This window comes from Ramlibacter sp. MAHUQ-53, assembly GCF_052600055.1.
Map to the genome: position 1 here is coordinate 111,646 of NZ_JBQWTS010000010.1, position 53,810 is coordinate 165,455.

Sequence of the window (53,810 nt, forward strand, 5' to 3'; positions counted from 1 at the left end):
ACCCTCGAAGTGGGCGACCTGACCCATGACACCGCCCGCCAGCTCGAGACAGGCGAGGCCGACCTGGCCATGGGCTTCACCGCCGAGATCAAGGCCGGCCACTACCAGCAGAAGCTGTTCGACGAGGGCTTCGCCTGCCTGGTCTCGCGTGACCATCCGCGCATCGGCGAACGCATGACGCTGGCACAGTTCCAGCGCGAGCGCCATGTGAAGGTGATGCTGCCGGCCACGGCCCACTCCATCGTCGACCGGATCCTCGAGCGCAAGGGCGTCCAGCGCACCTTCGGCGTGAGCGTGCCATCGTTTCTCGGACTCAGCGAGGTCCTGGCCAGCTCCGACCTGGTCGCCATCGTGCCCCTGCGCCTGGGAACGATCTTCGCCTCGCGCAACCGGGTGAAGATCGTCTCGCTGCCCTTTCGGTTTCCGACGTACCTGGTGAACCAGTATTGGCACGACCGCTATCACCGCGACCCGGGCAATGCCTGGCTGCGGTCGCTGGTGTACGAGACCGCGCAGGGGCTGCCGCTGCCCCGCAAGGCCGCCGAGGCGGCGCGCTGAGGGTCAGCGGGCACCCGCCTCGTCCACCCAGCCGCCCCCCAGCGCGCGATACAGCTGCACCTGGTTCTGCAGGCGCGCCAGCCGCACCTGGATCGCGGACTGCTGCACCGCGAACAGCGAGCGCTGCGCGTCGAGCAGCTCCAGCGAGCTGGCGACGCCGGCGTCGTGACGCAGCGTTGCCAGGCGCAGGCGCGCGGCCTCGGCCGCGGCCTGGCGCTCCAGCGCCTGCTGCTGCTCGCCGAAGGTGGCGCGGCCCGCCAGGGCGTCGGCCACCTCGCGGAAGGCCGACTGGATGGCCCGCTCGTACTGCGCCACCGCGATGTCGCGCGCGGCCTCGGCCGAGCGCAGGTTGGCGCGGTTGCGGCCGGCGTCGAACACCGTGAGCAGCGCCTGCGGCGCGGCGGCATACGCCCAGGTGCCGCCGGCGAACAGGTCGGACAGGTCCTTGCTCGCCAGCCCCAGGCTGGCGGTCAGCGAGATGCGCGGGAAGAAGGCCGCGCGGGCCGCGCCGATGCTGGCGTTGGCCGCCACCAGCAGCTGCTCGGCCTGGCGCACGTCCGGGCGGCGCGCCAGCACCTCGGAAGGCACGCCGGCCGGCAGGTCCGGCAGCGCAAGGGCGGCGAGGTCCACGCCGCGGCCGGCATCGGCGGGCGCGGGCGCCCCGAGCAGCAGCGACAGCGCGTTCAGGTCCTGCGCCCGCTGGCGCTCCTGCTGCGCCAGCGCGGCGCGGGCCGACTCGGCGAGCGACTCGGCCTGGCGCAGGTCCAGCGCGGACGAGGCGCCGTTGTCGAAGCGCAGCTTGACCAGCCGCAGCGAGTCCTCGCGCGTGGCCAGGGTCTGGCGGGTGAGCGCCAGCAGGGACTCGTCGGCGGCCAGCTGCAGCCAGGTGCTGGCCACGCCCGCCAGCAGCACGGACTGGGCCGCCCTGCGGCCCTCCTCGCTGGCGAGGTACTGCGCGCCGGCGGCCTCGCCCAGGCTGGCCAGGCGCCCGAACAGGTCGATCTCCCAGGCCGTGACGGTGAAGCCCGCGGTGTACGAGGTGGTGGTGCCGCCGCTCGAGTTCGGCGCGCGCGAGCCGGCCACGCCGGCCCCCACAGTGGGGAAGCGGTCGGCCTCGCGCACGGTGACCTGGGCGCGGGCCTGGGCCACGTTCAGCAGGGCGATGCGCAGGTCGCGGTTGTTGCGAAGCGCGGTGGCCTGCAGCGCCTGCAGGCGCGCGTCGGTGAAGAAGCGCTGCCAGGCCAGGGCGTCCGCCGGCGCGCCCTCCGGGGCGGCGGCGTGGGGCCACTGCGCGGACACCGGCGCGGCGGGGCGCTCGTAGGCCGGCATCAGGCTGCAGCCGGCGGCCAGGGCCGCGACCGCGGCCACCAGGGCGAGGCGGAAGGTCGTGCGGCTCATACCTGGTCTCCTGCGCGCGCGCCCGGGGGCGGCTCGGCGTCGTTGGCGTGGGTGTAGAGGCGGCGCTGGCGCTCGCTGTCCTTGAACAGGCCGCGCACCACCACGAAAAACACGGGGACGAAGAACACCGCCAGCACCGTGCCGGTGAACATGCCGCCGATCACCGCGGTGCCGATGGCGCGCTGGCTGGCCGAGCCCGCGCCGGTGGCGATGGCCAGCGGCAGCACGCCCAGGCCGAAGGCCAGCGAGGTCATGAGGATGGGGCGGAAGCGCAGGTGCGCGGCGGCCAGCGCCGACTCGACCAGGCCCTTGCCCTGGGCCTGCAGGTCCTTGGCGAATTCGATGATCAGGATGGCGTTCTTCGCCGACAGGCCGATGATGGTCACCAGGCCCACCTGGAAGTAGATGTCGTTGGCGTAGCCGCGCAGCCAGGTCGCCACCAGCACCCCGAGCACGCCCAGGGGCACGACCAGGATCACCGCCAGCGGGATCGACCAGCTCTCGTACAGCGCCGCCAGGCACAGGAACACCGCCAGGATGGCGAAGCCATAGAGCACCAGCGCCTGCGCGCCGGCGAGCTTCTCCTCGCGCGACTGGCCGGTCCACTCGTAGGCGAAGCCGGCGGGCAGCTGGGCGGCCAGGCGCTCCATCTCGGCCATCGCGGCGCCGGTGCTGTAGCCCGGGGCGGGCGCGCCGGAGATGCGCATCGCGGGGTAGCCGTTGTAGCGGACCGCCTGCATCGCGCCGGAGACCCAGCGCGTCGACGCGAAGGCCGACAGCGGCACCGGCTGGCCCTTGGCGTTGACCGCGTTCAGGCGCAGCAGGTCGGCCGGCTGCATGCGCGCCGGCGCGTCGGCCTGGACGATCACCCGCTGCAGGCGGCCGCGGTTCGGGAAGTCGTTGATGTAGGCCGAGCCCAGCGCGGTGGACAGCACGCTGTTGATGGCGTCGAAGGACACGCCCAGGGCCTGGGCCTTGTCGCGGTCGATGTCCAGCTGCAGCTGCGGCGCGTCCTCCAGGCCGTCGGGGCGGACCTGGGTGATGACCTTGCTCTGCGCGGCCATCCCGAGCAGCTGGTTGCGCGCGTCGAGCAGGGCCTGCGGGCCGTTGCCGGCGCGGTCCTGCAGGCGGAAGGTGAAGCCGGAGGCGGTGCCCAGCTCGGGGATGGGGGGCGGGCTCAGGGGGAAGATGAAGGCGTCGCGCACCGCCATGAGCGCGCCGAAGGCCCGGCCGGCCACGCCCTGCGCGGAGTGGGCCTCGCCCTTGCGCTCGTCCCAGTCCTTGAGGGTGACGAAGGCCAGCGCCGCGTTCTGGCCCTGGCCGGAGAAGGAGAAGCCCAGCACGCCGACCATGCTCTGGACCTCGGGCTGCTTCAGGATGAAGCCCTCGACCTGCTCCATCGCCGAGCGGGTGCGCTCCTGCGTGGCCCCCGGGGGCAGCTGCACGTTCACCAGCATGTAGCCCTGGTCCTCCGCCGGCAGGAAGGAGGTGGGCAGGCGCAGGTACACCACGCCCGCGACCGCGGCGATGGCGCCGTAGACGACCAGCGAGCGGCCGGCCTTGCGCAGCAGGCGCGCGACCAGCGACTCGTAGCCCTTGGCGGTGCGGGCGAAGCCGCGGTTGAAGGCGCCGAAGAAGCCGCGCTTCTCGTGGTGGTGGCCGGCCTCGACCGGCTTGAGCAGCGAGGCGCACAGGGCCGGCGTGAGCGACAGCGCCATCAGCGCGGAAAAGGCGATGGCCGAGACCATCACCGCCGCGAACTGGCGGTAGATGTTGCCGGTGGAGCCGGCGAAGAAGGCCAGCGGCACGAACACCGAGATCAGCACCACGGTCACGCCGATGATGGCGCCCTGGATCTGGCCCATGGCCTTGCGGGTGGCCTCGCGCGGCGGCAGCCCCTCCTCGCTCATGATCCGCTCGACGTTCTCCACCACCACGATGGCGTCGTCCACCACGATGCCGATCACCAGCACCATGCCGAACATGGTGAGCACGTTGATCGAGAAGCCCAGGGCCAGCAGCGAGGCGAAGGCGCCCAGCAGGGCCACCGGCACGACCAGGGTGGGGATCAGCGTGTAGCGCCAGTCCTGCAGGAACAGGAACATCACCAGGAACACCAGGATGACGGCCTCGACCAGGGTCTCGACCACCTGGGAGATGGAGATGCGCACGAAACGCGAGCTGTCGTAGGGCATGTCCCACTTCATGCCGGCGGGGAAGTAGGCCGCCAGCTCGCCCATGCGCTTGCGCACCGCGTCGGCGGTGGCCAGGGCATTGCCGGTGGGCGCCAGCTGCACGCCGATGCCGGTGGAGGGCTTGCCGTTCAGGCGGGCGGAGGTGGCGAAGGTCTGGGCATTGAGCTCGACGCGGGCGACGTCCTTCAGGCGCACGGCGGCCCCGTCGGCGCCGGCGCGCAGGACGATGTTGGAGAACTGCTCCACGCTCGAGAGCTGGCCGTTGACGACCACGGTGGCCGAGATGCCCTGGCCGGCGATGTTCGGCAGGTCACCGAGGGTGCCGGCCGAGACCTGGGCGTTCTGCGCGCGGATCGCGGCGTTGACCTCGGCGGCCGAGAGGTTGAAGGCGGCGAGCTTCTGCGGGTCGATCCACACGCGCATGGCGGCCTCGGTGCCGAACAGCTGGGCCTGGCCCACGCCCGGCACCCGCTGGATCTCGGGCAGCACGGCGCGGGCGGCGTAGTCGCCGAGGTCGACCGGCGTGAACTTGGGGTCGTCCGAGGAGAGGATCGCGAACAGCAGGAAGTTCGAGCGGGACTTCTCCACCCGCACGCCCTGCTGCGTCACCGCGCTGGGCAGGCGCGGCGAGGCGCGCGCGAGGCGGTTCTGCACGTCGACCTGGGCCAGGTCGGGATTGGTGCCGGGGTCGAAGCTCAGGGTGATCTGGCCGGTGCCGTTGGCCTGGGCCACCGACTCCATGTAGATCAGCCCGGGCGAGCCGTTCATTTCCTGCTCGATGATGCTGATCACGCTCTCCTCGAGCGTGCGCGCCGAGGCCCCCGGGTAGGTGGCCGAGACCACGATGGCGGGCGGCGCCACCGAGGGGTACTGGGCGATCGGCAGCTGCTTGATGGCGACCGCGCCGAGCACGATCAGGAACAGCGCGATGACCCAGGCGAAGACCGGGCGGTCGATGAAGAACTTGGCCATGGCGCGGCCTCAGGAACGCTGGGAGGCGGCGGAGGCCGGGGCAGCCGGGGCGGCGGAAGCGGCCGGCGCGGGGGCGGAGGCCGGGGCCGAGGCGCCGCTGGCCGCGGCCGCCGGCTTGCCGCCGGTCCAGGGCACGGGCTTGACCGGGGCGCCCGGCATCATCTTCTGGAAGCCGTCGACGACCACCTGCTCGCCGGCCTTCAGGCCGTCGAGGATCACCCACTGGCCGGCCTGCGCATCGCCCACCTTGACCGGCCGGGTCGCCACCTGGCCGCCCTCGCCCACCACCATCACCGTGTCGCCCTGCGGCGTGCGGGTGACGGCCTGCTGCGGCAGCAGCACCGCGTTGCCGGCGCGGGCCTGCTCCAGGCGGACGCGGACATACAGGCCCGGCAGCAGCTGGCCCTTGGGGTTGGGGACCTCGGCGCGCAGCGTGACCTGGCCGGTGGCGGGGTCGACGGTGAGGTCGGAGAACAGCAGGCGGCCCGCCAGCGGGTACTCGCTGCCGTCTTCCAGCAGCACCCGCACCGCGGCGCCCTCGGCCCGGGCGGCGCGCTGCAGGCGGCCCTGCTCGAGGGCGCGGCGCAGGGCCAGGGCCTCGTTGGCCGACTGGGTGAAGTTCACGTACAGCGGATCGATCTGCTGCACCAGCGCCAGCGGCGTGGACTCGGCCTGGCCGACCAGTGCGCCCTCGGTGACCAGGGCGCGGCCGATGCGCCCGGCGATGGGCGAGGTGACCGAGGCCTGGTCCAGGTTGATCTGCGCGGTGGTGACGGCGGCCTGCGCCGCGGCCACCTCGGCCTCGGCCTGCTTCTGCGCGGCGACCGCGTTGGCGTACTCCTGCTTGCTCACCGCGTTGGCCTCGACCAGCGGCTTGTAGCGGTCAGCCAGCGCGGCGGCGGCGGCCAGGTTGGCCTGGGCGCGGGCCTGCGAAGCCTGGGCGCTGGCCAGGGCGGCCTTGTATGGCGCCGGGTCGATGCGGAACAGGAGCTGGCCGGCCTTCACGTCGGAGCCCTCGCGGAACACCCGCTCCTGCACGATGCCGGTGGCCCGGGCGCGGACCTGCGCGACGCGCGAGGCCTCGAGGCGGCCGGGCAGCTCGGTCTGCAGGCCCACGGTGCCCGGCGTGACGGTGACGACTCCGACCTGGGCCGGCGGCATGCCCCCGCCCTGCGGCCCCCCGCCCTGGCCGGGCCCCTTGCTGCAGGCGGACAGGAAGACGGCAGCGGCCAGGCAGGCGCCGGCCGCGAGGAATCGGAGAGGGCTCTTGGGCATGGGGATCGGTGGAGCCGGCCGTGACAGTGACCGGACCGCGCAGTGTATCGACGCGCCCCGGCGCCACCGTGTCAGTTCGGTAAAGCCCGCCCGTTGCCCGAAGGCCATTCGCGCCGCCGCTTGCCAGCGGCCTCAAAGCGTGTGCACATCCACCTCGATCCGCCCCAGGCCGGTGATCTGCGCCACCATGCGGTCGCCCGGGAAGACCTGCGAGACGCCCTCGGGCGTGCCCGTCATGAGGATGTCGCCCGGCTGCAGCGTGTAGAACGACGAGGCGAACTCGATCAACTGCGCCACCCCCAGGATCAGGTCCCGCGTACTGGCGCGCTGGCGCACCTCGCCATTGACCTCGATCAGCAGCTCCAGGTTGCCGACATCGCCGACCTCGTCGGCCGTGGTCAGCCAGGGACCCAGCACGGTGTAGCCGTCGGGCGACTTGCGCATGCTGCGCTCCTCGGGGCCGCGCACCGTCATGTCCAGCCCCACGCAGTAGCCCGCCACGTGCGACAGCGCCTGCGCCGCGGGGATGTGGCGGCCGGCCTTGCCGATCACCGCCACCAGTTCGATCTCGTGGTCGTTGCGCCGCTCGGGCCGCGCGATCGCCACCCCGGCGCTCGCCCCCACCACCGAGCTGGTCGCCTTCAGGAACAGGCCCACCCGCTGGATCTCGCCGATCTGGTTCTGGTGGTGGATGCCCGAGTCGTCACGCGCCTCCTGCAGGTGCTTCATGTAGTTCACCGGCGCGGCCACCACCTTGCCCGGGTTGGCCACGGGGCTCAGGAGCTTCACCCCGGCCAGCGGGCGGCGCACGGCGCCGGGCTGCGCCGCGAGCTGGCGCACCCGGGCGCACACCGCCTCGAGGTTCGCCACCAGCAGGTCATGCCGCGGCAGCGGATAGCGGCAGGCGGGCAGCACCTGCAGGGCCTCGGTGACATCGAGGACCTCCTCGCCCTGCACCAGGCCAAGGCGGTCGTCGTCGAAGCGGCAAAGTTGCATGCGATACCTCCGTGGAATGCGCGGATTCTGGCCGAGCCCTCGGCCCGCGGGGGTCTCCCGGGTTACTGCGCCGGCCGGTATGATGCGCCGCACCAATCCGGGGCCCCCGGGGCCCGACCGACTGCCATGTTCCGCACCCTGCTCAAATCCAAGATCCACCGCGTCGCCGCGACCCACGCCGAACTCCACTACGAAGGCTCCTGCGCCATCGACGAAGACCTGCTCGATGCCGCCGACATCATGGAGAACGAGCAGGTCCACATCTGGAACATCAACAACGGCGAGCGCTTCGTGACCTACGCCATCCGCGCGCAGCGTGGCAGCGGCATCATCTCGGTCAACGGCTCCGCCGCGCGCCGCGCCAGCGTGGGCGACCTGCTGATCATCGCCAGCTTCGCCCAGGTCCACGAGACCCAGGTGAAGGAGCACCAGCCCAAGCTGGTGTTCGTGGACGAGGCCAACCGCCAGAAGGAACTGCGGCACGCCGTGCCCGTGCAGCAGCCCTGACGCCGGCCCGGGCCGCACGCCAGGAGCGATTCCATGAAGATCGATTTCGACGGCGTGCAGGCCTTCGTCGCGGTGGCCGAACTGGGCGGCTTCAGCAAGGCCGCGAGCGAACTGCACATCACGCAGACCGCCCTGACACGCCGCATCCAGAAGCTGGAGGCCTACCTCGGCCTGCGCCTGCTCGATCGGACCACGCGGCGCGTGGACCTGACCGCCGTCGGCCGCGACTTCCTGCCCCAGGCCCGCGCCATCGTCCAGGAGATGACCGCCGCGGTGGACCGGCTCAAGGACATGTCGCTGCGCGCCCGCGGCCACTTCACCCTGGCCTGCATCCCCTCGATGACCTCGCACGTGCTCCCCAAGGTCATCCAGCAGTACGCCGGGCAGTACCCGGACAACCGCATCCGCCTGCTGGACGGCGCCTCGCAGGAGGTGCGCGACGCGGTGCTGGCGGGCCAGGCCGAACTGGGCATCGCGGTGCAGGGCGAGAAGCACCCCGACCTGGCGGAGACCGTGCTGCTGGCGGACCCGCTCGTCTTCATCTGCCGCGCCCCGCACCCGCTGCAGGCGCGGCGCTCGGTGACCTGGGCCGACATGCGCGACGCCGACCTGATCGGCGTGAGCAGCTTCACCGCCACCCGCGTCTTCATGGACTACCAGCTCGCCAAGCGGGGCATCCGCCTGCATGGCAACTACGAGGTGCAGCACCATGCCACCGCGGTGAACTTCGTGGCCGCCGGCGTGGGCAGCGCGATCCTGCCCTCCTCCACCTTCCGCAAGGGGGACCGCCCCGGCGTGCACAAGATCCCGCTCACCCACCCGGTGGTACGGCGCAAGGTGGTCCTGCTGCGGCCTGCCCGCGGCACGCTGTCGCCGGCCGCCCAGGCCTTCGCGGACCTGGTCCGGGGCGTCCGGATCGACGACTAGGGTGTGTCATCGGATTCCCCGGCCCGGGGAATCCGATGACACACCCTAGGGCCGTCTCGGCCACTTATGCGCCAACCGCAACAATAGCGCCCGGTTTTTCATTTCACTCATGAAGGGGGCCTCGGGAGAATCTGCCGGTCTTTCAACCGAGCGAAGAATCCCATGGGCACCGACGTGCTTGTCATCGGCGGCGGCAACGCCGCCCTCTGCGCGGCCCTGATGGCCGCCGAAGCGGGCGCCAGCGTGATGCTGCTGGAATCCGCGCCGCGCGCCTGGCGCGGCGGCAATTCCAGCCACACCCGCAACCTGCGCTGCATGCACGACGCGCCGCAGGACGTCCTGGTGGACGCCTACCCCGAGGAGGAGTTCTGGCAGGACCTGCTCAAGGTCACCGGCGGGCTCACCGACGAACACCTCGCACGCCTGACCATCCGCGCCTCGTCCACCTGCCGCGACTGGATGCGCAAGCACGGCGTGCGCTTCCAGCCGCCGCTGTCCGGCGCGCTGCACGTGGCCCGCACCAATGCCTTCTTCATGGGCGGCGGCAAGGCCCTGGTCAATGCCTACTACCGCAGCGCCGGGAGGCTGGGCGTGCAGGTGCGCTACGAGTCCCCGGTGGACCGCATCGAGTTGCGGGACGGCCGCTTCGTCGCCGCCTGGTGCCGGGGCGAGCGCATCGAGGCGAAGGCCTGCGTGCTGGCCGCCGGCGGCTTCGAATCCGACCGCGCCTGGCTGCGCGAGGCCTGGGGCCGCAACGCGCACGGCGAGTGGCCGGCCGACAACTTCCTGATCCGGGGCACGCGCTTCAACCAGGGGGTGCTGCTTCGCCACCTGCTCGACGACCACGGCGCCGACCGCATCGGCGACCCGACGCAGGCGCACATGGTGGCCATCGACGCCCGGGCGCCGCTGTACGACGGCGGCATCTGCACCCGCATCGACTGCGTCTCGCTGGGCGTGGTGGTGAACCGGGAGGCCCGCCGCTTCTATGACGAGGGCGAGGACTTCTGGCCCAAGCGCTACGCCATCTGGGGCCGCCTGGTGGCGCAGCAGCCGGGGCAGATCGGCTACTCCATCATCGACGCCAAGGCCATCGGCCGCTTCATGCCGCCGGTGTTCCCGGGCGTCAAGGCGGACAGCCTGCCGGAGCTCGCCGCCAAGCTCGGCCTGGACGTTCCCACCTTCACCCGCACGCTCGCCGACTACAACGCCGCCTGCCGCCCCGGCACTTTCGACCACACCGCGCTGGACGACTGCCGCACCGAGGGCGTGGCCCCGGCCAAGACGCACTGGGCGCGCCCCATCGACACGGCGCCGTTCTACGCCTATGCGCTGCGTCCCGGCGTGACCTTCACCTACCTCGGGCTGAAGACCGACGAGACGGCCGCCGTCCGCTTCGGCGGCGTGCCCAGCGACAACCTGTTCGTGGCCGGCGAAATGATGGCCGGCAACGTGCTGGGCAAGGGCTACACCGCCGGCGTCGGCATGAGCATCGGCACGGCCTTCGGCCGCATCGCCGGAACGCAGGCGGCGCGCGCCGCGAAGCAGCAAGGAGTCACCGCACATGCAGGCGCTTGAAGCCCTCACCCGCGACGCCTGCGCCCTGGCGCAGGGGGACGTCGTGCTCACCGGCCCGGAAGCCGAAGTCGCCCGGCAGATGCAGATCTGCAATGCCTGCCGCTACTGCGAGGGCTTCTGCGCGGTCTTTCCGGCGATGACTCGGCGGCTGGAGTTCGGCAAGGCCGACATCCACTTCCTCGCCAACCTGTGCCACAACTGCGGCGCCTGCCTGCACGCCTGCCAGTACGCGCCACCACACGAGTTCGCGATCAACGTGCCGCAGTCGATGGCCCGGGTGCGCGGCCAGACCTATGCCGACTACGCCTGGCCGCCCGCCCTCGGGGCGCTGTACCGCCGCAACGGCCTCACCCTGTCCCTGGCACTGGCGGTGGCGCTCGCGGCCTTCATGGCGCTGGCCGCGGCGATGAAGGGCTCGCTGTGGGGCGCCGATGCCTCGGCGGGCTTCTACGGCATCTTCCCGCACAACCTGCTGGTGGCCCTGTTCGCCCCGGTCTTCCTGTTCGTCACCTTCGCCCTGGGCATGGGCGTGCGCCGCTTCTGGCGCGAGGTCACGCCGGCCACCAGCGGCCAGCCCGCGCGCCTGCCCGAAGCGGCCGAGACCGCGCACGACGTGCTGCGCCTGAAGTACCTGGACGGCGGCCACGGCGACGGTTGCCACAACGACGACGACGCCTACACCCTGGCGCGCCGCCGCGCCCACCACCTCACCTTCTACGGCTTCCTGCTGTGCTTCGCCGCCACCAGCGTGGCGACCCTCTACCACTACCTGTTCGGGTGGGCCGCGCCGTACGACCTGCCGTCCCTGCCCAAGCTGCTGGGAGTGGCGGGCGGCGTGAGCCTGGCGGCCGGCACCGCCTGGCTGTGGCGCCTGAACCTGCGCCGGCAGGCGGAACATGGCGACGCGGCGCAGCGGCCGATGGACCGGGGCTTCATCGCCTTGCTGTTCCTCACCGCCGCCAGCGGACTCGCGCTGTGGCTTGCCCGCTCGACGCCCGCGCTCGCCTTGCTCCTGTGCGTCCACCTCGGCGCGGTGATGGCGCTGTTCGCCACGCTGCCCTATGGGAAGTTCGCCCACGGCGTGTTCCGCACCGCGGCGCTCCTGCGTCACAACGTCGAGAAGCGCCGCCCCAACCCGGTCGGCCTGGCGGCCGACTGAACCCGCCCCATCCTGCCCTGGAGGACCTTCCCTTGAAGAAGCGACTGATCCTGAGTGCCGTCGCCGCGTGCGCGACGGCCGCCACCCTGCTGGCCGCGGCCCCTGCCCGCGCGCAGGCCGCCCCCGACTTCCCGCCGAAGAAGGCGGTGACCATCGTGGTCGGCTTCGCCGCCGGTGGCGCGGCCGACAGCGCGGCCCGCCAGATCGGCAAGAAGCTCGGCGAGAACCTCGGCATCGGCGTCATCATCGACAACAAGCCGGGGGCGGGCGGCAACATCGCGCACCAGTTCGTGGCCCAGGGCCCGGCGGACGGCAGCGTGATCCTGTTCGGATCGGTCGGCCCGCTGGCGATCGCCCCGCACCTGATGAAACTGCCCTACGACCCGCAAAAGGACCTGGCGCCCATCACCATGGGCGTGAATTTCCCGAACGTGCTGGTGGTCCATGCGGGCACGCGCATCAGGACCTTCGCCGAGTTCATCGCCTACGCCAAGGCCAACCCGGGCAAGCTCGACTACGCGTCCACCGGCCCGGGTTCGGCGTCGCACCTGGCCGGGGAACTGCTGGACGACATGGCCAGGATCGACACCGTGCATGTCCCGTACAAGGGGGGCGCGCCGGCCCTGCAGGACCTGCTGGCCGGGCGGGTCGCCGCCTACTACTCCACGCTGTCGACGGCCCAGGCGCACATCGACAGCGGCAAGCTCATTCCCCTGGCGTCCACGGGCGCCCGGCGGCTCGCCGCCCTGCCCAAGGTGCCGACGATCGCGGAGTCGGGCTACCCCGGCTACGTGGCCACCAACTGGTACGCCTTCGTGGCGTCAGCCAAGGTGCCGGCGCCGGTCCTGGATCGCTGGAACAGCGAGCTGGTGAAGGTGCTGAAGGACCCGGCCCTGTCCGAGGCCCTGAGCAGCCACGGCCTGCTGCCCCAGCCGGGCACCCGCGATGAACTGGCCCGGGAGATCGCGCGCGAGTCGGCCCTGTGGGGCCGCGTGATCCGGGAGCGCAAGATCACGACGCCCTGACTTCCGCGGCGGCGTCGTCGCGGTCCGCCGGCAGCGTGCTGCCGGTGACGGCCAGGCGGCGCGCCAGCACGCTCATCTCGCGGTAGATGCGGCCGGCCTCGGGATGCCAGTGCGCGACGCGGTCGCCCTGCGCCAGCACCACCGCCGTGTCGCCGCGCGCGGCGGGGCCGACGATGGAGCCGGCCGGGCCGAGGGCCAGGGTGTTCTCCACGGTGGCGCGCAGCAGGGCCTCGTTGACCTTGGGCACCAGGGCCGGCGGCACGCCGGCCTCGGCCCAGGCCTCGCGGGCGATGGCCTGCAGCACGATCATGAAGTTGCTGCAGATCACCGCGGCCCCGTGGTACAGGGGCTTGTGCTCGCCCTGCACCTCGAAGCACTCGCCGCCGATGGCCTCGAACAGCGGGCGCAGCGCGCCCTTCGCCGCCGCATCGCCCTCGAGCCCGCAGGGCGTGCCGGGGAAGCGGGCGGCGCCCGCCTCGGGTGAGGCGAAGTTCAGCACCGGATGCACGCTGGCCGCCAGCCACCCCAGCGCCTGCAGCGGCGCCATCGCGGACGCCGGCAGGAAGCCGCTGCAGTGGAAGGCCAGGGCCGGGCGTACCTGGCCGCGCGCGCGCAGCGACTGCGCGAGCTGCGCGGCCACCTCGGCCACCTGCGAGTCCGGCACGCTGAGCATCCACAGGTCGGCCTCGCGCAGGTCGTCCAGGCCGGCGGCGGCGCGGCCCGCACCGATGAAGGCCTGCGCGCGCGCCACGCTGTCCGCGCGGCGGGCCAACAGGTCCTGCACTTCGCACAGCCCGCGCGCGTGCCACAGGCGCGCCAGCGCCTGGCCGACCCGGCCGGTGCCGATGACGTTGAGTCGTTGCATGTCGGCTCGGCGCCCGTCAACGGGCGAAGGCGGCAGCCGCGAGGACGGCGGCGCCTCCGGCGATGCCGGCGCGGGTCGGGAGGTGTCTGCGATCCATGGGATGTCTCAGGTTGTCGTTGGGCCTTCCGGTGAGCGGGCGCAGGGCATGCAGCCCGCGTCCAGGATGCCGCAACTCTACGCGACCCCTGCGGCACCTCGGCGCCCCATCGCCGCGGAGCCAGCGCGGCGGAAGACGACGACGGCAACTTCGACAAGGTCACCGTCATCGCCGAGAAGGCCGTCCTGCGCGGCATCGGCGAGCACCATCACAGGCTCCGGTTCACGTTCTGGCTGCATCGCAGCGCGGGAGGCGGCGCGGGGCCGCCCTGTGTGCTGACAATGAATACCTGTAGAGCCGGCATTCATGGATCTGTTCGCCTGAGAAGGAGGCGCAATCCGTACTGCTCGACCAGGTATTCATCAAGCTGGATGACACCCGGCTCCGGGAGTTCACCGCCTTGCTGGATGCCTCCGGCGGCATCCGATCCCGGGCTGGAGCGCCCGCGCGCGGTCAAGGCGCCCTGGAAGGCGGGCCGATGACCCTCCACGCCCCGGCACCGCTACCAGCCGAGGCCCAGGTCCAGGGGTTTGGCTACGGCGAGTCGGTGCTGGACGAGTTGCTCGAGCCCCGGGCCCTGGCCCACCGGGGCAGCCGTGCGAGCCGCACCTTGGTCGTCACGGACGATGACCGACGGGTCATGGGCTACGACGCGCTCGCTGCGCATGGCCTAGGAGCGCGCGACGAATCCAGTCAGGCTCGCCCTAGCCCAGGACGGACAGGACAGCTTCGTGGAGCGCGGGCCGGACGATCGCTCCCAAGTACTCGGTGGGAAGGTCGCTCGGAATGATGAGGTCGTAGGTCGTTCGGCGCTCACCCACGGCGATCTGCAATTTCGCCTTCACGTCGCGCGGCAAATCGGCAAAGAGCGACTCCGGCGGAGTCTGCAACCGGCGCTCGAACTCCAGGTGCAACCGCGTCCCGGTCGTCCTGCCGTCATTTCGCAACCGGGCGATCGGGCCCTCCAGGAAGCGGCCGGGCGCCTCGGCACGTTCTTCACGGCAGGGCAAGTAGATCGTGATGCGGGTCTTGGTGGACCTCATCCCGACGCGTCGGCCAGCGCCTTCGATGCGAAGGGCGTCCTCCTCCAGGCAGTGCAAGATCGCCTGGAAGAGCCGTTGCGCCAGCGCCTGACTGCGCGCCTTGCCGCTGGGCCAACGGGTCCAAAACGCCGGAAGGTCGACTTCCGCCATCGCGTTGTCGGCGTCTCGGCCGAACTCTTCCGTGCCAATGCTGAAATCGTTGGCGATGAACATGACCAGGGACCGCAGCAGAAGTCCCGCATGGCTGGAGGCCGGATTGATGCGGCCCCAGTGTTCGTTCTCCAGCATCGTGCGGGCCAGCTCCGTGATGGAAGGCACATGCGCCTCGTCAGACGCCGCCCACGAGTAATTCATCTTTTGGTCGACGCTCCCCTCGGGAATACGCAGGCGCTCCCAGGAGGCCCGCACCGCGGCGCCGCTGAGCCGGCAGGGCCGGGGCGTCAGATAGACCAACAGGATAGGCACGGTGCTCCCCTGCTCCAGCGACTCTTCATCCACGCTGTTGCGGAGCAACTGGTATTCGTCCCACAACTGCGTCGGATCGGCCGCACCGTCGGAGATCTTGTTCTCGATCGCGACCACCAGGCGCAGTTGGTCGTGGGGCAGGTACAACCGGATGACGATGTCCAGGTCCCGCCGGCTCATGCGCGCGTCCGGTGCGCCTGACTGGCCCAGTCGCATCGGCAGGCGCTCTTCGAGACTGACCTGGACCCGGTCGAAGGCCTTGATGGCCTCCAGCATCGTCTGCGGTCGATTGCGCGGGCGGATATCGCTCCACAGGTCCAGGCGGGTGATCGCCTCGCGACAGGGCTCGAGAAACTCGCCCAGGAACGCGCGAGCGTAGCCGTGCGAACCGTCGGGATTGAGCAGGAACGCCAGCACAGAACTCATGTTCGGCTCGTCGACGCGCCCGTCTCCCTTGCAGAAGATCTCAAAAATATTCAATTTTCCGCTTCCCTCTTAGGTGGCAGTTTCGGCCTGTCCGCGCGCACGCAAGGAATAGTTTTTAAATTACCAATGCATTAGCCGGATGAATCCATTGACCCTACGTATTTCCATTCGATTCGTCGATTCTCGACTTCACCGATATTGGCTTTTTACCAAGGCTTGCGGTAATCTTTTTCAGGCTCAGGCTCGAATGGCATCGCATTCATTGGTAAATCGATGTCGATTCGGGAAAACGTTCCACCCTCCGACGTCCGCCCGGCCCGCTACCGGTGCATTCCAGCCAGTGGATGCGTCAGGGGCTGGTTCAAAAGGACCCCTCCGTGTTCATGAGGAAGTCTGATGCTCAAGCCGCTCACCAAGTCCCGGTTCAAGATCGCCTTGGAATGCCCGACGAAGCTTTACTACGAGTCCCGTCCCGGCGACTACCGCAACCAGATGCGAGAAAATGCCTTCCTCGCAGCCCTGGCGGATGGTGGCCACCAAGTCGGCACGCTCGCCAAATTCAAGTACCACCCAGACCCGATCGGCCAGGCGATCACAGTCGAGGCGAACGGCTACGATGAGTCGGTGGCGCAGACCCACCAGCGCCTGGCGGTCCCAGGCCGGGTCGTGGTCGCGGAGGCAGCCCTGCGCCACGACCACTATTTCGTTCGGGTTGACCTGCTGATTCGGGATCAGGAGCGCAAGCGCATCGAGCTCATCGAGGTCAAGTCCAAGGGGGTGAGCGAGCAGGACGTCGCCGGGCAATTCACTGACAAGGCCTGGCGGCCTTACCTCTATGACGTGGCGTTCCAGGCGGAGGTGGCTTCCCGTGTGTTTCCCGGCTGGCAGATCGTTCCCAAGCTGGTGCTCATGGACAAATCGGTGGCCTGCGACGTCGAGGCCTTGCACCAGCAGTTCCCCGTCGTCTTTGACGCCGACGGACGTAACGCCCGGGTGGAGGTCGCTGCGGGCCTGGACCGGGCTGCGCTCGGGTCGCTCGACATCCTGAGGGAGGTGGACGTGAGCGACTTGGTGCAAGGCTTGCGGGCTGCACCGGTGGACGTCACGGGCGCACCCCCCGAGCAGGTCGCCAGCCTGCCCGCCTTCATGGCGTGGGCGGCCGGGCTTCAGCACCAGGAAATCCGTCATTTCGGGGGCATGAGCAAGGCCTGCAAGGACTGCCAGTACCGTGCGACTGAGGGCGATCCTCTGCGCAGCGGCGTGCATGAATGCCTCGAGGAGGCCATCCGGCGGGGCCTGCTCGATACGCCCAAGGCGAGCGTCGATCGCAGCCAGCCGCTGGCCATTGACCTGTGGGGCGCGATGGCGGGAAGGCCGGGCATTGCGCAGCGGGTACTCCAGGCACGCCGGGCGCTGCTGGCCGATGTGCAGGAGCAGGACATCGCCCCGGCACGGGTCGCCCCGGCGATTGGTTTCACGCCTCTGGAGCGTCGGCTGGCCCAGGTTCGCGCAGTTCGCGAACCCGACTTCAGCTTCGAGATCCGGGAGGACCGCCTGGCCGAGATGGACCGCTGGGAATGGCCATTGCACATGATCGACTTCGAGACTTCGGCTCCCGCCGTGCCCTTCTTCAAGGGAACCCGGCCGCATGAGACCCTCGCCTTCCAGTTCAGCCATCACGTCATGGAAAAGGACGCCGCCGGGCATGTGACGATCCGGCACGCCTCCCAGTGGATCTGCACGGATGCAGGCGTCTTTCCGAGCATCGAGTTCGTTCGCCAACTGCGCGCGGCCCTCATGCCGCAGGGTCGCCTGATGGGCACGGTTTTCAGGTACCACTTCCACGAAAACTCGGTACTGAGGAAACTGCGCCCACTCGTCGCGGCAAGCGCCCAGGCCGATGCCCCCGAGTTGATCGCCTTCATCGACCTCATCACCGGCCCAGGGGAGGGCGCTGACGCCCCGGCCCGTGAGATGGTGGACCTGCACCGCCTGGTCCAGGAGGGCTATTACTCGGCACGAGCCGGGGGCAGCGTCTCCCTCAAGTACATGCTGCCCGCCATCTTGAACGATGCCCCCGGCCTGCGGCAGTTGTACGCCCGAGCCGGCATCTACGGCCGCGGGTTGCCGATCGCGAGCTTGAACTTCGACGGCACAGGTGGGCACGTGTGGTTGCAGGACGGTTGCGGCGGAGACCCCTACAAGACGCTGCCGCCCATTTTCGGGGCCGGCTTCGACGCGCTCGACGCCATGCTCCTTCGGCTTCGCGGGTCCGACGGGGAAGACGGAGCCATCGCCCATGGGGGCGCGGCCATGACGGCCTACAACTACACCCAGTTCTCGCGGCTGGCACCCGCACAACGGCAGGAAATCGAGGCAGCACTATTGCGCTACTGCGAACTGGACACCCTGGCCATGGTGATGCTGGTCCAGGGCCTGATGGAACTGCGGGGGCGGCCCCTGCCATTGGCAGGTTTGGGCGGGTGATGCCGTCCACGTCCCGCCCGCTGGCTTGCGCGCGTCGATCCACGCACCGACGCCGGTTGGTTCGCCAGCAAGGCATAGGCCGGCGCCCTGGGGACCGGGCCGTCGTCATTGAGTTAAGGTTAAGTTCATACGCCACACCGGACAGTACTTACCGCGCGGGTCTAACGCGAAGGCTCGACATGCGCACGGCCCCAGAACACGCGCCGGATCTGGCTGTTTTTGGAATGGGAAGCAAAGTGGTATTTCGCCGATGACGCTTGAAGAAACTCTGCAATTGCTGGTCAAGGCGCCGGCCCTGGACAAACAGCAATTGGATGCCGTCGCCATGGCCTGGCTCTCGGCCGTCGCGCGATTCGATGAGATGGACGGCCAGGAGCAGGCCTTCTTCAAGGAATCGTATGACGCTGCGTTGCGGCTGCTGGTCACGCGCTTGCGCAGCGGCCTGGACTCGCACCCCTGCGAGCGGCTCCTTGAACTCGTCAAATCTGCGCCCTTCCATGAGCAAGCCGATGCGCAGCGGTACAACGGGCTCGCCGAGAGCATCCAACTGGAGGGGATTGCTGCGGACACCCAGGACACGCCATCACCGGCGGGCCCACGCGTGGCGATGAATGTGGCGGTGCAACTCGCGGCCCTGGGGGCCGCGGCCAGCCTGCAGGCGATCAGGCTGCAGTTGCCTGCCCTGGCGACGCGGGACATCAACCAACTCGATCGCGTCGTGCGAGACCTCGGCACCCTGGGGTCGGGCCTTGCGGACCAGGAGGCGGCCTGACCATGGGCGTCGTACTGACCACTGTTCCGCCAGCGGCCGCCGCTTCTTTCTGCCGGATGCACGCCATCCCAGCGCACACCTCGGTTCCCCTGGCGTTGGGCTTTGACCTCAAGACCACCGGGCATCTGCGCCACAGCGGCACCACGGTGGTCCTCTCGGCGCCCCTGACGACGGTTGTGCATATCGCCCGGTTGGTTCGACAGACCACCGGCTGCAAGGCAGTCGAGTTCGCATGGCCCGAAGGCGCGGGCGTCGTGGTGGGAGAGCGCACGCTGGTGACGACGCTCCCGCCCGAGGGCTATCACGCGATGAGTCGCAGGGCCGCCTGCCAGAGCTTGCTGGACGAGGGGCTTTCCCAGGAGGATGCCGAGGCTTTGCTGGATGATGAAGGCGGCGCCTATGACCACGCGCCGGAGTTTCGCGATGCGCTTCAGCATGCCTGGCAGGCCCTGGCGGTTCGGCTGGGCCGCTACCCCAGCAAGAGGCAACTGGGCCGCCAGGCCCCGTTCGCCACCTTGTTCAGCCTGGGCTACGACACCGAGCACTATGGTGCCGCAGACCTCGCCGTCATCGACCAGGCCATCGACCAGATGCGGGGAAACGGCCCCAGTTACACCGACCTGGCCAAGGCCCGGGCCTTCCTGGCCTGGACCCCTGGGGAACCACGGCGCGAGCACCGCGACCGCATCAGGCTGTTCTTCGAGAACGCGCCGAGGCAATTCCTGGACCGGGTCCGGCACTTCGAGGCCTTGATCCCGGCCACAGGTGGATGGGTGGTGGCGTACGCGTCGGCCCGGGTGCGTGGCAGCGTCTCGGTCGGCCGGCTTGCGGCATCCAAAATCAACGGCTGGGACAGCGGCTATCCCCACCTGGAGGAGCCGGCGCGCTCGGATCGGGAAGTCCTGTGCACGATGTTGGCCCAGGACCCGCAGGGCCTGCAGCAGGCACCCGCCGAAGTGCAACGCGCCTTGAAGTCCTTCCTCCGGCTCCTGCCCGCCGGAGGAAGCCCGCGCAGGCCCGTCACCACTGATGGACGCGCGGTAAGGAAGGCCCTGGCCAATGAGCGGTTCGACGAGGCGATTGCCTGGAGTGTCGGACAGCTTCGCGGGGGCGGTATGTCAGCGGCTGACCTAGTCGCCCTGCACGGCCTCATCCAGGGACACCGCATCCGGGGATAGAAGAGTCGACGCGCCACCAAAGGCTCTTGATGTCGACAATTCGCTTGGCATGGGAACCGCTGCTGTCCTGAAGAAGGACGGCACCTGAAGCACCCTCGCCGCTCACTCCACCGTCACGCTCTTCGCCAGGTTCCTCGGCTTGTCCACGTCCGTCCCCCGCGCCACCGCCGTGTGGTACGCCAGCAGCTGCAGCGGCACCACGTGCAGCAGGGGGCTGAGCGGGCCGTAGTGCTCGGGCATGCGGATCACGTGCAGGCCGTCGCTGCTCTCGATGCGGGTGTCCGCGTCGGCCAGCACGTACAGCACGCCGCCGCGCGCGCGCACTTCCTGCATGTTGCTTTTCAGCTTCTCCAGCAGCGCGTCGTTCGGCGCCACGGTGACCACCGGCATCTCGCTGGTCACCAGCGCCAGCGGGCCGTGCTTGAGTTCGCCGGCTGCATAGGCCTCGGCGTGGATGTAGGTGATCTCCTTGAGCTTGAGCGCGCCCTCGAGGGCGATCGGGTAGTGCAGCCCCCGGCCCAGGAACAGCGCGTTCTGCTTGCCCGCGAAGTCCTCCGCCCACGAAATGATCTGCGGCTCCAGCGCCAGCACCGCGGACAGCGCCGCCGGCAGGTGGCGCATGGCCTTGAGGTGGGCCGCTTCCTCGGCCTCGGTCAGGCGGCCCTTGGCCTGGGCCAGGGCCAGCGTGAGCAGGAACAGGCCCGCCAGCTGCGTGGTGAAGGCCTTGGTCGAGGCCACGCCCACCTCCACGCCGGCGCGCGTGAGGTAGGCCAGCTTGCACTCGCGCACCATCGCCGACGTGGCCACATTGCACACGGTGAGCGTGTTCGTCATGCCCAGGGACTGCGCATGGCGCAGCGCCGCCAGCGTGTCGGCCGTCTCGCCGGACTGGCTGATGGTGACCACCAGCGTGTCCGGATTCGGCACCGACTCGCGGTAGCGGTACTCGCTGGCGATCTCCACCTGGGTCGGGATCTTCGCGATCGACTCCAGCCAGTACTTCGCGGCGCAGCCGCTGTAGTAGCTGGTGCCGCAGGCGAGGATCAGGACCGAGTCGATCTTCTGGAAGGTGCGGTGCGCGCCCTCGCCCGGCGCGGGCTGGCCGGCGCCCTCGAACAGCTCGGGCACCACTGCCTCCAGGCCCTCGAGCGTGTCGGCGATGGCGCGCGGCTGCTCGAAGATCTCCTTCTGCATGTAGTGCCGGTAGGGGCCGAGTTCAGCCGCGCCGCTGTGGGCACGCACCGTGCGCACCGGGCGCTCGGCGCGGCGGCCGCCGCGGTCCGTCACCCAGAAGCGGCCCAGCTGCAGGTCCACCAGGTCGCCCTCCTCGAGGTAGACGATCTGGTCGGTCACGCCGGCCAGGGCCATCGCGTCGCTGGCCAGGAAATGCTCCTTGCCGCCCTCGCCCACGCCCAGCACCAGGGGCGAGCCGGCGCGCGCGCCGACCACGCGGTGCGGCTCGTCCTTGCAGAACACGGCGATGGCATAGGCGCCATGCAGCTGCGCCACGGCGGCCTGCACCGCCTCGAACAGGTCGCCCTCGTAGAGGCTGTCGACCAGGTGGGCGATGACCTCGGTGTCGGTCTGGCTGGCGAAGGCATAGCCCCGGGCCTGCAGCGCGGCGCGCAGCTCGTCGTGGTTCTCGATGATGCCGTTGTGGACCAGCGCGATGCGGCCGGCCTTGTCGGCGGCGGCGCCGGGGCCGTGGCTGAAATGCGGGTGGGCGTTGTGCACCGCCGGGGCGCCGTGCGTGGCCCAGCGGGTGTGGGCGATGCCGGTCGTGCCCTCGAGCTTCTCGGCGGTCACCTGCTGCAGCAGTTCCGCGACGCGCTGGGTGCTGCGCGCGCGGCGCAGGCCGCCGGCATGCACCGCGACGCCGCAGGAGTCATAGCCCCGGTACTCGAGCCGCTGCAGGCCCTGGACGAGGATGGGGACGATGTTGCGGTCAGAGACCGCGGCGACGATGCCGCACATGGTGGAAGCTCCTGAGGTTGGCTGGACTGTAGGAGGGATGGAACGGAATTTGTGTCCGAATTTTTAAATCCGATGGTTTTTTATTTCTCGCATCTCAATTGATGAAATAAGATTTCCCCAACATGCAAGAAATTGAAGCCAGGTTTCTCGACACCATCGACCGCCACCTGCTGGACTTGCTCCAGCAGGATGCCTCGCTGAGCAACCTCGAGCTGGCGCGCCGGGTCCATGTCTCGCCGCCCACCTGCCTGCGGCGGGTCAAGCGCCTGCACGAGGCGGGGCTGATCGAACGGCAGGTGGCGGTGCTGCATGCCGACCGCCTCGGCGAGGTCCTGGGCCACGGGCTGGAAGCCATCGTCGAGGTGACGCTGGAGCGCCAGGGCGCCGAGCACCTGGCCGCCTTCGAGGCCCGCGTCGTCGCCGACGACGCGGTGCAGCAGTGCTACCGCGTCTCGCCGGGGCCCGACTTCATCCTGCACGTGCGCGCCGCCGACATGCCGGGCTACCTGGCCTTGCAGCAGCGGCTGTTCACGGCCGATGCCAACGTGCGCAACGTCAAGGCCTTCTTCTCGGTGCGCCGCGCCAAGTTCGCGCCGCGCATCCCGCTGGCCTGAGGCGCCGCCAGCGACCGCCGCCGCCCGCCGCCGCCCCTACCCGCCGAACAGGCGCGCCATGCCCCCGCGCAGGTGGCGCGTCATCGCGTCCCGGGCGGCCTGCGGGTCGCCCGCGGCGATGGCGGCGTCGATGGCGCGGTGCTCGTCGCGCACATGGCTGGCGCGCTCGCGCACCGGCTGCGCCGACAGCTCGCGCGCGAGCTTCACCGCATAGCGGAACTGCTCCTCCAGCGCCGCCATCGTGAGCATGAAGAAGCGGTTGCCGCTGGCCTCGGCGATGGCGCGGTGGAAGGCGATGTCCTCGTCCACCGCCTTGTCGCCGCGGGCCACCGCGGCCTCCAGCAGGCGGCGCCGGGCGGTGATGGCGTGCAGCAGCTGCCGGTCGGTGCACTGCGCCGCGCGGGCCGCGCTCTCGCCCTCCAGCACGCAGCGGAAATCCAGCAGCGCGCGGATGTCCGCCAGGCTGCGCAAGGCGCCGAAGGTCACGCGCGACAGCGGCGCCGCCTCCCCGACGAAGTTGCCTGCACCCTGGCGCGCATAGACCCGGCCCTCGGCCCGCAGCCGCGCCAGCGCCTGCCGCACCACCGGGCGCGAGGCGCCGAAGCGCTCGCCCAGCGCGGCCTCGCTGGGCAGGCGGGTGTGCGGCGCCAGCGCCTCGCGGGCGATGGTGGCGACGATCTGCTCGTAGACATGGTCGGCAAGGGCGGGGGCGGGCATGGCGGACTCCTCGGCTTCAGCCGCATCCTAGCAAGTTGTCAAACAACTTTGGCGTTTCGTTGACAGGTCATCCGGCGGCTTCGAATAATCCGCCGCAACGCAACACCCCCTACGCCATGTCCCTCGTCACCGCCCTGCGCACCGTCCGCATCGCCGAACGCCCCAACCTGATCTGGCTCGAGATCGAGACCGACGACGGCCGCACCGGCCTGGGCGAGACCTTCCGCGGCGCGCAGGCGGTGGAGGCGGTGCTGCACGAGCAGGTCGCGCCCTGGCTGGTCGGCCGCGACGCCCGCCACATCGAGGGCATCTCGCAGCACCTGTCCGCGCCCTACCTGGGCTTCCACAGCGCCAGCGCCGAGGTGCGCGCCGCCAGCGCGGTGGACATCGCCCTGTGGGACCTGGCCGGCCAGCGCCAGGGCGAGCCGGTCTACGTGGCCCTGGGCGGCGGCGCGCGCGACCGGGTGCGGGCCTACAACACCTGCGCCGGCTACGCCTTCAACACCAGCAGCGCGGTGCGCCGGTCCATCGGCAGCGGCGACGCCAGCGCCGGCCCCTACGACGACCAGGTCGCCTTCATGCGCGACGCCGGCAAGCTGGCCGAGAGCCTGCTGTCCGAAGGCTTCACCGCGATGAAGATCTGGCCCTTCGACGACTTCGCCGCCGCCAGCGGCGGGCAGATGATCACCCTGCCCCAGCTGAAGGAGGGCCTGGCGCCTTTCCGCAAGATCCGCCAGGCCGTGGGCGACCAGATCGAGGTGATGTGCGAGCTCCACAGCCTCTGGGGCAGCCATGCCGCCACCCGCATCTGCCGCGCGCTGGAGGACCTGGGCATCTTCTGGGCCGAGGACCCGATCGCCAAGATGGACGACGCCCGCGCCCTGGCCGACCTGCGCCGCCAGACCCGCGTGCCGATCTGCGGCAGCGAGACCCTGGGCGGCGTGGTCCCGTTCCGCGACCTGCTGGCCGCCGATGCCCTCGACATGGTCATGCTGGACCTGGCCTGGTGCGGCGGCTTCAGCGAGGGCCGCAAGATCGCCGCCCTGGCCCAGGCGTACGCCAAGCCGGTGGCCCCGCACGACTGCACCGGCCCCGTCACGCTGATGGCGGGCCTGCACCTGGCGCTGCATGCGCCCACCGCCATCTTCCAGGAGGTGGTGCGCGCGTCCCTGAGCACCTGGTACCGTGACCTGGTCACCGACCTGCCGGTGCTGAAGGACGGCATGGCCCTGGCGCCGCAGGCCCCCGGCCTGGGCACCCGCCTGCAGGACGCGGTGAAGGCCCGGCCCGATGCCACCGTGCGCGTGAGCGGCCAGGCCCGCTGACCCTTTTTCATCCAGAGATTCCATGCAAGTCACCGTCGTCGGACAGCATGTCCCCCATGTCCCCCTGCTGCAGCGCCTGCTGGGGGATGCTTTCCAGGTCCGCGGCGTTGCCTCGCTGCCGGCCGAGGGCCCGATCGAAGCCGAGGTCGTGGTCAGCACCCGCCTGAATGCCAGCGAGGCCTCGCGCCTGCAGGCCCGCCTGTTCCAGGCGCCCGGCGCCGGCCTGGACACCATCGCCCTCGACGCGGTGCCGGAAGGCTGCCGCGTCTGCAACGTGTTCGAGCACGAGATCCCGATCGCCGAGTTCGTCTGCCACGCGGTGCTGGACCAGGCCATCTTCAGCCAGCCCGTCCCCGCGCCGCTGGACGCCGCCACCTGGCCGCGCGCCTACTTCGAGCGGCCGTTCCACGACGAGGCCTTCGGCCGCCGCGCCGCCATCGTCGGCTTCGGCGCCATCGGCCGGGCCACCGCCTCGCGCCTGCGCGCGCTCGGCCTGCACGTGACCGCGGTCACCCGCCAGGGCGTTCCGGTGGAGGGCGCGGATGCGGTGCATCCGGTGGCCGACCTCGCCGGCCTGCTGCCCGCCATCGACGTGCTGGTCCTGTGCTGCCCGCTGAACGAGCAGACCCGCGGCCTGGTGGGCGAGCGCGAGCTCGCCGCGATGAAGCCGACCTCGCTGCTGGTGAACGTGGGCCGCGCCCCCCTGGTGCAGGAACAGCCGCTGTTCGACGCGCTGCAGGCCGGCCGCATCGGCCGCGCGGTGCTCGATGTCTGGTACCACTACCCGGCCGCCGGCCAGGCCGAACTGGCCCCGGCCTCGCTGCCATTCCACACCCTGCCCAACGTGCGCTGCACCCCGCACATCTCGGGCTGGACCCATGGCCTGCTGGCGCGCCGCTATGCCTTCATCGCCGACAACATCCGCCGGCTCGCCGCCGGCGAGCCGCTGCAGAACCGGGTGCGCTAGGGTGACACCCGAGCCCCGCACCGCCGTCATGATCACGACCGACTGAGGTCACAGTCGCACCCAGACAGGCCGAACGGCCGCAACCCAGGAGACAACGCATGACCCTTCACCGCCGCACCCTGCTCAAGGCCACCGCCGCCGCCGCGGGCGCCACCGCCCTGGGCGGCCCCGCCCTCGCCTCGGCCGCCACCTGGCCGAGCCGGCCGCTGCGCATCGTCATCCCCTTCGCGCCGGGCGGCACTTCCGACACCATCGCCCGCCTGATCAGCAAGCCGCTGGGTGATGCGCTGGGCGTGCCGGTGGTGATCGAGAACCGCACCGGCGCCAACGGCGCGATCGCCGCCGCGGCCACCGCCACGGCGACCGACGAACACACCATGATGCTCACCGACATGAGCTCGCTGGCGATCAGCCCCCTGGTCACCAAGGAACTGCCGTACAAGCCGGCCGACCTCAAGGGCGTGACCATGCTGGCCTACTCGCCCCACCTGCTGGTGGCCCACCCCTCGGTGCAGGCGAACACCATCACCGAGCTGGTGGCGCTGTCGAAGACGCGGTCCATGAACCTGTCCTCCGCCGGCTCGGGCTCGGCCAACCACCTGGGCGTGGTGGACATCGCCCTGTCCACCGGCCTGAAGTGGCAGCATGTGCCGTTCCGCGGCGGCGCGCAGGCGCTGGCCGACACCGCCGCCGGCAACACGCAGATCTGCCTGAACGGCATGCTGGCCACGATGCCCCTGGTCCAGGCCGGGCGCCTGAAGGTGATCGGCGTGTCCAAGCGCACCCGCACGCCGCTGCTACCCAACGTGGCCACCATCGCCGAACAGGGCGTGAAGGACTTCGAGTCCGGCACCTACCAGGGCGTGGTGGTGCCCACCTCCCTGCCCAAGGCCGCCACCGAGCGACTGGCCGCCCTCCTGATCCAGATCATCCGCTCGCCCGAGATCCGCTCGCGCCTGACAGAGGCCGGCGCCGAGGTGCTGACCTCCACGCCGCAGGAGACCAGCGACTTCCTGGCGCGCGAGAACAAGCGCTGGGCCGGCGTGATCCAGCGCGCCGGCAAGGAGCTCGAAGGCAACGTCTGACAGCGGCAGCCGGCGGCGGCAGGCGCGCCTGCCCGGCCTCGCGGCCAGGCCGGGGCGGTCAGGCCTTCTTCTTGACCGGCCGCTGCCAGTTGGGGATGCTGACCTGCTTGCCCCGGGCCACGGACAGTGCGCCCGCCGGCGTGTCCTTGGTGATGGTGGAGCCGCCGCCGATGGTGCCGCCCGCCCCCAGGGTGACGGGCGCCACCAGCACGCAGTTGCTGCCCACGTGCACGTCGGCCTCGATCACGGTGCGGTGCTTGTTGGCGCCGTCGTAGTTGGCGGTGATGCTGCCGGCGCCGTAGTTCACCCGTTCGCCCACGGTGGCATCGCCCAGGTAGGCCAGGTGGTTGGCCTTGGCGCCGTCGGCCAGGGTGGAGTTCTTCACCTCGACGAAGTTGCCGATGTGGACCTCGGCGCCCAGCTTCGCGCCGGGCCGCAGGCGGGCGAACGGGCCCACGAGCGCGCCCGCCCCCACCTCCACGCCGAGCTTCTCGCCGTCGATGTGGGTGAAGGGATGGATCACCGCGCCCGCGTCGATGCGGGCGTTGGCGATCACGCAGTTGGCGCCGATGCGCACGCCCTCGCCCAGCGACACCGCGCCCTCGAAGACGCAGTTCACGTCGATCTCCACGTCGCCGGCGCAGTCGAGCGTGCCGCGCACGTCGAAGCGGGCCGGGTCGGCCAGGCGCACGCCCTGCTCCATCAGCGCGCGGGCGCGGCGCAGCTGGTAGGCGCGCTCCAGCTCGGCGAGCTGCAGCGGGCTGTTCACGCCGTCGACCTGCACCTTGTCGGCGGTCTTGAGGGCGGCCACCGGCACGCCATCCTGCGCGGCGAACTTCACCACGTCGGTCAGGTAGTACTCGCCCTGGGCGTTGTCGTTGGTCAGGCGCGCGAGCCAGGCCCGCAGCAGCCGGTTGGGAACGGCCATGAAGCCGGTGTAGACCTCGCGGATGGCGCGCTGCGCCTCGCTCGCGTCCTTGTGCTCCACGATCGCCTGCACCGCCTCGCCCTCGCGCACGATGCGGCCGTAGCCGGTGGGGTCCGGCATGTCCACGGTCAGCAGGGCCAGCCTGCCGCCCTCGCTGGCGGCCACCAGCGCGCGCAGGGTGGCGGACTCGACCAGGGGCACGTCGCCATTGAGCACCAGGCAGGTGCCGTCCTCGGGCAGCAGGGGCAGGGCCTGCTGCACGGCGTGGCCGGTGCCCAGTTGCGGCTCCTGCAGCACCGTGTCGCAGCCGGCCAGGCCGGCGCCGGCGGCGAAGCCCCGGGCCGCCTCGGCCACCTGCGCGGCGCCGTGCCCGGTGACCACGACCACGCGCCGGGGCGCCAGCCCCGCGGCCGCATCGACCACGTGCGCCAGCAGTGCGCGCCCGCCCAAACGGTGCAACACTTTGGGCAGGTTGCTCTTCATTCGCGTACCCTTGCCGGCGGCCATCACCACCACATCCACTGCCGCCATTGACGTCATCGACTTGCCTCTTTCCTCTATGACTCGTGCCTGGAATCTCGTGCGGATTATCGGCGCGCTGGCGCTGGCCTCGGCGCTGGCGGGCTGCAGCGCGCTCCAGCTCGGGTACGCCAACGCGCCCCAGCTGGCGTACTGGTGGCTCGACGGCTACTTTGATTTCAGCGATGCCCAGACCCCGCGCGTGCGCGAGGCGCTCGAGCAGGTGCACCAGTGGCACCGCACCGAGGAACTGCCCCGGCTGGTGGCCCTGGCGCGGCAGGCCGAGCAACTCGCGGCGGGCGACTTCGGCGGGGCCCAGGCCTGCGCGCTGTACGAGAGCGGCCTCGCCCGGCTGGACGCCCTGCGCGCGCAGGTGGAGCCGGTGCTCGCCCAGTTCGCCCTCACGCTCACGCCCGACCAGCTGCGCCACCTGGCGCGGCGCTTCGAAACCAACAACGAGGACTTCCGCAAGCAGTGGGTCACCGCCTCAGCGGCCGACCGGCGCGAGCGGCGCCTCAAGCTGTTCGCCGAGCGGCTGGAGATGGCCTACGGCAAGCTGGAGGAGCCGCAGCGCGTGGTGCTGCGCCAGCAGCTCGAGGCGTCGCCCTTCGATGCGGCGCGCGTCCTCGCCGAGCGCCACCGGCGTCAGGCCGACACGCTGCAGGTGCTGCGGCAGCTGCAGGCGCCGGGCACCTCGCCGGCCGAGGCGCGCCGGCAGCTCCAGGCCCTGCTCGCGCGGGCGCAGCACTCGCCGGACCCCGCCTACCGCCGGCTCCAGGAACAGGCCACGCAGCACAACTGCGCCCTGGTGGCCGCGGTGCATGCCGCCGCCACGCCCGCCCAGCGCGAGGCGTCGATGCGGCGCCTGCGCGCCTGGCAGCGGGACTTCTCCGACCTCGCCTCGCCGAAGTAGGCGCGGCGGGGATGGCGGGGCCGCGGCCTCAGCGCACCGGCCAGACCACGCCGTTGTCGTTCAGGATCGCGTCCAGCGGCATGTCGTGCGGCTCGGGCTCGAGGTCCGGGACGAAGCCGCAGGTGAAGCCCAGGCCCACGGTGAAGGGCCGGGGCTCGAGGCTGGCCAGGGTGCGGTCGTAGAAGCCGCCGCCGTAGCCGAGGCGGAAGCCCCCCGGCCCGTACCCCACGCAAGGCACGAACAGGAGCGTGGGGACGATGATCTCGGTGTCCTTGGGCTTGGGAATGCCGTAGGCATCCTCCTCCATCGGGCAGCCGGGGAACCAGGCATGGAAGGTGAGGGTCTTGTGGACCTTGTCCACCACCGGCAGGCCGATGCGCCGGCGCTGGGGCTCATCGAGCAGCTCGCCGTCCTCCTTCCAGCGGTGCAGGGCGGGCAGCGGGTCGAACTCGCCCTTGATGGGCCAGTACGCGCCGATCACGGCGTCGGGCCGGCCCACCAGCCAGATGCGCATGACCCGCTGCAGCAGGTCGGCGCGGGCGAGGCGGTCCGGCAGGTGCAGGCGGGCATCGAGCAGGCTTTGTCGCAGGGCCTTTTTCTGTTCCGACTTGTCCATAATTCCCCGATGAAGTTCCGATTGATTCTGACACTGATCGCGGCCACCCTCGCCGGCGCGGCGCAGGCCCAGGGCCGGCCCGACCCGCGCGGTGACGAGGTCGTGCTCGAGATGGCCCAGGCCTTCCGCCAGGGCCAGCGCCCCCGCCTCGCCCAGCTCCTGCCCCAGCTGCGCGGCCACCTGCTGGAGCCCTGGGGCGCCTACTGGGAGCTGCGCGCCCGCCTCGACACCGCCACCCCGCAGGAGGTGCAGGACTTCCTCGCGCGCTGGGCCGGCACCTACCAGGAGGACCGCCTGCGCAACGACTGGCTCCTGCTCCTGGGCCAGCGCCGCGACTGGACGAACTTCGCTCCCGAGCATGCGCGCTTTCGCATGAACGACGACACGCAGGTCAAGTGCTACGCCCTGACGGTGCAGCACCTGCGCGAGGGCCCCACCCCGGCGCTGGTGGACGAGGCCCGCCGGCTGTGGTTTTCCCAGCGCGAGGCCGAGGACGCCTGCACCACGCTGGCGCGCGCCCTGGTCGACGGCCCGCGCCATGCCCGCCTGCAGCCGCTGGACGTCTGGCGCAAGGCGCGCCTGGGCGCCGAGTTCAACCGCCCGCGCATGGTGCGGGCGGCGCTGGAGATCGTCGCGCCGCAAGCCGTGAACCTGGTCGACGAGGCCCTGGCCAACCCGGTCAAGTACCTGGACAGCCGCGCCACCGCCAACTCGCGGATCCGCAAGGAGCTGGTGGTGCTGGCACTGGCCCGCCTGGCGGCCACCGAGCCCGAGACCGCCGCCGCCACGCTGGACACGAAGTGGAGCCCCTCGCTCACGCCCGAGGAGCGCAACTGGCTGTGGGGCGCCATTGGCCGCCAGAGCGCGTTCAAGCTCTCGCCGAACGCGCTGTCGTTCTACGGGCGCGTGACGCGCGACGAGGACCTCACCGACGAAATGCTCGCCTGGAAGGCCCGCGCCACGCTGCGCGCCGCCAGCACGCCGCCCTGGAAGGCGCTGCGCGAGACGATCGAGGCCATGGGCCCGGCGCTGCAGCGGGACCCGGCCTGGACCTACTGGCGTGCCCGCGCGCTGCTGGCCGCCGGCAGCGAGGCCGACCGCGCCGAGGGCCGGCGCGTGATGGAAGGCCTGGCCTCGCCGCGCGGCTTCTACGAGCAGCTCGCGCTGGAGGAACTGGGCCAGCGCATCACCGTGCCGCCGCGCCCCGCGCCGCTCACCGCCGAGGAGCGCGAGGCCGCGCGCACCAACCCCGGCCTGCAGCGGGCCCTGCACGCCATCGCCATCGGCCTGCGCGCCGACGGCGTGCGCGAGTGGAACTACACCACCAACCTGCACCGCCCCGGCGGCATGGGCGACCGCGAACTGCTGGCCGCCGCGCAATGGGCGTGCGAGCGCGAGGTCTGGGACCGCTGCATCAACACCAGCGAGCGCACCCGCGCCGAGTTCGACGTGGACCAGCGCTTCCCCATGCCGATGCGCGAGGCCGTGCTGCGCCGCAGCCGCGAGATCGCGCTGGACCCGTCGTACGTCTATGGCCTGATCCGCCAGGAGAGCCGCTTCGTGACCGACGCCCGCTCTCACGTGGGCGCCTCGGGCCTGATGCAGGTGATGCCCGCCACCGCGCGCTGGACCGCGCGGCGCATCGGCCTGAACGGCTTCAACCCCGACCAGCTGTCGGACCGCGACACCAACATCGCCATCGGCACCGCCTACCTCAAGCTGGTGCTGGACGACTTCGGCGGCTCCATGCCGATGGCCGCGGCGGCCTACAACGCCGGCCCGAGCCGGCCGCGCGCCTGGCGCAACGGCCCGGTGCTGGAGGGCGCGGCCTGGGCCGAGAACGTGCCGTTCAACGAGACGCGGGACTACGTCAAGAAGGTGCTGGCCAACGCCACGCTCTACGCCGCGGTGATCTCGGGCCAGCCGCAGTCGCTGCGCGCGCGCCTGGGCACCGTGGGCCCGCGCGACCCGAACCAGCCCGAGCCCAATCGCGAACTGCCCTGAGCCCCCCAAGGAGAAGCCGCCATGCTGCGCCTGTACATCGGCAACAAGAATTACTCGTCGTGGTCCATGCGGCCCTGGGTGCTGATGCGGCAGGCCGGCATCCCGTTCGAGGAAGTCATGGTGCGCTTCGACTCGTTCGAGCCCGGCTCGGCGTTCAAGCAGGCCCTCGGGGACATCACCCCGGCCGGCAAGGTGCCGGTGCTGGTCGATGACGGTTTCGCGGTCTGGGACACGCTGGCGATCGCGGAGTACCTGGCGGAGCGCTTTCCCGGCCAGGCCCTGTGGCCCGCTGGCGCGCAGGACCGCGCCCGTGCGCGCAGCGTCTGCGCCGAGATGCACGCCGGCTTCGGCGCGCTGCGCAGCCACTGCCCCATGAACATCGAGGCCTCGCTGCCGGAGGTGGGCGAGCGCGTGCTGCGCGAGCAGGCCGGCGTGCGCGCCGACCTCGACCGCCTCGTCGCGATGTGGACCGGCCTGCTCGCGCAGCACCCGCACCCGGACGGCCTGCTGTTCGGCGCGTTCTCGGTGGCCGACGCCTACTTCGCGCCGGTGTGCATGCGACTGCGCACCTACGGCCTGCCGGTGCCGCCCGACGTGGCGGCCTACGTGGCGCGCGCCTGCGCCCTGCCGGGCGTGAAGGCCTGGATCGAGGGCGCGCTGGCGGAGCAGGATTTCCGGGCGTTCGAGGAACCCTACCGGACGTCGCGCTGATGCAGGCCTACGAAGTCGGCGGCGCGGTGCGCGACGCCCTGCTCGGGCGCCCGGTGCATGACCGCGACTGGGTGGTGGTGGGCGCCACGCCGCAGGCGCTGGTGGACGCCGGCTACCTGCCCGTGGGCAAGGACTTCCCGGTCTTCCTGCACCCCGAGACGCGCGAGGAATACGCGCTGGCGCGCACCGAGCGCAAGACCGCGCCGGGCTACCACGGCTTCACCTTCCACGCCGACCCGAAGGTCACGCTGGAGGAGGACCTGGCCCGCCGCGACCTCACCATCAACGCCATCGCCCGCCGCCCCGACGGCAGCCTGGTCGATCCCTTCCACGGCCAGCAGGACCTGCGTGACCGCGTGCTGCGGCACGTGACCGGGGCCTTCCGCGAGGACCCGGTGCGCATCCTGCGGCTGGCCCGCTTCGCCGCGCGCTTCGCCGACTTCCGCGTGGCCCCCGAGACGATGGCGCTGATGCGCGGCATGGTCGGGGCCGGCGAGGTCGATGCGCTGGTGGCCGAGCGGGTGTGGCAGGAGCTGGCGCGAGGCCTGATGGAGGAACGGCCCTCGCGCATGTTCGAGGTGCTGCGCGAATGCGGCGCCCTGGCCCGCCTGCTGCCGGAGGTGGAGCGGCTGTGGGGCGTGCCGCAGCGCCCCGAGTACCACCCGGAAGTGGACACCGGCGTGCACCTGATGATGGTGCTGGACATGAGTGCGCGCCTGGGCGCCTCGCTGCCGGTGCGCTTCGCCTGCCTGGCGCACGACCTGGGCAAGGGCACCACCCCGGCCGACGTGCTGCCGCGGCACATCGGCCACGAGGAGCGCAGCGCGCGCCTGCTCAAGGGCCTGGCCGAGCGCCTGCGGGTGCCGGTGGAGTGCCGCGAGCTGGGCGACGTGGTGGCGCGCGAGCACGGCAACATCCACCGCAGCGGGGAGTTCGGCGCGGCCGCCCTGGTGCGGCTCCTGGAACGCTGCGACGCGCTGCGCAAGCCGGCGCGGATGGACGAGATCCTGCTCGCCTGCGAGTGCGACGCCCGCGGCCGCCTCGGCATGGAGGACGACGCCTACCCGCAACGCCCCCGCCTGCTCGCCGCGCTGGCGGCGGCGCAGTCGGTGGACACCGCCGAGGTCGCGGCACGCGCCGCGGCGGCGGGCGCCAGCGGCAAGCGCATCGGGGAGTGGATCCACCAGGCTCGGATCGAGGCGGTGGAGGCGGCGGGCGTCTGACCCGCGCGCGTGACGGCGGCCGGCCTGCCCGAGCCCGCGGCTACAGGTACTGCCCACCGATCCGGGCGGCTTCCCGGGCGGCCTGGTGCAGTCGCTCCCCCTGCCCGATCGCGAACCGCGCGACCTGCCTGGCGAAGGCCCTTTCCTCGGCCTCATAGGGCGCAGACTCGGCCAGCGCCATGGCACGGGCCACGACCGCGTCGCGCAGGCGCCGGCTCTCGCGCAGCAGCAGCTGGCGGTCGATCCCGCAGCGGTGGGCGAAGTCGGCCAGGGCGTAGGCCCTGACCTCGTCCAGGTTGAATTCATCGCCGAAGGCCATCGCCAGCTCGTGCGAGAACTGCGGGTATTGCACGACGCTGACCAGGTCGTACCAGGGCGCGTTCGCCAGGCCGGCCGGCTGGACATGGAAGGAGAAGTTCTTGCCGTGCGCGTCGCAGTTGCCGATGACGAACTGGAACAGCGCCCATCGCAGCATCTCCAGGCGGGCCGCCGCCTTGCGCGTGACATGCTGCAGCTGCTCGAACAGGCGCGGAAGGCTCATGCCGTCGCGGTAGGCCGCGACCTCGGGGCCGCTGCCGATGTGGCGTTCGTACTTGTAGCTCACCGGCAAATCGGCGGCCTGGCAGGCGTCGATGACATGGCGCCGGTCCACCGCCACGCCGCCGGCGCCGTGACGCACCACCCGGTCAAACCGGGTGACCACCAGCACCGGACGCGGCGTGCGCAGGATGGCGACCTGCGCCGCAGGCAGGCCCAGGTCACGGGCCAAGCTCATGCAGAAGTGCTCGTTGACGACCATGTGCGCCACGCCCGCCTGGTCGGGCTGCGGCTTGAGCAGGTGGGTCGACGCCAGCGGGTAGTCGGGCAGCACCAGGCGCCCGCCCCGGGCCAGGTCACCCTCCAGGAAGACGGGGAGCTTGTCCTGGTAGCCGGCGATGGACATCCGGACCTTGCCGTCCCACTCGACGAAGGGGCGCTCCGCCCGCTGCGCGATGCGCTGGTCGAGCTCGTCCAGGGTGACGACTCGCCAGGGGTGTTCGTCCGGCGGCCTGGCGCCGTCCTCGTGCGGGGCAAGGAAGCGGAAGGCGCCCGTGGTCTCCGTCCCCAGGGCCTGGATCAGGCCATGGACGTTGGTCTTGGCCACCCCGCGGACGGAGGCGACGATGTCGAGGGCGCGCCCCTCGGGCAGCAGGTTCTCGAGAAAGCGCCGCACGGAGGCGGAGCGGTGTCCGCCCGCCGGCGGTGCCAGGGGCAGGGCCGGCGACAGCGGGTAGGCGTCGGGGTCCGCCAGCCAGGCCGGGGTGTAGGCCAGGGTCCAGGCGTCGTCCAGGGGGAGGTGCCTGATGTCGGCCACGTGGCGCCGACCGGCCCACAGGGCCAGGCCCAGCACCTGGGTCATGGCGCGGCCTCGGTGCCCATGTCCCGGCCGTCGGGCAGGCTCCGCAGCCAGGGATGGTCCTTCGGGGCGACCACCAGGGCCAGCCCGAGGCCGTCGAGCACGGCCAGCAGCTTGTCCGTGCGCACGCCGCCCTGGCCGTTTTCCAGGCGCGACAGCAGGTCGACCGACACGCCCTGGAGCGCGGCGGCATCGTCGATGCGCAGGCCCTGCTGCTTGCGGTGCGCCCGCAGTTGGATCCCCAGGTCGGCCACGCTGTTCAGGACCTGGATGCCGGGCACTTCGGCAGGAGCGCTCGCGGCGCGGGACGAGGGCATGCTGGACGATGAAGTTTCTGAAAGTCCGAAATATACGGCCACAGAAGGCGATCCGCAACGTATTTTCTGAAATTCCGAAATCGCTGATGCCGGGCGGATGTTTCCGAGAAATTTTCTGAAATTCCGAAACATCCGATCCATCGGCCAGGCGCTGTGCCCGCCGGTGACAACCCCGACGCCCGCCGGCCTAGATCAGCTTGGCGATGCCTCCGGCCACCAGGCTCAGGATCACCGTGGTGGTCAGCGGGATGAACCACTCCCGCCCGAACAGCTTGAAGCGGAAGTCCCCCGGCAGCTTGCCGAAGCCCAGTTTCTGCAGCAGCGGCGTGAAGCCGCTGATCAGGACCAGGGCCAGGAAGATGACGAGGATCCAGCGGATCATGGCCTGCGCGGTCAGAGGGTGGCGGTGCGGTCGCCGTGGCGGAAGCCGACCGCGTCCCAGAACGCGCCGGCATGCAGGCCGATCACCTTGAACAGCTCGCCCATCTCGTGCTCGTGCACCAGGCGCTGGGCCGCCACGCGCTCCTGCAGCGACGCATCGGCCATGCGCTCGACCAGGCCGCAGTTGATCAGGAAGCGCGCCTGGGTGGTGTAGCCCAGCACGCCCAGCCCCGCCTCCTGCGCCGCCAGCGCGATGCCGGTGAAGTTCACGTGCGCAGTGATGTCCTTCAGGCCCACCTTCACCAGCGGGTCCGGGTCGGCCTGGTGCAGGTGGTGGCACATCAGGGTGCCCATGTGGCGCTGCGGGTGGTAGTACGCGTCCTCGGGGAAACCGTAATCGAGCAGGAAGGCGGCGCCCTGCTTCAGCCGGTCGGCCAGCGTGCGCACGAAGGCCTCGGCCTGCGGGTGGACCTCTGTGAGGTAGTCGTGGCCGCCCTCGATCTCCACCGGCGGGCGCAGCGCGGTGGGGCGGTCCTCCCAGGCGAAGCCATCGCCATCGACGACCACGCCGCGCTCGTGCCAGGTGCCGCCCGCGCGCGCGAGCAGCTTCACCGGCATGGCGTCCAGCACCTCGTTGCCCACGACGATGCCGCGCAGGTCGTCGGGCAGCTCGCCGGCCCACCGGACCCGGCCCGCGTGCGCCGCCAGCGTCTCGCGCTGGCGCTCGCGCAGCGAGCCGGAGAGGTCGACGATGGTGTAGCGCTTCACCCGGTCGCCCAGCGCGCCCAGGAGCTGCGAGGCCAGCGCGCCGGTGCCGGCGCCGAACTCCCAGACCTCGTCGCAGCCGGTGGCGTCCATCGCGTCGGCCACGGCCACGGCCAGGGCCTGGCCGAACAGGGGAGTCATCTCGGGCGCGGTCACGAAGTCGCTGCCGGAGGACGGCATGCGGCCGAACTTGCGGGTCTGGTTGGCGTAGTAGCCCAGGCCCGGGGCGTACAGCGCCTGCGCCATGAAGCGGTCGAAGGGCAGCCAGCCGCCCTCGCGCGCGATCTCCTCGCGCAGGAGCGGGTGCAGGGGGGTCGCTAAACTGGCTGCTTCGATGGACATCACCCCCCGATTGTCGTTGCAATGAATTCCCCCGCCCTGCCCACCGTGCTCGTGACCGGCGCGGCCCGCCGCCTGGGCCGCGAGATGGCCCTGGCGCTGGCCGCCTCGGGCTGGCAGGTCGCCGTGCATTACCGCAACTCCGCCGAGGAGGCGCAGCGCACCGTGGCCGACTGCGAGGTCACCAGCCTGCGCGCCGGCCATGTGGACGCGCGCCACGCCGCCTTCCCCGCCGACCTGGCCGACGAGGCCGCCACCCGCGCCCTGCTGCCCGCGGTGGCGGCGCAGCTCGGGCAGGTGGATGCGGTCGTCAACAGCGCCTCGCTGTTCGAGCACGACCTGCCCGCCACCTTCGGCTACGAGTCGCTCACGCGGCACATCGCCTCCAACGCCGGCGCGCCGGTGCTGCTGGCGCAGGCCCTGCACGACCACCTGGCCCGGCGCGACGCCACCGGCTGCGTGGTGAACATGCTGGACCAGAAGCTGTGGAACCAGAACCCCGACTTCTTCAGCTACACCCTGTCGAAGGCGGCCCTGGAAGCGGCCAACACCATGCTCGCCCTGGCCCTGGCGCCGCGGGTGCGGGTGGTGGGCGTGGCGCCGGGGCTCACGCTCACCAGCCACATGCTGTCCGACGAGAAATTCCAGGCGCTGCACCGCCTCTCGCCCCTGGGCCGCTCCTCCACGCCGCAGGACGTGGTGGCGGCCGTGCAATTCGCGCTGGCCAACACCTCCATCACCGGCACCACGCTGCTGGTCGACGGCGGCCAGCACCTGATGAAGTTCGACCGCGATTTCTCCCTGATGCCATGACCAAGGCCGGCACCCAGATCCTCACCCTCACGGGCCTGCGCTTCGATGCCAACCTCGGCATCCTGGACCACGAGAAGACCGCACCGCAGCCGATCTGCGTGGACGCGGAGCTGAACCTCGGCACGCAGCCCCTGATCCCGCACGACGACGACATCCTGCACGTGCTCGACTACCGCAAGGTGCGCACCATCATCATCGACGAGTGCACCGCCGAACACGTGAACCTGCTCGAGAGCCTGATCGGCAAGCTGGCCGCGCGCCTGATGGACCTGCCCGGCGTGATCGGCGTGCGGGTGAAGATCGCCAAGCTGGAGATCTTCGACGACTGCGAGGTCGCGATCCGCATGGAGACCGGCCAATGGTGACCGCGGCGAACCTGCCCGTGCTCGACGCAGCCGGCCTGCGAACCCTGGCCGAGGCGGCGCGCGGCGCGCCGGCCTGCGCCGCCTGCGGACCCGTCAACGGCAAGCCCGGCTGGGAGGCCGTGCCCGGCACCTTCGACGCCGCCTCCCTGCGCGCGGTGGGCACCCTGCGCCACCCCGACGACGAAGACCCGACGCTGGAGGAGTACCACCCCGCCGGCACGCACGCCTGGTCCCCCGACGCGCCGGTGTCGGTGCGCCACCACCCGTACAACCGCTGCGAGGTCTGGGAGTGCGGCGCCTGCGCCCGCGTCTTCCTGCGCTACACCGAATACGGCGGCTACTACCACGAGCAGCGGATCCGCCCGGTCGACCCGGCGCTGGTGGTGGTCGACTAGGAGGGCCTGCCGGGGAATTCCCCGGGCCCGTGCGGCAGGCCGCGCTCAGGCCCGCCGCGGCCGCACCAGCCAGGCCAGCATCACCGTCCCCAGCACCGCGGCGAGGGCCAGCCCCAGCTGCGAGGCCGGCGGCGCGCCGAACTTCAGCAGCCCGCGCACGCCCGGCACCGTCACGGCCAGCGCCAGCAGCCCGGTGGCCACCGCCGCCACGCCCCAGAACACCGCGAAGTCCCGCCCGAGCAGCGCGCGCATGCCCACGCCGGCGCTGGCGTTGAGCCACACGAGCAGCAGGTTGCCCGCGGTCAGGCCGATGAAGGCCAGGGTGCGGGCCTCGTCGGTGGGCAGCCCCACGTGCAGCCCGTACAGGTAGACGCCCAGCGAGGCCGCCAGCAGGCTGCCGCCCTGCAGCAGGGCCTGCACCAGCAGGGAGCCGCCCACCAGGGGCTCGCCGGCGGGGCGGGGCGGGCGGTCCATCACGCCGCGCTCGGCGGGCGTCTTCTCGAAGGCCAGCGAGCACACCGGGTCGATGATCATCTCGGTCACCACCACGTGCACCGGCAGCATCATGGGCGGCGCCCCCAGCAGCACCGGCAGCAGCGCCAGGCCGGCGATGGGCACGTGGATGGCCATGATGTAGGTCATGACCTTGCGCAGGTTGTCGTAGATGCGCCGGCCCACCCGCACGCCGTCGACGATGTGGCCGAAGTCCTCCTCCAGCAGCACGATGCCCGCCGCCTCGCGGGCGACATCGGTGCCGCGCACGCCCATGGCGATGCCGATGTGCGCGGCCTTCAGCGCCGGCGCGTCGTTCACGCCGTCGCCCGTCATGGCCACGGTCTCGCCGCTGGCGGCCAGGGCCTGCACCAGCCGCAGCTTGTCGGCCGGCGCGACGCGGGCGAACACCCGCACCTCGCGCACCGCCTGCGCCAGGCGGCCGTCGTCCATCTCCCGCAGCTGCGCCCCGGTGAGGGCGCCGGCGGCCGTGTCTAGCCCCGCCTGGCGGGCGATGGCCAGGGCGGTGGCGGCATGGTCGCCGGTGATCATGGCCACGGCGATGCCGGCGCGGCGCGCCTGGGCCACGGCCCCGGGCACGCTGGCGCGCAGCGGGTCCTCGAAGGCGACCAGGCCGAGGAGGGAGAAGTCGTAGTCGTGCGGGTTGTCGGCGAGCGGGCCGCTGGCGTCGCCCTCGGCCACCGCCAGCACGCGCAGGCCCTGGTCGGCCAGCGCCTGCACCCGGGCCTGCAGCGCCGCGGCCTGCTCCGGCTCGAGGTGGCACAGGTCGGCCACCGCCTCGGGCGCGCCCTTGGCGGCGATGCGGGCGGTGCCGTCCTCGCCGGTCCAGACCTGGGACATCGCCAGCAGCTGCGGCGTCAGCGGATACTCCTGCGCCAGCAGCCACTCGGGGTGCAGGTGGCCGGTGCCGGCCAGCGCCTCGTCGCCATGGGCCAGGATGGCGTTGTCCATCGGCTCCACGCCGCCGCGGCGCGAGGCCAGCATGGCGACCTCGAGCAGCCGGCGCACCGGCGGCGGCAGGTCGCCGGCCGCAGCGCCCGCGAGGTCGACATCGGCCTCGTCGGCCACCAGCCGGCGCACGCGCATGCGGTTCTCGGTGAGGGTGCCGGTCTTGTCCACGCACAGCACGGTGCAGGCGCCCAGCGCCTCGATCACCGCCGGCCGCCGCGCCAGCACCTTGACCCGCGCCAGCCGCCACGCGCCCAGCGCGAGGAAGACGGCCAGCGCCATCGGGAACTCCTCCGGCAGCATGGCCATGGCCAGGGCGATGCCGGCCAGCAGGCCCTGCAGCCACTCGCCCTCGCGTAGGCCCCACCACAGCACCAGCAGCAGGCTCAGGCCGAGGCCGCCGGCGGCCAGCCAGCGCACCAGGCGCTGCAGGTGCCGCTGCAGCGGGGTGGCGGCCAGCTCGATCGCGGCCAGCGAGGCGCCGATCTGCCCGACCCGGGTGGCCGCGCCGGTGGCGGTGACCTCGGCCACGCCGTTGCCCCCCACCGCCAGGGTGCTGGCGTAGACCAGCGGCAGGTCGTCCCCGCCCGGCTCGGCGGCCGGCGGGCCGCCCTCGGGCTGCGGCCGCTTGCGCACCGGCACCGACTCGCCCGTGAGCAGGGACTCGTCCACCGACAGCCCCGCGCATTCGCGCAGCACCGCGTCGGCCGCCACGCGCTCGCCCTCGCCCACCAGGAACAGGTCGCCGGGCACCAGCTCGCGCGCCGGAATGCGCCGGACCTCGCCGTCACGCAGCACCCGCACCTGGGGCGCGGCCAGCTCGCGCAGGGCATCGAGCGCGCGCTCGCTGCGGCGCTCCTGGCCCACCACCAGGGCCACCGTCATGACGGCGAAGAAGGACAGCAGCAGCCCCTCGGCCAGGTCGCCCAGGACCAGGTAGATCCCGGCGGCGGCCAGCAGCAGCGCGAACATGGGCTCGGTGGCCACGGCCAGCACGGTGCGGCCGAGGCCGCGGTGCTCGCGGCTTTCCAGGGCATTGGGACCGTGCTGCGCAAGGCGGCGGGCGGCCTCCTGGGAGCTCAGGCCGGTGGGCGCGGTGGGTCGGCTCATGAAGGGGGATCATAGGAGCCGGGAAGGGCGGGAATGAGACAATCAGTCCCATGAGCGCCGTCTGGATCGAGCAAGAGCCCACCCCCCTGTCCCGCGAGCAGAAGATCGAGCGGGAAACCCACAAGCTCGAGAAGCGCCTGTGCCGCCTCATGGGCCAGGCCATCGGCGACTTCAACATGATCGAGGAAGGCGACAAGGTCATGGTCTGCCTGTCCGGCGGCAAGGACAGCTACACGCTGCTGGACATCCTGCTGAAGATGCAGCAGCGCGCGCCGGTGAAGTTCTCCATCGTGGCCGTCAACCTGGACCAGAAGCAGCCCGGCTTCCCGGAGCACGTGCTGCCCGAGTACCTCACGGCCCTGGGCATCCCCTTCCACATCGAGAACCAGGACACCTACTCGATCGTCAAGGACAAGATCCCCGCGGGCAAGACGATGTGCAGCCTGTGTTCGCGGCTGCGCCGGGGCATCCTGTACCGGGTGGCCGACGAACTCGGCGCGACCAAGATCGCCCTGGGCCACCACCGCGACGACATCCTGCAGACCCTGTTCCTGAACATGTTCTTCGGCGGCAAGCTCAAGGGCATGCCGCCCAAGCTGGTGAGCGACGACGGCAGGCACATCGTGATCCGTCCCCTGGCCTACGTGGCCGAGAAGGACCTGGTGCGCTGGGCCGCGCACCGGCAGTTCCCCATCATCCCCTGCACCCTGTGCGGCAGCCAGGAGAACCTGCAGCGCAAGCAGGTCTCGGCCATGCTGCAGGAGTGGGAGAAGAAGCATCCCGGCCGCCTGGACAACATGTTCAACGCGCTGCGCCACGTCGTGCCCTCGCACCTTGCCGACGGAACGCTCTACGACTTCCAGGGTCTGAAAGCCACGGGCGTGGCCAGCGAGGACGGCGACAAGGCCTTCGACGCCGACGAGTTCCCCTCCCCCCCGCCCGGGCTGCCGGGCCTGCAGGTCGTGCCGCTGGCGTCCGGCGACTGACCCGGTTCCCCCATCCCCCAGGAGGTCCCATGAAGCATCCGGTTCCTCGTTCCCTCCTGCTGGCACTCCTCGCCGCCGCCGCCCTGCTCGCCGGCTGCGCCAGCACCTACCGGCTGGAGAACACCGTCCAGTCCTACTCCACGCTGGCGGGGGTGCCGGCGCCGGCGACCTACCGCTACGAGCGCCTGCCCTCGCAGGCCGCGGATCCGTCGCAAACCCGCCTGGAACTCGCCGCCGACGGCGCCCTGGCCCGGGCCGGCCTGCGGCGCGACGACGCCGCCGGGCGCTACGCGGTGCAGGTCTCCAGCCGCGTGCAGCAGGTCATGTCGCCCTATGCCGGCCCGCGCTGGAGCGGCTGGGGCAGCTGGGGCACCTGGAACGGCCGCCGCGGCCTGGGCGTGGGCATGGCCTACCCCTTCTGGGGCTGGGACACCGGCCCGACCTGGTACCAGCGCGAAGTCGGGCTCGTGATGCGCGACGCCACGACCGGCCGGGTCGTCTACGAGACCCACGCCTACAACGACGGCACCTGGGTGCCGCCCGAGACCGCGCTGTCGGCCCTGCTCGACGCCGCCCTCCAGGGCTTCCCCGTGCCCCCCGCCGGGCCGCGCCGGGTCGACATCGAGATCAAGCGCTGAGGCCGCCCCGCGGCGCGGCGAGGCAAAGAAATCCCTGGAAGCTGGCGGACGGCTGCCTAGAATTCCGGGCATGGAAGCCACCCGCATCATTGCCGTCCGACATGGCGAGACGCCCTGGAATGTCGACGCCCGCATCCAGGGGCAGCTCGACATCGGCCTGAACGAGAACGGCCGCTGGCAGGCCCGGCGGGTGGGCGAGGCCCTGGCCACCGAGCCGGTGGCGGCGGTCTACTCCAGCGACCTGCAGCGCGCCTGGCACACCGCCGAACACATCGCCACCGCGGCCCGCGCCCCGGTGGTGCCGGTGCGGGGGCTGCGCGAGCGCTGTTTCGGCTCGTTCGAGGGCAAGACCTTCAAGGAGATCGAGCAGGCCTGGCCCGAGCAGGCGCTGAACTGGCGCAAGCGCATCCCGGACTGGACGCCGCCGGAGGGCGGCGAGTCGCTGATCACCCTGCGCGAACGCGTCAGCCGCACGGTGCACGAGATCGCCGCCCGCCACCTGGGCGAGCTGATCGTGGTGGTGGCCCATGGCGGCGTGCTGGACGCGCTGTACCGCGTGGCCACCGGGCAGGAGGTGAACTCCCCGCGCACCTGGGAGCTGCCCAATGGCGCGATCAACCGGCTGCTGTGGACGCCCGGGGCGCTGTCGGTGGTCGGCTGGTCGGACATCCAGCACCTCGAGGGCGAGGCGCTGGGCGAGAGCAGTTTCTAGGGTGTGTCATCGGGCGGCCGGCCGAGGCCTGTGGCGGCCCCGGCGCGGCGCGCCTGCGGCCTCACCGTTGTGGCATGTCCGCCGCCGAATAGCCGAGGCTGACCGTGGCGTCCGCCGGGATGGCGGGCATCGTCGCGTTCCAGGCCTCCCAGGCCTCGCGCATGCGCGCCAGGCGCTGCGGCTCGCGCTTGCCCAGGTTGGCGCGCTCGCGGGCGTCGGCGCTCACGTCGAACAGGTAGTCGTGGCCGTCCACCCGCAGGTACTTCCAGGGCCCCTCGCGCAAGGCGCGCTGGCCGCGGTGGTTCATGCGCCAGTACATCGGCCGCTCGAAGGTGGCCGAGGGGTCCCGCAGCACGGCGGCGAGGGAGACGCCATCCCAGTCGAAGCCGGGCGCGGGGCGGGCGCCGCCGAGGTCCAGCATCGTGGCCGACCAGTCCATGGTCAGGCAGTGCTGCCCGCTCACCGAGCCGGGCGGGATCACCGCCGGCCAGTGGGCGATCCAGGGCACGCGGATGCCGCCCTCGGTGAGGTCCATCTTGCCGCCCACCAGGGGCCAGTTGTCCGAGAAGCGCTCGCCGCCGTTGTCGCTGGTGAAGACGATCAGCGTGTCCTCCAGCAGGCCCTCGCGGGCCAGCGCCTGCTCCAGCCAGCCGATGCCCTCGTCCATGTGGTGGATCATGCGGCGGTAGGTGTCGATGTTGCCGCCGTCCAGGTGGAACAGGTGGTCCTTCACGCCCTCGGACACATGGGCGTCGTCGCGGGTCTCCCAGGGCCAGTGCGGCGCGGTGTAGTGCAGGCTCAGGAAGAAGGGCGTGCCGCCGCGGGCGCCCTCGGCCATGCGCTCGACATAGTCCACCGCGCGGCGCGAGAGCAGGTCGGTGAGGTAGCCCTCCTCCGAGTGCTCGGCCTCGCCGAAGTACAGGTCGTGCGTGCCGTTGTTGCTGCAGTGGGTGAAGTAGTCCACCCCGCCCGACATCGGGCCGAAGAACTCCTCGTAGCCCGACTTCACCGGGCTGAAGGCCGGCGGGTAGCCCAGGTGCCACTTGCCGATCAGCGCGGTGCGGTAGCCCGCGTCCCGCAGCAGCGACGGCAGGGTGGGATGCGCGGGCGGCAGGCCCAGGGTGGTGCTGCCCTTGCTGCGGCTGTTGATCGGTTCGTCGGCGGCGCCGCGCAGGCGGTACTGCCAGCGCGCGGTGATCATCGCGAAGCGGGTGGGCGAGCACACCGGCGAGTTCGCGTAGCCCTCGGTCAGGCGCAGGCCGCGCGCGGCCAGGCCGTCGAGGACGGGGGAGACCGGGCCGAAGCCGGCGTCGCGCCCGCCGTAGCAGCCCAGGTCGGCGAAGCCGAGGTCGTCGGCGACGATGAAGATGATGTTGGGGCGCTTCATTCGGCCTGCATCCCGGTGGCCTTGACGATGCGGGCGTAGCGCGCGGAGAGGTCGGCCAGGCGCTTGCGCGCGGCGTCGCCGGCCTGGCCCTCGGGGACCAGGTCCAGGCTCGCGAGGCGGGCCTGGATGTCGGGGCGCTGGAGCGCCTCGGCCATGGCCTTGTGCAGGACCTGCACCACGGCGTCGGGCGTGGCGGCGGGGACCATCGCGACGTACAGCACCTCCAGCTCCAGCTCCTTGAGCCCGGCCTCGGCCACGGTGGGCACCTCGGGGAGCAGGCGCGAGCGCTGGCGGCTGGTGACGGCCAGGGGCGTGATCTTGCCGGCCTTGACGTGGGGCAGCATGCCCGGCGAGGCGAGCGCACCCGCCTCCACCTCGCCCGCGAGCAGCGCGGTGACCGCCGGGGTGTTGCCCTTGTACGGGACGTGCTGGATGCGTACGCCCGCCGCGTCCTTGAAGATCTCCAGGGCCAGGTGGCCGGGGCTGCCGCTGCCGGCGTTGCTGAAGTTCAGCGTGCGGACCTTGCCGGCGGCGACCAGGTCCTTCATCGAGCGCCAGCCGGAAGCCGGGGTGGCGCCCACCAGCAGGCCCGAGGAGGCCAGCACCATCACCGGCTTGAGGTCGTCCGCCCGGAACGGCATCGACTTGTAGAGGTGGGGATTGACGGTGAACGTGGTGTCGATGCCGAACAGCACCGTGTGGCCGTCGGCCGGGGCCTTGGCCACCTGGTCGGCGCCGATGTTGCCGGCGGCGCCAGCCTTGTTCTCGACGATGAAGGCCTGCTTGAGCGTGGCCTGCAACGCCTCGGCCATCGAGCGGGCCAGGACATCGGCCGGGCCGCCGGGCGGGAAGTTGTTGATGAATCGCACGGTCTTGGCCGGGTAGGCCTGGGCGCCGGCCAGGCCGGGGGCGAGCGCCAGGGCCAGGACGGCGGCGCCCAGCGCGCGGCGCGAGAGGAGGAGGGAGCGGTGGAAGGTCATGGTCGTCGGGGGCCGGGGGCCGGTTCGGGGTTTGCCGAATTTAGGCAGCGCGCCTTGATTGATCTAATCAACCATCCCCCGGAGTTACCCGAAGCCCGCCGCATGACCGAGCCGACGCCCTCGCACCGCCTGCAGACGATCAACGACCTGCTCCTGTACCGCCTGAATCGCCTGTCGGCCCTGGCCGGGGCGATGGTGGTGCGGCTGTGCGAGGGCGGGCATGGCATCACGCGGCGCGAGTGGGGCGTGGTCGGCCTGCTGTGCGAGCAGGGGCCGATGGCGCCCTCGGCCCTGGCCGAGCGGTTCCAGCTCGATCGGGCGCGCACCTCGCGCATGGTCGGCTCACTGGTCGACAAGGGGCTGGTCCTGCGCGAGGTGCCGCCCGGCAACCGGCGCCAGGCCCTGCTGCGCGCCACGCCCGCCGGCGAGGCGCTCTACGCGCGGCTGATGCCCCAGGTGCAGGAGATCAACCGGCGCGTCCTGGCTGCGCTGTCCGATGCGGAGATGGCCCAGCTCGATGGCTTCATCGGCCGGCTGCAGGCCTCGGCCGACGCGCTGCGGCAGGAACTGGACACGCAGCTGCCGAGGGCGCAGCGGCGCCTGGGCCAGCGGCGCCGGGGCGGCGCGGGCGCGCCGGGCTGACGGCCTGGGCGGCGCGGGCGGCCCTGGGACGCAGGGCGCCCCGGCCACAGGGCTCAGCTCCGGCTCAGCCCCGGCGCAGCCGCACGCCGCCGTCCACCACCGGCTCGCCGTCCTCCTTGGTGAAGGGCGCGAGCGGCCCCACCGGCAGGATCTCGAGCACGGCCTCGGAAGGCCGGCACAGGCGGGTGCCGAGCTCGGTCACCACCACCGGGCGGTTCATCAGGATCGGGTGCCGGACGATCTGGTCCAGCAGCTGGTCGTCGGTCCAGGACGGGTCGCCCAGCCCGAGTTCGGCATAGGGCGTGCCCTTCTCCCGCAGCAGCGCGCGCACCGGCTGGCCGGTGGCCGCGACCAGGGCCTGCAGCGTCTCGCGCGAGGGCGGCGTCTTGAGGTACTCGACCACCACCGGCTCGATGCCGGCATGGCGGATCAGGGCGAGCACGTTGCGCGAGGTGCCGCAGGCGGGGTTGTGGTAGATCGTGACGGTCATGGGGGGTCCTTCCTGGAGGTCTCTCGGTTCGCTGTCATGACGCTGCGGGTGCCACCAGCGCCTGCAGGGCCGCCACGCCCACCGGCGCGCGGGCCTGCCACGGCAGCACGAACAGCCGCTGCGCCAGCCCCTGGCGGATCCGTTCGACCTGCCGCGCCTCGCCCGCCAACCGCGCCTGCAGCAGCGGGTCACGCGGGCCGGCCGCGAGTACCGAGCGATTGAGCACCCAGGCATACGGCTCCACCTGCGCGCGGCGCAGGTCCTCCTGCAAGGCGGCGGCCTGCGACACCGGGGTGGTTTCGGGCAGCGTGACGAGGATCACCTGCGTGTATTGCGGGTCCTGCAGCCGCATCAGCGGCGTGACCACGCGCGCGCCGGTGCGCTCGCCGAGCCCGCGCAGCATCTGGCGGTGGTAGGCGCCGGTGGCATCCATCAGCAGCAGCGAGTGGCCGGTGGGCGCGGTATCAATCACCACGAACGAGCGCGAGGCCTGGGCCACGGTGTGCGAGAAGGCATGGAACACCGCCACCTCCTCGGTGCAGGGGGACTGCAGGTCCTCCAGCAGCAGCGCGCGCTCGTGCGCGTCCAGCCCGCGGCCCCGGGTGGCCATCATCTTGTCGATGTAGCGCTGCGTCTCGGCCTTCGGGTCGATGCGGCTCACCTCCAGCCCCTCGACCGCGCCCGCCAGCGTGAGGCCCAGGTGGGCCGCCGGGTCGGTGGTGGTGAGGTGCACGCGGTGCCCCCGGGCGACCAGGCCCAGCGCCAGCGCCGCGGCGATGGTGGTCTTGCCCACGCCGCCCTTGCCCATGACCATGACCAGCCCCCGGCCCTGTGCGGCCAGCTGGTCGGCCAGCCGGTCCAGCCCGGGCAGGTCCAGGCCGGCGGCCGAGGCGGTGGGCGCGGCGGGCGCGATCGCCCGTGCCGCGTCGTCCCGCAGCAGCGCCCGCAACGCCGGCAGTCCCACCGAGTCGAACGGGCGCAGCGGCACCTCCGCCCGCGGCAGGGCCCGCAAGGGCGCCGGCATCTGCGCGATCGCCGCCTCGCCCTGGCGGGCGATGGCCTGGGCCACCGGGTCGTCCGGCACGCTGGGGCGGAACACGGCGTTGACCACGAGGCACTGGCGCTCCAGCCCCAGCGTGCGCAACTCCTCGCTGGTGCGCGCCGCCTCGGCCAGCGCGCCCGACTCGGGGCGGGCGACCAGGACCACCGTGGTCAGCGCCGGGTCGGTCAGGGCGGCCAGGGCCTGGTTGAAGCGGGCCTCCTGCATCTTCAGGCCGGAGTGCGGGCCGAGGCAGGAGGCGCCGCGGTCGTTGCCGGCCAGGAAGCCGCTCCAGGCCTTGGGCAGGCTCAGCAGGCGCAGGGTGTGGCCGCTGGGGGCCGTGTCGAACACCACGTGGTCGTAGGCGTCGGCGCCGCCGGCCAGCAGGCCGGAGAACTCGTCGAAGGAGGCGATCTCGGTGGTGCAGGCGCCCGAGAGCTGCTCCCGTACCGTCGAACGCTCCTCCTCGGGGGCGTCGGCCATCTGCGCCATCACGCGGCTGCGGTAGTGTTCGGCGGCGGCGTCCGGGTCGATGTTGGCGAGCGAGAGGCGCCCGACCCCGGGTACGGGCACCGGCCGGTTGGACAGCGGCACGCCCAGCATCTCGTCGAGGTTGGAGGCCGCGTCGGTGCTCACGAGGAGGACGCGGCGGCCGGCGTCGGCCAGGGCGATGGCCGTGGCGGTGGACACCGAGGTCTTGCCGACGCCGCCCTTGCCGGTGAAGAAGATGAAGCGCGTGGGGGATTCCAGCCATTGCATGGTGCGAGGCTCCGGTAGTCAGGAGGGGCCGACCGGCTCGTCACGGGCGATGCGCCCGTCCACCAGCTCGATCAGGCGGTCGCAGCGCGCCGCCAGCCGCGGGTCGTGCGTGACCACGATGAACGAGGTGCCCCGCTCGGCATGCATGCGTCGCAGCAGCGCGAAGACATCGTCCGAGGTGGCGGTGTCCAGGTTCCCGGTGGGCTCGTCGGCCAGCACCAGCGCCGGCTGCAGGATCAGCGCACGGGCGATGGCCACCCGCTGCTGCATACCGCCGGAGAGCTCCAGCGGCCGCTTGTCCATGGCGTGGGACAGGCCCACGGCGGCGAGCAGCTCGCGCGCCTGCGCCAGGCGCTGCGGCGTGACGCGGCCCTCGGCGGCGAGCGCGGGCAGGGTCACGTTCTCCAGCGCGGTGAAGGCGTGCAGCAGGTGGTGGAACTGGAACACGAAACCCAGCGTGCGCTGGCGGCGCAGGGTGAGCGCGTCGTCATGGAGCGCGGACACGGACTGCCCCTGCAGGACATAGTCCCCCGAGGTCGGGCGCTCGAGCAGGCCGATGATGTTCAGGAGCGTGCTCTTGCCCGAGCCGGAGGGCCCGACCAGGGCGGCGAACTCGCCCTCGTCGATGCGCAGGTCCAGGCCGTGCAGCACCTCGGTCTCGCTCGGCAGGCCGAGGTTGTAGGACTTGCCCAGGCGGTGCAGCTCGATCAGGGGGCGGGCCATCGGGTCCTCACAGCCGGATTGCCTGCGCCGGGTCCATCGCCGCGGCGCGGCGCGCCGGCATGATGGCGGCGAGCACGCCGCACACCAGGGCCAGGGCCGCCACCTGCACGGCGGTGCGCGGGGGCAGGGTCACGAAGAACAGCGGCTGGCCGTCCGAGCCGCGCACGAAGTTCGTGAAGGCCCAGATCATGACGACCGCCAGCACGATCCCCAGCGCCGAGCCCAGGGCGGCCACCATCGCGCCCTGCACCAGGAAGACCCGCTGCATCTGCCCGCGGGTGGCTCCCATGGCGCGCAGGATGCCGATCTCGCGGCGCTTCTGCACCACCGAGACCACCAGCACGCTGGCGATGCCCAGCACCACCACCGCCGCGACCACGACGCGGATCAGGGTGGTGCTGACGGTCTGCGCGTTGAGCGCGGAAACGAGCTGGGCGTTGCTCTCCTGCCAGCTCTCGATCTTGTACGGGTGGCGCTGGCGCAGGGCGTCGGTGACCCCCTGCGCGGCCCACACGTCGCGCAGCGCGAGGTCCAGGCCGGTGGCGCCGCCGGGCAGCGCGAACAGGGCCTGCGCGGTGCGCAGCGGCACGATGGCGGTGCGGCGATTGAGGTCGCGCAGGCCGAGGTCCACCAGGGCGGTGATGCGCACCGAGTCGTTCGTGGAGGCCGTCTGCAGGGTGAGGCGGTCGCCCACCTGCAGGCCCAGGTCGATGGCCAGCTCGCGGCCGAGGATGGCGTCGCCCGGCTCCAGGCGCGCGGCACCGGCCACCACCTTGCTTCGCAGGCTGACCAGGCGGTCGTAGCGATCGAGCTCGACGCCGGTCACCGCCACCGCCAGGCTGGCCTCGCCGCGCAGCGCCAGCCCGCTGCCGGACACCAGCGGCGAGACGGTGGCAATGGCCGGGTCGGCCTCGAGTAGCGGCACCAGCGCCTGCCAGTTGGCGACGGAGCGCAGGCGCTGGGCCCGGGCCTGCGTCTGCGTGAGCGCGGTGGCCTGCGGCGGCAGGGCCAGTGCCGGGGTGACGCGCTCGTCGGGCGCGCGCAGGGTGACATGGGCCTGCGCGCCCAGGGTCTTGGACAGGGTGTTGCCCTGCAGGCCCTCGACCAGGGCGGAGATGTAGGCGATGACGGCCACGCCCGCAGCGACGCCGACGACGATCAGCAGGGTCTGCATGCGGCCCTCGCGCAGGAAGCGCATCGCCACCCGCCATTCGAAGCCGAGGCCGAACCCCATGCCGCCTCAGCGCCCCATGGCGCTGCTGAGGGCGCGCCCCATCTCGCCGGGCGTGTCGATGCGCGGGATGCCGGCCGTTCCCTGCGGCTGCCAGGCCCTGGCCTGGGGCCGCACGCGCTGGCCGGCCTCGACGTCGGCGCCGAGCAGTACCAGGTCGCCGGCCGCCAGGCCCTGCACCACCTCGGCGGCCTCCAGGGTGCGCAGCCCGAGCTGCACCGTCCGCAGCTCGGCCCGGCCGTCACGCGCCACCAGCACCGACTGCGTCCCGCGCAGGGCGGACAGCGGGATCACCAGCGCCTGCTCGCGCGCGCCGGTCTGCACCTCGACCGAGACGGTGAGGTCCTCGCGCAGGAACGCCGGCGGCGGGCCCTCCAGGGCGAACTTGACCTCCACCGCGCCACGCTGCGCGTCGACCGCGGGCGACAGCGAGATCACGCGCGCGGCGAAACGCTGGCCGGGGAAGGCGTCGGCCACGACCTGCGCCGGCTGCCCCACCTGGAGCTGCTCGAGGAAGCGCTCGTCGACCGGGGCCACCAGCTGCGTGGGGCCGGCCAGGGCCAGCGAGAGCAGCGCGCGGCCGGCCTGCACGATCTGGCCGGGCTCGACGTTGCGCACCAGCACCCGCGCGGCGCGCGGGGCGAGGATGCGGGCCTGGCCGAGCCGGGCCTGGGCCGCCTGGGCCGCGGCGGCGGCGGCCTCGCGCTGGGCCAGGGCGACATCGACGGCGCGGCGCGCGTCGTCATTGCGCGAGGCGCTGAGGAAGCCCTGGGCCACCAGCGCCTGGGCGCGTTCGAGTTCGGCGCGGGCATTGCGCAGCGTAGCCTCGGCCTGGACCTCGGTGGCCCGGGCCTGCAGCCAGGTGGCGCGCAGTTCGTCCGACTCCAGCTCGATCAGGGGCTGGCCGGCGCGCACCGTGTCGCCCTGCACCACCAGCACCCGGGCCACGCGGCCGGTGACGGTGGCGCCGACGTCCACGCGCGAGAGCGTGGCCACGCGGGCCGAGAACTGCAGGGTGCGCACCAGCGGCGCGGACTGCACCTGCAGGGCCGGTGACAGCGGCGGTCGCAGCGCCATCACGCCCCCGGCGGCGAGGGCGGCGGCCAGCACCGCCAGCCCGGCGATCCAGGCCCACCTGCGTGAGGGAGTGGTCTGCGGGCCGGCCACCGGGTCAGGCCCCGTCGGCGAAGAGCCCGCCGGCGGCGGCGGGGGGCGCCACGCCGAGGTGGCGGAAGGCGGCCAGCGTGGCCACCCGGCCGCGCGGGGTGCGTTGCAGGTAGCCCTGCTGGATCAGGTAGGGCTCGATCACGTCCTCGATGGTGCCGGACTCCTCGCCGATGCTGGCGGCGATGTTGTCCAGGCCCACCGGGCCGCCGTCGAAGCGGTGCACCACCGCCTCGAGCAGCTTGCGGTCCATCACGTCGAAGCCCTGCGGGTCGACATCGAGCATGGCCAGCGCCTTCTGCGCGATGTCCTGGGTGATGCGGCCGTTGCCCTTGACCTCGGCGTAGTCGCGCACGCGCCGCAACAGCCGGTTGGCGATGCGGGGCGTGCCGCGCGAGCGGCGGGCGATCTCCATGCCGCCCTCCGGGTCCATCGGCGCGCCGAGCAGGCCGGCGCTACGCTGGACGATGCGGGCGAGTTCGTCCGCGGTGTAGAACTCCAGCCGCGCCACGATGCCGAAGCGGTCACGCAGGGGGTTGGTCAGCATGCCGGCGCGGGTGGTGGCGCCCACCAGGGTGAAGGGCTGCAGGTCCAGCTTGATCGAGCGTGCGGCGGGGCCCTCGCCGATCATGATGTCGATCTGGTAGTCCTCCAGCGCGGGGTAGAGGATCTCCTCCACCACCGGGGAGAGGCGGTGGATCTCGTCGATGAACAGGACGTCGTTCTTCTCGAGGTTGGTCAGGAGGGCCGCCAGGTCCTTGGGCTTCTCCAGGACCGGCCCGGAGGTCTGGCGCAGGTTCACGCCCAGCTCGTGGGCGATGATGTGCGAGAGGGTGGTCTTGCCCAGGCCCGGCGGGCCGAACAGCAGCACATGGTCCAGCGCCTCGCCACGGCGGGCTGCCGCGCCGATGAAGATCTCCAGCTGCTCGCGCGTGCGGGCCTGGCCGACGTATTCCTGCAGCAGCTTGGGCCGCAGGGCCCGCTCGATCGCCTCCTCGGCGGGCGAAGCCGGCGCGGCGGAAACCACGCGCTTGGCGGGCGGAGGCGCGAAATCGTCGGTGTGGATCGTCATTTCAGGATGGATGGTACCGCCGGCCCCACCCCACCCCGCTTGCTCGGCCTCAAGTGCCGGGCACGTCGCCCAGGTAGGGCCGCAGCGCGGGGTACTCCCGGTCGATGCGGCCGTAGAAGTCGTTGCGGCCCGGGTCCGCGCAGCTGGCCAGGCCCGCGAACAGGTGGCCGGCCACGTAGCGCCGGCCGCCCGCCGCGACGAAGGCGGCCGAGCCGCTGCTGCCGCTCTCGGTGGTGCCGACGCGCCACCCCAGGGACAGGTAGTTGCCCTCGGTGCCCGCGACCGTGGAGCAGCGGGTGCCGTCGCAGTCGGCGTACGACTGCACCGAGCCGACGCTGAGCTTGAGGAGGTCGCCGCCCGCGTGGTGCAGGCTGGCCACCTCGGAGCCGACCGCCACCGGCCCGAGCAGCACGCCGGCATGGACCACGCCGGCCGGCAGCGACTGCTCCAGGCGCAGGAAGGCGGTGTCGGTGGCGGCGTTCGCGTGCAGCAGCGTGGCGCCGCCGTGCCGCTGGGTGGCCGCCGGGTCGAGGCGGTCGCTGCCGCAGGCGGCGGCGCGGTAGAACCAGTAAGTGGAGGCGGTCGAGGCCGCCGCCTGGCTGCCGATGCAGTGGTTGGCATTGAGCATCCAGGGCGTGCCGGTGGCCGCGACATCGGCCAGCAGCGTGCCGGTGCAGACGAAGGCCTGGCCATCCTCGATGAACTCGAGCCGCGCCACCGAGCGCTGGTCGGACTCGTAGGCGGGCGAGCAGGCGGCGTCGGCGTTGCAGGTGCCGGCCTCGCCGACCTTCAGCGCCGCGGCGCGGGTGACGGCGGCATGGGTCCACCACAGGTGGGCCGCCTCCGGGACCGCGAGCGCCAGGTCCGCCGGGGTGCTGCCCGCCGGCAGGGTGACCTGCAGCAGGGCCTCCTCGCCGGCCACCGCCGGCAGCCAGTAGCGGCGGCCGGCGACGCCCGCGGCGGCGTCACGCGCCAGGGCGGCGAGCACCTGCCCGCCCGCCACGGCCTGCGCCGGGCCCTGCGCCCCGGCCACCCGCAGCACCGCGCCGGCGGGCAGCCGCTCGACGCGCAGCGCCAGCGGCAGGCCGGCCGCGCCGGGGGAGCGCACCCGCAGGGCCGCGGCCTG

Annotated in this window: 48 protein-coding genes (1 of these 48 running past the window's edge); 24 read left to right on the plus strand and 24 right to left on the minus strand. The window is 71.9% G+C overall.

The genetic code is table 11. The features are described 5' to 3' along the window. Window positions 1-558, plus strand: the 3' portion of a protein-coding gene (locus ACT80S_RS15590) for a LysR family transcriptional regulator (protein WP_377417467.1). It extends 372 nt beyond the left edge of the window; only the last 558 of its 930 coding nucleotides appear in the window; its start codon lies off the left edge, out of view; the stop codon is at window positions 556-558. A gap of 3 nt (window positions 559-561) precedes the next feature. On the opposite strand, the gene ACT80S_RS15595 is transcribed toward ACT80S_RS15590, so the two are convergent. The 4 genes from ACT80S_RS15595 to ACT80S_RS15610 all read right to left on the minus strand — a co-directional run bounded on the left by ACT80S_RS15595 (window position 562) and on the right by ACT80S_RS15610 (window position 7,394). Further along, window positions 562-1,956, minus strand: a complete 1,395-nt coding sequence (locus ACT80S_RS15595) for an efflux transporter outer membrane subunit (protein ID WP_377417469.1) — start codon at window positions 1,954-1,956, stop codon at window positions 562-564. Beyond that, on the minus strand, window positions 1,953-5,123 hold the full coding sequence (locus ACT80S_RS15600; RefSeq protein ID WP_377417471.1) for an efflux RND transporter permease subunit: 3,171 nt from the start codon (window positions 5,121-5,123) through the stop codon (window positions 1,953-1,955). Before ACT80S_RS15600 ends, ACT80S_RS15595 begins: the two co-directional genes overlap by 4 nt. A 9-nt stretch (window positions 5,124-5,132) precedes the next feature. After that, window positions 5,133-6,398, minus strand: a complete 1,266-nt coding sequence (locus ACT80S_RS15605; protein ID WP_377417473.1) for an efflux RND transporter periplasmic adaptor subunit — start codon at window positions 6,396-6,398, stop codon at window positions 5,133-5,135. Window positions 6,399-6,530: 132 nt separating this feature from the next. Next, window positions 6,531-7,394, minus strand: coding sequence for a fumarylacetoacetate hydrolase family protein (locus tag ACT80S_RS15610; protein WP_377417475.1), 864 nt, complete (start codon window positions 7,392-7,394; stop codon window positions 6,531-6,533). A gap of 126 nt (window positions 7,395-7,520) precedes the next feature. On the opposite strand from ACT80S_RS15610, the gene panD reads away from it, so the two are divergent. The 5 genes from panD to ACT80S_RS15635 all read left to right on the plus strand — a co-directional run bounded on the left by panD (window position 7,521) and on the right by ACT80S_RS15635 (window position 12,590). Continuing rightward, complete coding sequence (gene panD / locus ACT80S_RS15615) at window positions 7,521-7,901, plus strand: aspartate 1-decarboxylase (RefSeq protein WP_377417477.1); 381 nt, start codon at window positions 7,521-7,523, stop codon at window positions 7,899-7,901. Between the two features lie 33 nt (window positions 7,902-7,934). Next, window positions 7,935-8,828 (plus strand): LysR family transcriptional regulator, encoded by an 894-nt coding sequence (locus tag ACT80S_RS15620; RefSeq protein WP_377417479.1) that lies wholly within the window; start codon window positions 7,935-7,937, stop codon window positions 8,826-8,828. 162 nt (window positions 8,829-8,990) lie between these two features. Beyond that, on the plus strand, window positions 8,991-10,406 hold the full coding sequence (gene tcuA, locus ACT80S_RS15625) for an FAD-dependent tricarballylate dehydrogenase TcuA (protein WP_377417481.1): 1,416 nt from the start codon (window positions 8,991-8,993) through the stop codon (window positions 10,404-10,406). Then, window positions 10,393-11,565, plus strand: coding sequence for a tricarballylate utilization 4Fe-4S protein TcuB (tcuB, locus tag ACT80S_RS15630; protein ID WP_377417483.1), 1,173 nt, complete (start codon window positions 10,393-10,395; stop codon window positions 11,563-11,565). Before tcuA ends, tcuB begins: the two co-directional genes overlap by 14 nt. A gap of 32 nt (window positions 11,566-11,597) precedes the next feature. Further along, window positions 11,598-12,590: a Bug family tripartite tricarboxylate transporter substrate binding protein gene (locus ACT80S_RS15635; RefSeq protein ID WP_377417485.1), complete on the plus strand. Its 993-nt coding sequence runs from the start codon at window positions 11,598-11,600 to the stop codon at window positions 12,588-12,590. Here the strand turns inward: ACT80S_RS15635 and ACT80S_RS15640 are convergent. Next, on the minus strand, window positions 12,577-13,455 hold the full coding sequence (locus tag ACT80S_RS15640; RefSeq protein ID WP_377417487.1) for a Rossmann-like and DUF2520 domain-containing protein: 879 nt from the start codon (window positions 13,453-13,455) through the stop codon (window positions 12,577-12,579). The two genes, ACT80S_RS15635 and ACT80S_RS15640, sit on opposite strands and share 14 nt — an antisense overlap. An 801-nt stretch (window positions 13,456-14,256) precedes the next feature. After that, window positions 14,257-15,540: a PD-(D/E)XK nuclease family protein gene (locus ACT80S_RS15645; RefSeq protein ID WP_377417489.1), complete on the minus strand. Its 1,284-nt coding sequence runs from the start codon at window positions 15,538-15,540 to the stop codon at window positions 14,257-14,259. A gap of 342 nt (window positions 15,541-15,882) precedes the next feature. Here ACT80S_RS15645 and ACT80S_RS15650 point away from each other — a divergent pair, with 342 nt between their 5' ends. The 3 genes from ACT80S_RS15650 (at window position 15,883) to ACT80S_RS15660 (ending at window position 19,923) form a co-directional block, all read left to right on the plus strand. Then, the gene (locus ACT80S_RS15650; protein WP_377417491.1) at window positions 15,883-17,973 is read left to right on the plus strand and encodes a DUF2779 domain-containing protein; all 2,091 of its coding nucleotides are present in this window, start codon (window positions 15,883-15,885) and stop codon (window positions 17,971-17,973) included. 250 nt (window positions 17,974-18,223) lie between these two features. Further along, on the plus strand, window positions 18,224-18,745 hold the full coding sequence (locus ACT80S_RS15655; RefSeq protein ID WP_377417493.1) for a hypothetical protein: 522 nt from the start codon (window positions 18,224-18,226) through the stop codon (window positions 18,743-18,745). 2 nt (window positions 18,746-18,747) lie between these two features. Continuing rightward, entirely contained in the window at window positions 18,748-19,923 is a 1,176-nt protein-coding gene (locus ACT80S_RS15660; RefSeq protein WP_377417495.1) for a hypothetical protein, read from the plus strand. Between the two features lie 102 nt (window positions 19,924-20,025). On the opposite strand, the gene glmS is transcribed toward ACT80S_RS15660, so the two are convergent. Then, the gene (gene glmS / locus ACT80S_RS15665) at window positions 20,026-21,897 is read right to left on the minus strand and encodes a glutamine--fructose-6-phosphate transaminase (isomerizing) (RefSeq protein ID WP_377417497.1); all 1,872 of its coding nucleotides are present in this window, start codon (window positions 21,895-21,897) and stop codon (window positions 20,026-20,028) included. A gap of 122 nt (window positions 21,898-22,019) precedes the next feature. Here glmS and ACT80S_RS15670 point away from each other — a divergent pair, with 122 nt between their 5' ends. Further along, on the plus strand, window positions 22,020-22,511 hold the full coding sequence (locus ACT80S_RS15670; RefSeq protein ID WP_377417499.1) for an Lrp/AsnC family transcriptional regulator: 492 nt from the start codon (window positions 22,020-22,022) through the stop codon (window positions 22,509-22,511). 36 nt (window positions 22,512-22,547) lie between these two features. Here the strand turns inward: ACT80S_RS15670 and ACT80S_RS15675 are convergent, their stop codons facing one another. Then, window positions 22,548-23,228 (minus strand): FadR/GntR family transcriptional regulator, encoded by a 681-nt coding sequence (locus ACT80S_RS15675; protein WP_377417501.1) that lies wholly within the window; start codon window positions 23,226-23,228, stop codon window positions 22,548-22,550. Between the two features lie 116 nt (window positions 23,229-23,344). Between ACT80S_RS15675 and ACT80S_RS15680 the strand changes: the two genes are divergently transcribed. The 3 genes from ACT80S_RS15680 (at window position 23,345) to ACT80S_RS15690 (ending at window position 26,605) form a co-directional block, all read left to right on the plus strand. Further along, window positions 23,345-24,553, plus strand: coding sequence for a mandelate racemase/muconate lactonizing enzyme family protein (locus ACT80S_RS15680; RefSeq protein WP_377417503.1), 1,209 nt, complete (start codon window positions 23,345-23,347; stop codon window positions 24,551-24,553). Window positions 24,554-24,575: 22 nt separating this feature from the next. Next, window positions 24,576-25,520 carry a 2-hydroxyacid dehydrogenase gene (locus tag ACT80S_RS15685; RefSeq protein WP_377417505.1) on the plus strand — a complete coding sequence of 315 codons (945 nt, stop codon included), beginning with the start codon at window positions 24,576-24,578 and terminating at the stop codon, window positions 25,518-25,520. A 98-nt stretch (window positions 25,521-25,618) separates the two neighbouring features. Further along, window positions 25,619-26,605: a Bug family tripartite tricarboxylate transporter substrate binding protein gene (locus ACT80S_RS15690; RefSeq protein WP_377417507.1), complete on the plus strand. Its 987-nt coding sequence runs from the start codon at window positions 25,619-25,621 to the stop codon at window positions 26,603-26,605. A 58-nt stretch (window positions 26,606-26,663) separates the two neighbouring features. Here the strand turns inward: ACT80S_RS15690 and glmU are convergent, their stop codons facing one another. Then, window positions 26,664-28,064: a bifunctional UDP-N-acetylglucosamine diphosphorylase/glucosamine-1-phosphate N-acetyltransferase GlmU gene (gene glmU, locus ACT80S_RS15695; RefSeq protein WP_377417565.1), complete on the minus strand. Its 1,401-nt coding sequence runs from the start codon at window positions 28,062-28,064 to the stop codon at window positions 26,664-26,666. 49 nt (window positions 28,065-28,113) lie between these two features. Between glmU and ACT80S_RS15700 the strand changes: the two genes are divergently transcribed. Continuing rightward, window positions 28,114-28,965, plus strand: coding sequence for a DUF6279 family lipoprotein (locus ACT80S_RS15700; RefSeq protein ID WP_377417509.1), 852 nt, complete (start codon window positions 28,114-28,116; stop codon window positions 28,963-28,965). 28 nt (window positions 28,966-28,993) lie between these two features. Here the strand turns inward: ACT80S_RS15700 and ACT80S_RS15705 are convergent, their stop codons facing one another. Next, on the minus strand, window positions 28,994-29,581 hold the full coding sequence (locus ACT80S_RS15705; RefSeq protein WP_377417511.1) for a 5-formyltetrahydrofolate cyclo-ligase: 588 nt from the start codon (window positions 29,579-29,581) through the stop codon (window positions 28,994-28,996). Window positions 29,582-29,590: 9 nt separating this feature from the next. Between ACT80S_RS15705 and ACT80S_RS15710 the strand changes: the two genes are divergently transcribed. Genes ACT80S_RS15710 through ACT80S_RS15720 form a run of 3 tightly spaced genes read left to right on the plus strand, consistent with a single transcriptional unit; the run spans window position 29,591 to window position 33,519 of the window. Continuing rightward, window positions 29,591-31,585: a lytic transglycosylase domain-containing protein gene (locus tag ACT80S_RS15710; protein WP_377417513.1), complete on the plus strand. Its 1,995-nt coding sequence runs from the start codon at window positions 29,591-29,593 to the stop codon at window positions 31,583-31,585. 21 nt (window positions 31,586-31,606) lie between these two features. Beyond that, window positions 31,607-32,296 (plus strand): glutathione S-transferase family protein, encoded by a 690-nt coding sequence (locus tag ACT80S_RS15715; RefSeq protein ID WP_377417515.1) that lies wholly within the window; start codon window positions 31,607-31,609, stop codon window positions 32,294-32,296. After that, window positions 32,296-33,519, plus strand: coding sequence for a multifunctional CCA addition/repair protein (locus ACT80S_RS15720; protein WP_377417517.1), 1,224 nt, complete (start codon window positions 32,296-32,298; stop codon window positions 33,517-33,519). Before ACT80S_RS15715 ends, ACT80S_RS15720 begins: the two co-directional genes overlap by 1 nt. A gap of 40 nt (window positions 33,520-33,559) precedes the next feature. Here the strand turns inward: ACT80S_RS15720 and ACT80S_RS15725 are convergent, their stop codons facing one another. From ACT80S_RS15725 to ACT80S_RS15740, 4 genes are all read right to left on the minus strand, one after another. Continuing rightward, window positions 33,560-34,918: a HipA domain-containing protein gene (locus ACT80S_RS15725; RefSeq protein WP_377417519.1), complete on the minus strand. Its 1,359-nt coding sequence runs from the start codon at window positions 34,916-34,918 to the stop codon at window positions 33,560-33,562. Continuing rightward, entirely contained in the window at window positions 34,915-35,232 is a 318-nt protein-coding gene (locus ACT80S_RS15730; RefSeq protein WP_445323090.1) for a helix-turn-helix domain-containing protein, read from the minus strand. The genes ACT80S_RS15725 and ACT80S_RS15730 overlap by 4 nt, the downstream gene beginning before the upstream one ends. Before the next feature lie 187 nt (window positions 35,233-35,419). Continuing rightward, window positions 35,420-35,614, minus strand: a complete 195-nt coding sequence (locus ACT80S_RS15735; RefSeq protein ID WP_377417523.1) for a DUF2905 domain-containing protein — start codon at window positions 35,612-35,614, stop codon at window positions 35,420-35,422. A gap of 11 nt (window positions 35,615-35,625) precedes the next feature. Beyond that, a complete protein-coding gene (locus tag ACT80S_RS15740; protein ID WP_377417525.1) occupies window positions 35,626-36,720 on the minus strand; it encodes a class I SAM-dependent methyltransferase in 1,095 nt (364 codons plus the stop codon). A 21-nt stretch (window positions 36,721-36,741) separates the two neighbouring features. Between ACT80S_RS15740 and ACT80S_RS15745 the strand changes: the two genes are divergently transcribed. The 3 genes from ACT80S_RS15745 to ACT80S_RS15755 are packed head-to-tail and all read left to right on the plus strand — an operon-like array spanning window position 36,742 to window position 38,290. Then, a complete protein-coding gene (locus ACT80S_RS15745; protein ID WP_377417527.1) occupies window positions 36,742-37,530 on the plus strand; it encodes an SDR family oxidoreductase in 789 nt (262 codons plus the stop codon). Next, window positions 37,527-37,895 (plus strand): dihydroneopterin aldolase, encoded by a 369-nt coding sequence (locus ACT80S_RS15750; protein WP_377417529.1) that lies wholly within the window; start codon window positions 37,527-37,529, stop codon window positions 37,893-37,895. The genes ACT80S_RS15745 and ACT80S_RS15750 overlap by 4 nt, the downstream gene beginning before the upstream one ends. Beyond that, window positions 37,892-38,290, plus strand: coding sequence for a hypothetical protein (locus ACT80S_RS15755; protein WP_377417531.1), 399 nt, complete (start codon window positions 37,892-37,894; stop codon window positions 38,288-38,290). The genes ACT80S_RS15750 and ACT80S_RS15755 overlap by 4 nt, the downstream gene beginning before the upstream one ends. Before the next feature lie 45 nt (window positions 38,291-38,335). Here ACT80S_RS15755 and ACT80S_RS15760 read toward each other — a convergent pair whose 3' ends face one another. Then, window positions 38,336-40,861 carry a cation-translocating P-type ATPase gene (locus tag ACT80S_RS15760; protein ID WP_377417533.1) on the minus strand — a complete coding sequence of 842 codons (2,526 nt, stop codon included), beginning with the start codon at window positions 40,859-40,861 and terminating at the stop codon, window positions 38,336-38,338. A 50-nt stretch (window positions 40,862-40,911) separates the two neighbouring features. Here ACT80S_RS15760 and ttcA point away from each other — a divergent pair, with 50 nt between their 5' ends. The 3 genes from ttcA (at window position 40,912) to ACT80S_RS15775 (ending at window position 43,197) form a co-directional block, all read left to right on the plus strand. Continuing rightward, window positions 40,912-41,847, plus strand: coding sequence for a tRNA 2-thiocytidine(32) synthetase TtcA (gene ttcA, locus ACT80S_RS15765; protein WP_377417535.1), 936 nt, complete (start codon window positions 40,912-40,914; stop codon window positions 41,845-41,847). A gap of 29 nt (window positions 41,848-41,876) precedes the next feature. Then, window positions 41,877-42,485 carry a DUF4136 domain-containing protein gene (locus ACT80S_RS15770; RefSeq protein ID WP_377417537.1) on the plus strand — a complete coding sequence of 203 codons (609 nt, stop codon included), beginning with the start codon at window positions 41,877-41,879 and terminating at the stop codon, window positions 42,483-42,485. Window positions 42,486-42,555: 70 nt separating this feature from the next. After that, complete coding sequence (locus tag ACT80S_RS15775; RefSeq protein WP_377417539.1) at window positions 42,556-43,197, plus strand: histidine phosphatase family protein; 642 nt, start codon at window positions 42,556-42,558, stop codon at window positions 43,195-43,197. A gap of 61 nt (window positions 43,198-43,258) precedes the next feature. Here ACT80S_RS15775 and ACT80S_RS15780 read toward each other — a convergent pair whose 3' ends face one another. Next, window positions 43,259-44,584, minus strand: a complete 1,326-nt coding sequence (locus tag ACT80S_RS15780) for a sulfatase family protein (protein WP_377417541.1) — start codon at window positions 44,582-44,584, stop codon at window positions 43,259-43,261. Continuing rightward, a complete protein-coding gene (locus ACT80S_RS15785; protein WP_377417543.1) occupies window positions 44,581-45,564 on the minus strand; it encodes a tripartite tricarboxylate transporter substrate binding protein in 984 nt (327 codons plus the stop codon). The genes ACT80S_RS15780 and ACT80S_RS15785 overlap by 4 nt, the downstream gene beginning before the upstream one ends. A gap of 102 nt (window positions 45,565-45,666) precedes the next feature. On the opposite strand from ACT80S_RS15785, the gene ACT80S_RS15790 reads away from it, so the two are divergent. Continuing rightward, on the plus strand, window positions 45,667-46,206 hold the full coding sequence (locus ACT80S_RS15790; protein ID WP_377417545.1) for a MarR family winged helix-turn-helix transcriptional regulator: 540 nt from the start codon (window positions 45,667-45,669) through the stop codon (window positions 46,204-46,206). Between the two features lie 64 nt (window positions 46,207-46,270). Here ACT80S_RS15790 and arsC read toward each other — a convergent pair whose 3' ends face one another. From arsC to ACT80S_RS15825, 7 genes are all read right to left on the minus strand, one after another. Next, window positions 46,271-46,696, minus strand: a complete 426-nt coding sequence (arsC, locus tag ACT80S_RS15795; protein ID WP_377417547.1) for an arsenate reductase (glutaredoxin) — start codon at window positions 46,694-46,696, stop codon at window positions 46,271-46,273. Window positions 46,697-46,730: 34 nt separating this feature from the next. Next, window positions 46,731-48,494, minus strand: coding sequence for an arsenical pump-driving ATPase (arsA, locus tag ACT80S_RS15800; protein WP_377417549.1), 1,764 nt, complete (start codon window positions 48,492-48,494; stop codon window positions 46,731-46,733). A gap of 18 nt (window positions 48,495-48,512) precedes the next feature. Next, window positions 48,513-49,217, minus strand: a complete 705-nt coding sequence (locus ACT80S_RS15805; RefSeq protein WP_377417551.1) for an ABC transporter ATP-binding protein — start codon at window positions 49,215-49,217, stop codon at window positions 48,513-48,515. Window positions 49,218-49,224: 7 nt separating this feature from the next. Further along, on the minus strand, window positions 49,225-50,451 hold the full coding sequence (locus ACT80S_RS15810; RefSeq protein ID WP_377417553.1) for an ABC transporter permease: 1,227 nt from the start codon (window positions 50,449-50,451) through the stop codon (window positions 49,225-49,227). 6 nt (window positions 50,452-50,457) lie between these two features. Then, window positions 50,458-51,615, minus strand: coding sequence for an efflux RND transporter periplasmic adaptor subunit (locus ACT80S_RS15815; RefSeq protein ID WP_377417555.1), 1,158 nt, complete (start codon window positions 51,613-51,615; stop codon window positions 50,458-50,460). 4 nt (window positions 51,616-51,619) lie between these two features. Then, window positions 51,620-52,684, minus strand: a complete 1,065-nt coding sequence (gene ruvB, locus ACT80S_RS15820) for a Holliday junction branch migration DNA helicase RuvB (RefSeq protein WP_377417557.1) — start codon at window positions 52,682-52,684, stop codon at window positions 51,620-51,622. 49 nt (window positions 52,685-52,733) lie between these two features. After that, window positions 52,734-53,810: trypsin-like serine peptidase (locus tag ACT80S_RS15825; protein WP_377417559.1), on the minus strand; the 1,077-nt coding region annotated here is incomplete at its 5' end.

Bases quoted from the DNA above. Each gene is read 5' to 3' on its own strand.
- ACT80S_RS15705 (WP_377417511.1), bottom strand. From the start codon at position 29,581: ATGGACAAGTCGGAACAGAAAAAGGCCCTGCGACAAAGCCTGCTCGAT.
- glmU (WP_377417565.1), bottom strand. From the start codon at position 28,064: ATGGCGGCAGTGGATGTGGTGGTGATGGCCGCCGGCAAGGGTACGCGA.
- glmS (WP_377417497.1), bottom strand. From the start codon at position 21,897: ATGTGCGGCATCGTCGCCGCGGTCTCTGACCGCAACATCGTCCCCATC.
- ACT80S_RS15810 (WP_377417553.1), bottom strand. From the start codon at position 50,451: ATGGGGTTCGGCCTCGGCTTCGAATGGCGGGTGGCGATGCGCTTCCTG.
- arsC (WP_377417547.1), bottom strand. From the start codon at position 46,696: ATGACCGTCACGATCTACCACAACCCCGCCTGCGGCACCTCGCGCAAC.
- ACT80S_RS15690 (WP_377417507.1), top strand. From the start codon at position 25,619: ATGACCCTTCACCGCCGCACCCTGCTCAAGGCCACCGCCGCCGCCGCG.
- ACT80S_RS15595 (WP_377417469.1), bottom strand. From the start codon at position 1,956: ATGAGCCGCACGACCTTCCGCCTCGCCCTGGTGGCCGCGGTCGCGGCC.
- arsA (WP_377417549.1), bottom strand. From the start codon at position 48,494: ATGCAATGGCTGGAATCCCCCACGCGCTTCATCTTCTTCACCGGCAAG.
- ACT80S_RS15770 (WP_377417537.1), top strand. From the start codon at position 41,877: ATGAAGCATCCGGTTCCTCGTTCCCTCCTGCTGGCACTCCTCGCCGCC.
- ACT80S_RS15620 (WP_377417479.1), top strand. From the start codon at position 7,935: ATGAAGATCGATTTCGACGGCGTGCAGGCCTTCGTCGCGGTGGCCGAA.
- ACT80S_RS15760 (WP_377417533.1), bottom strand. From the start codon at position 40,861: ATGAGCCGACCCACCGCGCCCACCGGCCTGAGCTCCCAGGAGGCCGCC.
- ACT80S_RS15785 (WP_377417543.1), bottom strand. From the start codon at position 45,564: ATGACCTTCCACCGCTCCCTCCTCCTCTCGCGCCGCGCGCTGGGCGCC.
- tcuB (WP_377417483.1), top strand. From the start codon at position 10,393: ATGCAGGCGCTTGAAGCCCTCACCCGCGACGCCTGCGCCCTGGCGCAG.
- ACT80S_RS15710 (WP_377417513.1), top strand. From the start codon at position 29,591: ATGAAGTTCCGATTGATTCTGACACTGATCGCGGCCACCCTCGCCGGC.
- ACT80S_RS15780 (WP_377417541.1), bottom strand. From the start codon at position 44,584: ATGAAGCGCCCCAACATCATCTTCATCGTCGCCGACGACCTCGGCTTC.
- ACT80S_RS15670 (WP_377417499.1), top strand. From the start codon at position 22,020: ATGCAAGAAATTGAAGCCAGGTTTCTCGACACCATCGACCGCCACCTG.
- ACT80S_RS15715 (WP_377417515.1), top strand. From the start codon at position 31,607: ATGCTGCGCCTGTACATCGGCAACAAGAATTACTCGTCGTGGTCCATG.
- ACT80S_RS15775 (WP_377417539.1), top strand. From the start codon at position 42,556: ATGGAAGCCACCCGCATCATTGCCGTCCGACATGGCGAGACGCCCTGG.
- ACT80S_RS15600 (WP_377417471.1), bottom strand. From the start codon at position 5,123: ATGGCCAAGTTCTTCATCGACCGCCCGGTCTTCGCCTGGGTCATCGCG.
- ACT80S_RS15735 (WP_377417523.1), bottom strand. From the start codon at position 35,614: ATGATCCGCTGGATCCTCGTCATCTTCCTGGCCCTGGTCCTGATCAGC.
- tcuA (WP_377417481.1), top strand. From the start codon at position 8,991: ATGGGCACCGACGTGCTTGTCATCGGCGGCGGCAACGCCGCCCTCTGC.
- ACT80S_RS15790 (WP_377417545.1), top strand. From the start codon at position 45,667: ATGACCGAGCCGACGCCCTCGCACCGCCTGCAGACGATCAACGACCTG.
- ACT80S_RS15740 (WP_377417525.1), bottom strand. From the start codon at position 36,720: ATGTCCATCGAAGCAGCCAGTTTAGCGACCCCCCTGCACCCGCTCCTG.
- ACT80S_RS15610 (WP_377417475.1), bottom strand. From the start codon at position 7,394: ATGCAACTTTGCCGCTTCGACGACGACCGCCTTGGCCTGGTGCAGGGC.
- ruvB (WP_377417557.1), bottom strand. From the start codon at position 52,684: ATGACGATCCACACCGACGATTTCGCGCCTCCGCCCGCCAAGCGCGTG.
- ACT80S_RS15655 (WP_377417493.1), top strand. From the start codon at position 18,224: ATGACGCTTGAAGAAACTCTGCAATTGCTGGTCAAGGCGCCGGCCCTG.
- ACT80S_RS15680 (WP_377417503.1), top strand. From the start codon at position 23,345: ATGTCCCTCGTCACCGCCCTGCGCACCGTCCGCATCGCCGAACGCCCC.
- ACT80S_RS15730 (WP_445323090.1), bottom strand. From the start codon at position 35,232: ATGCCCTCGTCCCGCGCCGCGAGCGCTCCTGCCGAAGTGCCCGGCATC.
- ACT80S_RS15720 (WP_377417517.1), top strand. From the start codon at position 32,296: ATGCAGGCCTACGAAGTCGGCGGCGCGGTGCGCGACGCCCTGCTCGGG.
- ttcA (WP_377417535.1), top strand. From the start codon at position 40,912: ATGAGCGCCGTCTGGATCGAGCAAGAGCCCACCCCCCTGTCCCGCGAG.
- ACT80S_RS15725 (WP_377417519.1), bottom strand. From the start codon at position 34,918: ATGACCCAGGTGCTGGGCCTGGCCCTGTGGGCCGGTCGGCGCCACGTG.
- ACT80S_RS15605 (WP_377417473.1), bottom strand. From the start codon at position 6,398: ATGCCCAAGAGCCCTCTCCGATTCCTCGCGGCCGGCGCCTGCCTGGCC.
- ACT80S_RS15805 (WP_377417551.1), bottom strand. From the start codon at position 49,217: ATGGCCCGCCCCCTGATCGAGCTGCACCGCCTGGGCAAGTCCTACAAC.
- panD (WP_377417477.1), top strand. From the start codon at position 7,521: ATGTTCCGCACCCTGCTCAAATCCAAGATCCACCGCGTCGCCGCGACC.
- ACT80S_RS15660 (WP_377417495.1), top strand. From the start codon at position 18,748: ATGGGCGTCGTACTGACCACTGTTCCGCCAGCGGCCGCCGCTTCTTTC.
- ACT80S_RS15650 (WP_377417491.1), top strand. From the start codon at position 15,883: ATGCTCAAGCCGCTCACCAAGTCCCGGTTCAAGATCGCCTTGGAATGC.
- ACT80S_RS15640 (WP_377417487.1), bottom strand. From the start codon at position 13,455: ATGCAACGACTCAACGTCATCGGCACCGGCCGGGTCGGCCAGGCGCTG.
- ACT80S_RS15745 (WP_377417527.1), top strand. From the start codon at position 36,742: ATGAATTCCCCCGCCCTGCCCACCGTGCTCGTGACCGGCGCGGCCCGC.
- ACT80S_RS15675 (WP_377417501.1), bottom strand. From the start codon at position 23,228: ATGCCCGCCCCCGCCCTTGCCGACCATGTCTACGAGCAGATCGTCGCC.
- ACT80S_RS15685 (WP_377417505.1), top strand. From the start codon at position 24,576: ATGCAAGTCACCGTCGTCGGACAGCATGTCCCCCATGTCCCCCTGCTG.
- ACT80S_RS15750 (WP_377417529.1), top strand. From the start codon at position 37,527: ATGACCAAGGCCGGCACCCAGATCCTCACCCTCACGGGCCTGCGCTTC.